Annotated in this window: 54 protein-coding genes (2 of these 54 cut by a window edge); 30 read left to right on the top strand and 24 right to left on the bottom strand. The window is 72.6% G+C overall.

Features of this window, described 5'->3' with window-relative positions:
• The 4 genes in view from ACWEVP_RS36510 to ACWEVP_RS36495 are tightly spaced (at most 7 nt apart) and all read right to left on the bottom strand, a layout consistent with a single transcriptional unit that may run on beyond the window.
• Positions 1-45, bottom strand: the 5' end (the start) of a protein-coding gene (locus tag ACWEVP_RS36510) for a TAXI family TRAP transporter solute-binding subunit (RefSeq protein ID WP_452067132.1). It extends 900 nt beyond the left edge of the window; only the first 45 of its 945 coding nucleotides appear in the window; its start codon is at positions 43-45; its stop codon lies off the left edge, out of view.
• Positions 42-1,430: a sensor histidine kinase gene (locus ACWEVP_RS36505; protein ID WP_452067131.1), complete on the bottom strand. Its 1,389-nt coding sequence runs from the start codon at positions 1,428-1,430 to the stop codon at positions 42-44. Before ACWEVP_RS36505 ends, ACWEVP_RS36510 begins: the two co-directional genes overlap by 4 nt.
• Before the next feature lie 3 nt (positions 1,431-1,433).
• A complete protein-coding gene (locus ACWEVP_RS36500) occupies positions 1,434-2,102 on the bottom strand; it encodes a response regulator transcription factor (RefSeq protein WP_452067130.1) in 669 nt (222 codons plus the stop codon).
• A 7-nt stretch (positions 2,103-2,109) separates the two neighbouring features.
• A complete protein-coding gene (locus ACWEVP_RS36495; RefSeq protein WP_452067129.1) occupies positions 2,110-3,426 on the bottom strand; it encodes an MFS transporter in 1,317 nt (438 codons plus the stop codon).
• A 184-nt stretch (positions 3,427-3,610) separates the two neighbouring features.
• On the opposite strand from ACWEVP_RS36495, the gene fabG reads away from it, so the two are divergent.
• Both fabG and fabI read left to right on the top strand, forming a co-directional pair.
• Positions 3,611-4,315 carry a 3-oxoacyl-ACP reductase FabG gene (gene fabG / locus ACWEVP_RS36490; protein WP_452067128.1) on the top strand — a complete coding sequence of 235 codons (705 nt, stop codon included), beginning with the start codon at positions 3,611-3,613 and terminating at the stop codon, positions 4,313-4,315.
• A 35-nt stretch (positions 4,316-4,350) separates the two neighbouring features.
• A complete protein-coding gene (fabI, locus tag ACWEVP_RS36485) occupies positions 4,351-5,118 on the top strand; it encodes an enoyl-ACP reductase FabI (RefSeq protein WP_086853898.1) in 768 nt (255 codons plus the stop codon).
• 3 nt (positions 5,119-5,121) lie between these two features.
• Here the strand turns inward: fabI and ACWEVP_RS36480 are convergent, their stop codons facing one another.
• Together ACWEVP_RS36480 and ACWEVP_RS36475 are read right to left on the bottom strand one after the other, a co-directional pair.
• Complete coding sequence (locus tag ACWEVP_RS36480) at positions 5,122-6,282, bottom strand: Cmx/CmrA family chloramphenicol efflux MFS transporter (RefSeq protein ID WP_452067127.1); 1,161 nt, start codon at positions 6,280-6,282, stop codon at positions 5,122-5,124.
• A 69-nt stretch (positions 6,283-6,351) separates the two neighbouring features.
• Positions 6,352-6,933: a TetR/AcrR family transcriptional regulator gene (locus tag ACWEVP_RS36475; RefSeq protein ID WP_452067126.1), complete on the bottom strand. Its 582-nt coding sequence runs from the start codon at positions 6,931-6,933 to the stop codon at positions 6,352-6,354.
• An 86-nt stretch (positions 6,934-7,019) separates the two neighbouring features.
• On the opposite strand from ACWEVP_RS36475, the gene ACWEVP_RS36470 reads away from it, so the two are divergent.
• Positions 7,020-8,063: a ferrochelatase gene (locus ACWEVP_RS36470; RefSeq protein ID WP_452067125.1), complete on the top strand. Its 1,044-nt coding sequence runs from the start codon at positions 7,020-7,022 to the stop codon at positions 8,061-8,063.
• 64 nt (positions 8,064-8,127) lie between these two features.
• Here the strand turns inward: ACWEVP_RS36470 and ACWEVP_RS36465 are convergent, their stop codons facing one another.
• Positions 8,128-8,922 carry a hypothetical protein gene (locus tag ACWEVP_RS36465; protein WP_452067124.1) on the bottom strand — a complete coding sequence of 265 codons (795 nt, stop codon included), beginning with the start codon at positions 8,920-8,922 and terminating at the stop codon, positions 8,128-8,130.
• Positions 8,923-9,022: 100 nt separating this feature from the next.
• Between ACWEVP_RS36465 and ACWEVP_RS36460 the strand changes: the two genes are divergently transcribed.
• Entirely contained in the window at positions 9,023-10,420 is a 1,398-nt protein-coding gene (locus ACWEVP_RS36460) for an ATP-binding protein (RefSeq protein ID WP_452067123.1), read from the top strand.
• Positions 10,417-12,381 (top strand): hypothetical protein, encoded by a 1,965-nt coding sequence (locus ACWEVP_RS36455; protein WP_452067122.1) that lies wholly within the window; start codon positions 10,417-10,419, stop codon positions 12,379-12,381. Before ACWEVP_RS36460 ends, ACWEVP_RS36455 begins: the two co-directional genes overlap by 4 nt.
• On the opposite strand, the gene ACWEVP_RS36450 is transcribed toward ACWEVP_RS36455, so the two are convergent.
• The 3 genes from ACWEVP_RS36450 to ACWEVP_RS36440 are packed head-to-tail and all read right to left on the bottom strand — an operon-like array spanning position 12,357 to position 15,358.
• Positions 12,357-13,688: a hypothetical protein gene (locus tag ACWEVP_RS36450; protein WP_452067121.1), complete on the bottom strand. Its 1,332-nt coding sequence runs from the start codon at positions 13,686-13,688 to the stop codon at positions 12,357-12,359. The two genes, ACWEVP_RS36455 and ACWEVP_RS36450, sit on opposite strands and share 25 nt — an antisense overlap.
• Positions 13,689-13,745: 57 nt before the next feature.
• A complete protein-coding gene (locus tag ACWEVP_RS36445) occupies positions 13,746-14,084 on the bottom strand; it encodes a hypothetical protein (protein WP_452067120.1) in 339 nt (112 codons plus the stop codon).
• Positions 14,081-15,358 carry an amidohydrolase family protein gene (locus ACWEVP_RS36440; RefSeq protein WP_452067119.1) on the bottom strand — a complete coding sequence of 426 codons (1,278 nt, stop codon included), beginning with the start codon at positions 15,356-15,358 and terminating at the stop codon, positions 14,081-14,083. The genes ACWEVP_RS36445 and ACWEVP_RS36440 overlap by 4 nt, the downstream gene beginning before the upstream one ends.
• Before the next feature lie 54 nt (positions 15,359-15,412).
• Between ACWEVP_RS36440 and ACWEVP_RS36435 the strand changes: the two genes are divergently transcribed.
• Positions 15,413-16,189, top strand: coding sequence for a MerR family transcriptional regulator (locus tag ACWEVP_RS36435; RefSeq protein ID WP_452067118.1), 777 nt, complete (start codon positions 15,413-15,415; stop codon positions 16,187-16,189).
• Between the two features lie 25 nt (positions 16,190-16,214).
• The gene (mshC, locus tag ACWEVP_RS36430) at positions 16,215-17,453 is read left to right on the top strand and encodes a cysteine--1-D-myo-inosityl 2-amino-2-deoxy-alpha-D-glucopyranoside ligase (protein WP_452067117.1); all 1,239 of its coding nucleotides are present in this window, start codon (positions 16,215-16,217) and stop codon (positions 17,451-17,453) included.
• Between the two features lie 55 nt (positions 17,454-17,508).
• Here the strand turns inward: mshC and ACWEVP_RS36425 are convergent, their stop codons facing one another.
• Both ACWEVP_RS36425 and ACWEVP_RS36420 read right to left on the bottom strand, forming a co-directional pair.
• Positions 17,509-19,140, bottom strand: coding sequence for an ABC-F family ATP-binding cassette domain-containing protein (locus ACWEVP_RS36425; RefSeq protein ID WP_452067116.1), 1,632 nt, complete (start codon positions 19,138-19,140; stop codon positions 17,509-17,511).
• 158 nt (positions 19,141-19,298) lie between these two features.
• Positions 19,299-19,775 (bottom strand): MarR family winged helix-turn-helix transcriptional regulator, encoded by a 477-nt coding sequence (locus ACWEVP_RS36420; protein ID WP_452067115.1) that lies wholly within the window; start codon positions 19,773-19,775, stop codon positions 19,299-19,301.
• A 148-nt stretch (positions 19,776-19,923) separates the two neighbouring features.
• On the opposite strand from ACWEVP_RS36420, the gene ACWEVP_RS36415 reads away from it, so the two are divergent.
• Genes ACWEVP_RS36415 through ACWEVP_RS36405 form a run of 3 tightly spaced genes read left to right on the top strand, consistent with a single transcriptional unit; the run spans position 19,924 to position 22,579 of the window.
• Positions 19,924-20,511: an ArsR/SmtB family transcription factor gene (locus ACWEVP_RS36415; RefSeq protein WP_452067114.1), complete on the top strand. Its 588-nt coding sequence runs from the start codon at positions 19,924-19,926 to the stop codon at positions 20,509-20,511.
• Entirely contained in the window at positions 20,508-21,782 is a 1,275-nt protein-coding gene (locus ACWEVP_RS36410; RefSeq protein ID WP_452067113.1) for an MFS transporter, read from the top strand. Before ACWEVP_RS36415 ends, ACWEVP_RS36410 begins: the two co-directional genes overlap by 4 nt.
• Positions 21,746-22,579, top strand: coding sequence for a metallophosphoesterase family protein (locus ACWEVP_RS36405; RefSeq protein WP_452067112.1), 834 nt, complete (start codon positions 21,746-21,748; stop codon positions 22,577-22,579). The genes ACWEVP_RS36410 and ACWEVP_RS36405 overlap by 37 nt, the downstream gene beginning before the upstream one ends.
• Here the strand turns inward: ACWEVP_RS36405 and ACWEVP_RS36400 are convergent.
• Entirely contained in the window at positions 22,574-23,119 is a 546-nt protein-coding gene (locus ACWEVP_RS36400) for a CGNR zinc finger domain-containing protein (protein WP_452067111.1), read from the bottom strand. The two genes, ACWEVP_RS36405 and ACWEVP_RS36400, sit on opposite strands and share 6 nt — an antisense overlap.
• Before the next feature lie 38 nt (positions 23,120-23,157).
• Here ACWEVP_RS36400 and ACWEVP_RS36395 point away from each other — a divergent pair, with 38 nt between their 5' ends.
• A complete protein-coding gene (locus ACWEVP_RS36395) occupies positions 23,158-24,057 on the top strand; it encodes a phosphotriesterase family protein (protein ID WP_452067110.1) in 900 nt (299 codons plus the stop codon).
• Positions 24,058-24,061: 4 nt separating this feature from the next.
• Here ACWEVP_RS36395 and ACWEVP_RS36390 read toward each other — a convergent pair whose 3' ends face one another.
• Positions 24,062-24,967 carry a PAC2 family protein gene (locus tag ACWEVP_RS36390; RefSeq protein WP_452067109.1) on the bottom strand — a complete coding sequence of 302 codons (906 nt, stop codon included), beginning with the start codon at positions 24,965-24,967 and terminating at the stop codon, positions 24,062-24,064.
• A 38-nt stretch (positions 24,968-25,005) separates the two neighbouring features.
• On the opposite strand from ACWEVP_RS36390, the gene metH reads away from it, so the two are divergent.
• From metH to hisG, 6 genes are all read left to right on the top strand, one after another.
• Positions 25,006-28,560 carry a methionine synthase gene (gene metH, locus ACWEVP_RS36385; protein WP_452067108.1) on the top strand — a complete coding sequence of 1,185 codons (3,555 nt, stop codon included), beginning with the start codon at positions 25,006-25,008 and terminating at the stop codon, positions 28,558-28,560.
• Positions 28,561-28,603: 43 nt separating this feature from the next.
• Positions 28,604-29,236, top strand: a complete 633-nt coding sequence (locus ACWEVP_RS36380) for an HAD family hydrolase (protein ID WP_452067192.1) — start codon at positions 28,604-28,606, stop codon at positions 29,234-29,236.
• A gap of 58 nt (positions 29,237-29,294) precedes the next feature.
• Positions 29,295-30,767 carry an AlkA N-terminal domain-containing protein gene (locus tag ACWEVP_RS36375; RefSeq protein ID WP_452067107.1) on the top strand — a complete coding sequence of 491 codons (1,473 nt, stop codon included), beginning with the start codon at positions 29,295-29,297 and terminating at the stop codon, positions 30,765-30,767.
• Between the two features lie 9 nt (positions 30,768-30,776).
• Positions 30,777-31,283: a methylated-DNA--[protein]-cysteine S-methyltransferase gene (locus ACWEVP_RS36370; RefSeq protein ID WP_452067106.1), complete on the top strand. Its 507-nt coding sequence runs from the start codon at positions 30,777-30,779 to the stop codon at positions 31,281-31,283.
• 66 nt (positions 31,284-31,349) lie between these two features.
• A complete protein-coding gene (locus ACWEVP_RS36365) occupies positions 31,350-31,613 on the top strand; it encodes a phosphoribosyl-ATP diphosphatase (RefSeq protein WP_086681128.1) in 264 nt (87 codons plus the stop codon).
• Between the two features lie 33 nt (positions 31,614-31,646).
• Entirely contained in the window at positions 31,647-32,492 is an 846-nt protein-coding gene (gene hisG / locus ACWEVP_RS36360) for an ATP phosphoribosyltransferase (RefSeq protein WP_452067105.1), read from the top strand.
• A gap of 27 nt (positions 32,493-32,519) precedes the next feature.
• On the opposite strand, the gene ACWEVP_RS36355 is transcribed toward hisG, so the two are convergent.
• From ACWEVP_RS36355 to ACWEVP_RS36345, 3 genes are all read right to left on the bottom strand, one after another.
• The gene (locus tag ACWEVP_RS36355) at positions 32,520-33,455 is read right to left on the bottom strand and encodes a ParA family protein (RefSeq protein WP_452067104.1); all 936 of its coding nucleotides are present in this window, start codon (positions 33,453-33,455) and stop codon (positions 32,520-32,522) included.
• Between the two features lie 64 nt (positions 33,456-33,519).
• Positions 33,520-34,311: a thioesterase family protein gene (locus tag ACWEVP_RS36350; protein WP_452067103.1), complete on the bottom strand. Its 792-nt coding sequence runs from the start codon at positions 34,309-34,311 to the stop codon at positions 33,520-33,522.
• Positions 34,311-35,213 (bottom strand): RecB family exonuclease, encoded by a 903-nt coding sequence (locus ACWEVP_RS36345; protein WP_452067102.1) that lies wholly within the window; start codon positions 35,211-35,213, stop codon positions 34,311-34,313. Before ACWEVP_RS36345 ends, ACWEVP_RS36350 begins: the two co-directional genes overlap by 1 nt.
• Before the next feature lie 353 nt (positions 35,214-35,566).
• On the opposite strand from ACWEVP_RS36345, the gene ACWEVP_RS36340 reads away from it, so the two are divergent.
• Both ACWEVP_RS36340 and ACWEVP_RS36335 read left to right on the top strand, forming a co-directional pair.
• Positions 35,567-36,718: a site-2 protease family protein gene (locus ACWEVP_RS36340; protein WP_452067101.1), complete on the top strand. Its 1,152-nt coding sequence runs from the start codon at positions 35,567-35,569 to the stop codon at positions 36,716-36,718.
• 62 nt (positions 36,719-36,780) lie between these two features.
• A complete protein-coding gene (locus ACWEVP_RS36335; RefSeq protein WP_372665216.1) occupies positions 36,781-37,611 on the top strand; it encodes a tRNA (adenine-N1)-methyltransferase in 831 nt (276 codons plus the stop codon).
• Here ACWEVP_RS36335 and ACWEVP_RS36330 read toward each other — a convergent pair.
• Together ACWEVP_RS36330 and ACWEVP_RS36325 are read right to left on the bottom strand one after the other, a co-directional pair.
• Positions 37,608-38,054 (bottom strand): hypothetical protein, encoded by a 447-nt coding sequence (locus tag ACWEVP_RS36330; RefSeq protein ID WP_452067100.1) that lies wholly within the window; start codon positions 38,052-38,054, stop codon positions 37,608-37,610. The two genes, ACWEVP_RS36335 and ACWEVP_RS36330, sit on opposite strands and share 4 nt — an antisense overlap.
• A 13-nt stretch (positions 38,055-38,067) precedes the next feature.
• Positions 38,068-38,955, bottom strand: a complete 888-nt coding sequence (locus ACWEVP_RS36325) for a hypothetical protein (RefSeq protein WP_452067099.1) — start codon at positions 38,953-38,955, stop codon at positions 38,068-38,070.
• Between the two features lie 364 nt (positions 38,956-39,319).
• Here ACWEVP_RS36325 and arc point away from each other — a divergent pair, with 364 nt between their 5' ends.
• Positions 39,320-41,122: a proteasome ATPase gene (gene arc / locus ACWEVP_RS36320; RefSeq protein WP_285451603.1), complete on the top strand. Its 1,803-nt coding sequence runs from the start codon at positions 39,320-39,322 to the stop codon at positions 41,120-41,122.
• 50 nt (positions 41,123-41,172) lie between these two features.
• On the opposite strand, the gene ACWEVP_RS36315 is transcribed toward arc, so the two are convergent.
• Positions 41,173-42,090: a DMT family transporter gene (locus ACWEVP_RS36315; protein ID WP_452067098.1), complete on the bottom strand. Its 918-nt coding sequence runs from the start codon at positions 42,088-42,090 to the stop codon at positions 41,173-41,175.
• Positions 42,091-42,188: 98 nt separating this feature from the next.
• Between ACWEVP_RS36315 and ACWEVP_RS36310 the strand changes: the two genes are divergently transcribed.
• Positions 42,189-43,028: a DUF3626 domain-containing protein gene (locus ACWEVP_RS36310; RefSeq protein ID WP_452067097.1), complete on the top strand. Its 840-nt coding sequence runs from the start codon at positions 42,189-42,191 to the stop codon at positions 43,026-43,028.
• Here ACWEVP_RS36310 and ACWEVP_RS36305 read toward each other — a convergent pair.
• Entirely contained in the window at positions 43,011-43,889 is an 879-nt protein-coding gene (locus ACWEVP_RS36305; RefSeq protein WP_452067096.1) for a TIGR03620 family F420-dependent LLM class oxidoreductase, read from the bottom strand. The genes ACWEVP_RS36310 and ACWEVP_RS36305 overlap by 18 nt on opposite strands.
• Before the next feature lie 125 nt (positions 43,890-44,014).
• Here ACWEVP_RS36305 and ACWEVP_RS36300 point away from each other — a divergent pair, with 125 nt between their 5' ends.
• From ACWEVP_RS36300 to ACWEVP_RS36290, 3 genes are read left to right on the top strand one after another with little or no spacing between them, the layout of a single operon-like run.
• Positions 44,015-44,353, top strand: coding sequence for a hypothetical protein (locus ACWEVP_RS36300; protein WP_400873441.1), 339 nt, complete (start codon positions 44,015-44,017; stop codon positions 44,351-44,353).
• Complete coding sequence (locus ACWEVP_RS36295) at positions 44,350-45,291, top strand: aldo/keto reductase (RefSeq protein WP_452067095.1); 942 nt, start codon at positions 44,350-44,352, stop codon at positions 45,289-45,291. Before ACWEVP_RS36300 ends, ACWEVP_RS36295 begins: the two co-directional genes overlap by 4 nt.
• 52 nt (positions 45,292-45,343) lie before the next feature.
• Positions 45,344-45,955 carry a hypothetical protein gene (locus tag ACWEVP_RS36290; protein ID WP_452067094.1) on the top strand — a complete coding sequence of 204 codons (612 nt, stop codon included), beginning with the start codon at positions 45,344-45,346 and terminating at the stop codon, positions 45,953-45,955.
• Here ACWEVP_RS36290 and ACWEVP_RS36285 read toward each other — a convergent pair.
• Positions 45,946-46,464, bottom strand: a complete 519-nt coding sequence (locus ACWEVP_RS36285; RefSeq protein ID WP_452067093.1) for an NUDIX domain-containing protein — start codon at positions 46,462-46,464, stop codon at positions 45,946-45,948. The genes ACWEVP_RS36290 and ACWEVP_RS36285 overlap by 10 nt on opposite strands.
• A gap of 42 nt (positions 46,465-46,506) precedes the next feature.
• Between ACWEVP_RS36285 and dop the strand changes: the two genes are divergently transcribed.
• The 4 genes from dop to prcA all read left to right on the top strand — a co-directional run bounded on the left by dop (position 46,507) and on the right by prcA (position 50,129).
• The gene (gene dop / locus ACWEVP_RS36280) at positions 46,507-48,009 is read left to right on the top strand and encodes a depupylase/deamidase Dop (protein ID WP_452067092.1); all 1,503 of its coding nucleotides are present in this window, start codon (positions 46,507-46,509) and stop codon (positions 48,007-48,009) included.
• A gap of 86 nt (positions 48,010-48,095) precedes the next feature.
• A complete protein-coding gene (locus ACWEVP_RS36275) occupies positions 48,096-48,290 on the top strand; it encodes a ubiquitin-like protein Pup (RefSeq protein WP_013226725.1) in 195 nt (64 codons plus the stop codon).
• Positions 48,291-48,416: 126 nt separating this feature from the next.
• The gene (prcB, locus tag ACWEVP_RS36270) at positions 48,417-49,271 is read left to right on the top strand and encodes a proteasome subunit beta (RefSeq protein ID WP_452067091.1); all 855 of its coding nucleotides are present in this window, start codon (positions 48,417-48,419) and stop codon (positions 49,269-49,271) included.
• Positions 49,272-49,325: 54 nt separating this feature from the next.
• Positions 49,326-50,129 (top strand): proteasome subunit alpha, encoded by an 804-nt coding sequence (gene prcA, locus ACWEVP_RS36265; RefSeq protein WP_452067090.1) that lies wholly within the window; start codon positions 49,326-49,328, stop codon positions 50,127-50,129.
• Between the two features lie 355 nt (positions 50,130-50,484).
• On the opposite strand, the gene ACWEVP_RS36260 is transcribed toward prcA, so the two are convergent.
• Entirely contained in the window at positions 50,485-51,687 is a 1,203-nt protein-coding gene (locus tag ACWEVP_RS36260) for an alpha/beta hydrolase (RefSeq protein ID WP_452067089.1), read from the bottom strand.
• 103 nt (positions 51,688-51,790) lie between these two features.
• On the bottom strand, positions 51,791-53,215 hold the full coding sequence (locus tag ACWEVP_RS36255; protein WP_452067191.1) for a phosphatase PAP2 family protein: 1,425 nt from the start codon (positions 53,213-53,215) through the stop codon (positions 51,791-51,793).
• Between the two features lie 199 nt (positions 53,216-53,414).
• On the opposite strand from ACWEVP_RS36255, the gene pafA reads away from it, so the two are divergent.
• Positions 53,415-54,773: a Pup--protein ligase gene (pafA, locus tag ACWEVP_RS36250; protein WP_086681172.1), complete on the top strand. Its 1,359-nt coding sequence runs from the start codon at positions 53,415-53,417 to the stop codon at positions 54,771-54,773.
• A gap of 63 nt (positions 54,774-54,836) precedes the next feature.
• Positions 54,837-55,136, top strand: partial view of a WD40/YVTN/BNR-like repeat-containing protein gene (locus tag ACWEVP_RS36245; protein ID WP_452067088.1) — the beginning only. It continues 723 nt past the right edge of the window; the window shows 300 of its 1,023 coding nt (coding positions 1-300); the start codon lies at positions 54,837-54,839; its stop codon lies beyond the right edge, outside the window.

The following is a 55,136-nucleotide window of genomic DNA, read 5'->3' as shown; positions in this document are numbered from 1 at the left end:
GAGCCCGAGGCCGCCGAGGAGAGCCGTGCGCCGCGTGAGGGTCATGGGGCCGCCAAGGGCAGCGTGACGCGGACTTCGAGCCCGCGGGGGAGGGCCTGACGCAGTTCCAGGATGCCGCCGCGGGTGCGCACCTGCTGGTGCGCGATGGCCAGCCCGAGCCCGGTGCCGCGCGGGGCGCCTTCGCCGCCGGCGCGCCAGAACCGCTCGGTCGCCCGTGCCCGGTCCTCAGTGGACAGACCGGGACCGTCGTCGCGGACGACCAGCGTGGCGGTCGAAGCGCCCGCTTCCCAGTCCGTCGTGATCTTCGCGCCGTGGCCCGCGTAGTGGACGGCGTTGTCCAACAACACGTCGAGGATCTGCGCGAGTTCGCCCTCGGGACAACGCACGGTCACCGGTTCGTCGTGGCCCGGTGGCGGGACGATCGTCGAGCCCGCGTCTTCGGCGGCCGGCCGCCAGGCGTCGACGCGTTCGGCGAGCACGGAGGCGAGGTCGCAGGACTCGTCCGCGCCGCCGGCCGCGACCCGCGTCGCCGTGCTCTCGGCCAGCGCGAGGGCCAGCAAGCCGTCGAGCAGCTTCTCCAGGCGTTCGACCTCGGCGACGGTTGCCCGGTAGGTGGTGTTGTCGCCGGTCACCTGCGCATCCAGGGAGTCGACGCGCAGCCGTAGCGCCGCCATGGGGTTGCGCAGCTGGTGGGAGGCGTCGGCGACCAGCCGGTGCTGTTGCTCGGCCGCTTCGAGCACCGCTTCGGACATCCGGTTGACCTCGCCGGCCAGCACGCGCAGCTCACGCGGCCCGGCGCGCTCCGGGACGTGCGCGCGGTGCCCGGCGGCGACGGCCAGCACGCCGGTCTCCAGCTCGTGCAGCGGCCGGACCATCCAGCGGGCCAGCACCACGGCCAGCAGCACGAACACCACCGCGACCAGCAGCGCGCCGGCGCCGATGGTGCCCCAGCGGGTGGCGACGTCCGCGGCCGCCGCCGTCACCGAGGCCCGCAGCACGACCACGCCGGACACGCGGGTGCCCGTGCCGACCGGACGCGCGAAGTAGGCAGGCTCGGCCGACCACGGGCCGAGGTTGCCCACCTGCGGCGCGGGTTCGTTGCGCATGGTGGCTTCCACCAGCGCGTGCACCGCCGGGTCGGCCGCGGTGAGCCCGCCGGCCTGGACCAGCGGGTCCCGGCGCGCGTCGACGATCACGACGCCTTCGCCGTACAGCTCGGCGTAGCGGGCCGCGTCGGCTGCGAGCGCGGCCGGGTCGCGCGTGTCGACGGCCTGCTGGGCCAGCACGACGAACCGGTCGACGTCGGCGGTGCGGGAGATGACCAGCTGCTGGGTGCGCTGCTCGGCGGTGGAGGCCAGCAGCGGCACGGCGAACGCCGCGACCACCGCGAGGGCGAGGGCGACCAGCACGACCAGCAGCCGGGTGCGCACGGGTCAGTCCCGGCCGAGCCGGTAGCCGAAGCCGCGGATGGTGGTGAGCAGGCCCGGCCGGTCCAGCTTCGCGCGCAGCCCGGTCAGGTGGACGTCGAGCGAGCGCGAGACCGCGAGGTAGGCGTCGCCCCACACCTCGTCCATCAGCTGCTGGCGGCTGACCGCGGTGCCCGGGCGGGCGGCCAGCACGGCCAGGATCTCGAACTCCTTCGTGGTGAGCCCGACGTCGTTCCCGGCGACGAGCACCCGGCGGGCGCCGAGGTCGATCTCGACGTCTTCGACGCGCACGACGTCACCGGCCGGGGCGTCGCGAGCCACCGCGCGGCGCACGACGGCGTCCATCCGGGCCAGCAGCTCGGCCAGCCGCACCGGCTTGGTGAGGTAGTCGTCCGCGCCCAGGCGCAGGCCCCTGACCACCGAGCGTTCGTCGCCGCGGGCGGTCAGGACGATGACCGGCACCGGGGACACCGCGCGGATCTTCCGCAGCACGTCCAGCCCGTCGAGGTCGGGCAGGCCGAGGTCCAGCAGGACGAGGTCGGCGTCGCGGTGGCGGTGCAGCGCGTCGGCCCCGCGGCCGACGCTGGTGACGGGATGACCGCGCGCGTGCAGCGACTCCGCCAGCGCGCCCGCGACCCCCGCGTCGTCTTCGACGAGGAGCACGCGCACGGTCATCCCCTTCTCAGCGCTCTTCCAGCTCGGAGGTCTTCGAGGTTTCCCGCATTGTGCCGTAGACGATCAGGGAAACCAGGACGCAGCCCGCGACGTACCAGAAGAAGACCGACTCGTGCCCGGCGCTCTTGAGCGCCTGTGCGATGAGCTCCGCGGTGCCGCCGAAGATCGCGACGGTGAGCGCGTACGGCAGGCCGACGCCGATCGCGCGGATCTTCGTCGGGAACAGCTCGGCCTTCACGATCGCGTTGATCGAGGTGTAGCCCGCGACGACGACGAGCCCGGCCAGGACGAGGAAGAACGCGCCGACCGGGTTCCGGGTCGAGCCCATCACGGTCATGATCGGGACGGTGAGCAGCGTGCCCGCGATGCCGAAGAACAGCAGCAGCGGGCGCCGGCCGATCCGGTCGGACAGCCTGCCCGCCAGCGGCTGCAGGATCGCGGCCAGCAGGATCGCCGAGAACAGGATGATGGTGACCGTGCGCCGCGGGATGTGGGCGGTGTTCTCGAGGAACTTCTGGCTGTAGGTGGCGAAGGTGTAGAACGCCACCGTGCCGCCGAGGGTCAGGCCGACGACGAGCGCGATCTCCTTGGGGTACTTGGCGAGTGCGCGCAGCGTGCCGCGTTCGCCGGTCGTCTTGCTCTCGTCCGCTTCGCGGGTGTAGCTCTCGGACTCGTCCATGCCGCGGCGCAGCCACATGACGCTGAGCGCGGCCACCGTGCCGACGCCGAAGGCGATCCGCCAGCCCCACGACGTCAGCTGCTGTTCGGTGAGCAGGCCCTGGAGGATCAGCTGGAGGCCCAGGGCCAGCAGCTGGCCACCGTAGAGCGTGACGTACTGGAAGCTCGAGTAGAAGCCGCGTTTGCCGGGAGTGGCCACTTCGGACAGGTAGGTCGCCGAGGTGGAGTACTCGCCGCCGACGGACAGCCCCTGGATCAGCCGGGCGACCAGCAGCAGGATCGGCGCCGCGAGCCCGATCGTGTGATAGCTCGGCGTCACGGCGATGAGCAGGGAGCCGCCCGCCATCAGCGTGACCGAAAGCACCAGCGCGCTCCGGCGGCCGAAGCGGTCGGCGAACCGGCCCAGCATCCAGCCGCCGAGCGGGCGCATGAGGAACCCGACCGCGAACACGGCCGCGGTGCCGAGGAACGCGGCCGTGGTGTCGGTGGTGGGGAAGAAGGACTTGGCGAAGTACGTGGTGAACGCGGCGTAGGCGTACCAGTCGTACCACTCGACCAGGTTGCCGATGGAGCCGCGCAGCACGTTGCCGATCACGCGCTTTTCGCTCGCGGTCCCCGTGGTCGTGGGGCTGATCCGGGTTGTCATCGTCGACCTCCTGTGTTGCGACTCACGGTGACCAACCAGCGGGTAACCAGCAAGGTCGGGAGGCAGTTCCTAACACCCGCTTAGGGCGGTCGCGGGCACCGCCGGGCGCGGGTGCGCGGCGTCGCGGAGCTGCCGATAACCTCGTGCCCGGCATCAGCGCACGTCGACGAAGAGGGAGAACACCGTGGGACGGTCGGTTCTGGTCACCGGGGGCAACCGGGGCATCGGTCTGGCGATCGCCCGGGACCTGGCGGAGCAGGGTCACCGGGTCGCCGTCACGCACCGTGGCTCGGGCGCGCCGGAGGGCCTGTTCGGGGTCCAGGCGGACGTCACCGACACCGAGCAGGTCGACGCGGCCTTCAAGCTCGTCGAAGAACACCAGGGTCCGGTCGAGGTGCTGGTGTCCAACGCGGGGCTGACCGACGACACGCTGCTGATGCGGATGAGCGACGAGCAGTTCGAACGTGTCATCAACGCGAACCTGACCGGTGCCTTCCGCGTCGCGAAGCGGGCCTCCCGCGGCATGCTGCGCGGCAAGTGGGGCCGGTTCGTCTTCATCTCCTCGGTGGTCGGCCTCTCGGGTTCGGCGGGCCAGGCCAACTACGCGGCGTCGAAGGCGGGCCTGGTCGGCTTCTCGCGGTCGCTGGCGCGCGAGCTGGGCTCCCGCAACATCACCTCGAACGTCATCGCCCCGGGCTTCGTGCACACCGACATGACCGACGAGCTGCCCGAGGCGCGCAAGAAGGAGATCCTCGCGCAGGTGCCCTCCGGCCGGTACGCCGAGCCGTCGGAGATCGCCGCCGCGGTGCGCTACCTGGCCTCCGAGGAAGCCGGCTACGTCAACGGCGCGGTGCTGCCCGTCGACGGCGGCCTCGGCCTCGGCCACTGATCTTTCCGTATCCACAACCACGACTTGGAGGACAAGTGCCCGGACTGCTCGAAGGCAAGCGCCTGCTGATCACCGGCATCATCACCGACGCTTCGCTCGCCTTCCACGCGGCCAAGATCGCGCAGCAGGAGGGTGCGAAGGTGGTGCTGACCGGCTTCGGCCGCATGTCGCTGGTCGAGCGCATCGCGAAGCGGCTGCCCGAAGAGGCGCCGGTGATCGAGCTGGACGTCACCAACCAGGAGCACCTCGACGGCCTCGCCGACAAGGTCCGCGAACACGTCGACGGCCTCGACGGCGTGCTGCACTCGATCGGCTTCGCCCCGCAGACCTGCCTCGGCGCGCCGTTCCTGGACGCGCCGGCCGAGGACGTCAAGACCGCGATCGAGATTTCGACGTACTCGTACATGTCGCTGGCGAAGGCCTGCCTGCCCCTGATGGGCCGCGGCGCTTCGTACGTCGGCATGGACTTCGACGCGCGGGTCGCGTGGCCGGTCTACAACTGGATGGGCGTCGCGAAGGCCGGGCTCGAATCGGTCAACCGGTACCTGGCCAAGGAGCTGGGGCCGCAGGGCATCCGCGTCAACCTGGTCAGCGCGGGCCCGATGAAGACGATGGCCGCGAAGTCCATCCCGGGCTTCGTCGACCTGGAGGACGGCTGGGGCGAGCGCGCGCCGCTCGGCTGGGACAGCACGGACCCGGACCCGGTGGCGAAGAGCGTCTGCGCGGTCCTGTCGGACTGGCTCCCCGCCACCACCGGCTCGATGATCATGGTCGACGGCGGGGTCCACTTCCTCGGCGTCTGAGCCTCACGCGGCCACGAGCTCACGGTCGTCGCTCCGCTGGACGGCGGCGGCGACCGTGAGCACGGCCAGGGTCGCCGCGCCGAGCAGCATGCCGGTCCAGGCGACACTCGGGAAGCCGAGGCCGGCGTCGATCGCGACACCGCCCAGCCACGGGCCGGCCGTGTTGCCGACGTTGAACGCCGACGTGGTGCTGGCGCCGACGAGCGTCGGCGCGTCGCCGGCGGCCTGGAACGCGCGGAGGTTCAGCGCCGGGTTGGCGCCGAACGCGGCCACGCCGAAGACGAGCACCGCCGCGACGGCGACGAGCGCGTCGGTGGTGAGGGCGAGCACGAGCAACGCGGCCAGCGCGAGGGCGAGGCAGCCGTAGAGCGTCGCGAACGGGCGCCGGTCGGCCAGCCGGCCGCCCGCGCTGATCCCGATCAGCGCGCCGACGCCGAACAGCGCCAGGACCCCCGGCACCCACTCCGCGGGCAGGCCGTCGGTTTCGGTCAGCAGCGGCGCGAGGTAGCTGAACGCGGCGAAGATCATGGCCTGGCACAAGGCGATCACGCCGAGCGCGAGCCAGACCCGGCCCCGGCGGTACAGCCGCAGTTCGCCGCGGACGCTCAGCGGCCCGCCGGTCGTCTCCGGCACCAGCAGCGCCACGCCGGCCACGGCCACGAGCGTCACCGCGAAGACCGCCCAGAACGCCGTCCGCCAGCCCGCGTGCTGGCCGAGGAACGTGCCGGCGGGTACCCCGGCGATGTTCGCGACGGTCAGCCCGCCGACCAGCACCGCCATCCCGCGCCCGCGCCGGTCGACGGGCACGAGCGCGATCGTCGTCGCCAGCGCGACGGCCCAGAACCCGGCACAGGCGAGTGCTGCGACCACCCGCGTCGCGAACAGGAGGGCATAACCCTCGGCGAGCGCGCCGACGACGTGCGCGACGGCGAACACGGCGAGCAGGGCCAGCAGCGTCCGGCGGCGGGGGAGCCGGAGGGTGCCGATCGCCAGCAGCGGAGCGCCGACGACCATGCCGATCGCGAACGCCGAGATCAGCAGCCCGGCGTCGGGGATGCTCACGTGCAGGTCGGCGGCCATGCCGGGGAGCAGGCCGGTGATCATGAACTCGGAGGTGCCCAGCGCGAACACGCTGAGCCCGAGGACGAAGACGGCCAGGGGCATGAGGGTTCCTCCCGGTTGTGTATCGGTCAGTACAAAATCACGGCACGCTGAAGCCGGGGCGTGCCGGGCTCAGCGTGTGATGGACGACAGCGCGAGGTCCGCGACGGCGTGCATGCTTTCGCGGCTCGTGCCCCGGCGGGCCATCACGCGCAGGCCCGAGGTGGTGCTGAGCAGGAATTCCGCCACGTCGGCGGGGTCGAGGCCGTCCCGGAGGCTGCCGTCGAGCACGCCTTCCCGGACGCACTCGGCGAACATGGCCAGGTTCCGGTCGGTGTCGTCCCGCAGTGCCGCGCCCACTTCGTCGTCGGGCAGGCCGAGTTCGGCCAGGGTGTTCACCACCAGGCAGCCGCGCCGGCGGTCTTCGAGGTCGTCCTCGACGGCCTGGTCGAGGACCGCGGCGAGCCGCTCGGCGGCGGTGCCGGGGCCGTCGAGAATGGCCTGCCGCTTGCCCAGCTGGGTGCTGGTGTAGTGCGTGAGCGACCGCCGGAAGAGAGCCCGCTTGCTGGTGAAGGTGTTGTAGACGCTGCTGCGCCCGAGCCCGGTGGCTTCGCACAAGTCCTGTGTGGACGTCGCTTCGTAGCCGCGTTCCCAGAAAGCGTGCATCGCCTTCTCGACGGCTGCGGTTTCGTCGAACTCCCGTGGCCTGGCCATGAGAGGACGGTAGCACAGTTTTGGACTGCTCGATACACAACGGGCCCGGGTCAGCGTGCGGGCCGCCACATCGGCAAGATGACGGGGTGGGATACGACGCGTTGCTGTGGCTTTCGTTCGGTGGTCCGGAAGGGCCTGACGACGTCATGCCGTTCCTCGAGAACGTCACCAGGGGCCGGGGTGTGCCGCGCGAGCGGCTGCTCGAAGTCGCCGAGCACTACCAGCACTTCGGCGGGGTGTCGCCGATCAACCGGCTCAACCGCGACGCGATGGCGGCGGTGGAGAAGCAGCTCGCGGCGGCCGGCGTCGACCTGCCGGTGCACTTCGGCAACCGCAACTGGCACCCGATGGTCGAGGACACCCTGGCTTCGCTGGCATCGTCGGGTGCTTCGCGGGTCCTGGTGTTCCCCACGAGCGCGTACGGCGGGTACTCGGCGTGCCGCCAGTACGACGAAGACATCGAGCGCGCCCGCGCCGCGGTCGGTCCCGGGGCCCCCGAACTGGTGAAGATCCGGCAGTTCTTCGACCACCCGCTGTTCGTGTCGGCGGTGGCGGACGGCGTCCGCGAGGCGCACGCGTCACTGGGCGACGAGCCGGGGATCCGCACGGTGTTCACGGCGCACTCGGTCCCGTCGAGCGCGGACCGGGCGTCGGGGCCACCGTCCGAGGGCGGTCACCGCTACTCGCGCCAGATCGCGGAGGCGGCGCGCCTGGTGGCGGCCGAGGCGGGGATCGCCGAGTACGACGTCGTGTGGCAGTCGCGGTCGGGGCCGCCGCAGGTGCCGTGGCTGGAGCCGGACATCGTCGACCACCTCGACGCGCTCCACGAGTCCGGCGTCCCCGGCGTGGTCGTCTCGCCGATCGGGTTCGTGTCGGACCACCTCGAGGTGATCTGGGACCTGGACAACGAGGCGGCGGAGCGCGCGGCTTCCCACGGGATGAAGTTCGCGAGGGCGGCCACGGCGGGCTCGGACCCGCGGTTCGCGGAGCTGGTGGTCGAGCTGGTGCGAGAGCACACGCACGGGGTGGAGCCGCGGAAGCTGTCGTCGTTCCCGGTGGCGGGGTGCACGGTCAACGGTGCGCCGTGCGCGATCGGCTGCTGCGAACCGGCGAAGCGCCCGGCGCGTTAGCGAGCGCCCCAAGGCGGCCTTGGTTGCGTCCGGCGCACCGAAGGCCGCACTGGGGCGCTGGGGCTCAGCCCTCGCGGGCCGTGGACTCCGCGAACACCCGCACCGCCTCGTTGACCGCCGCGCGGCGAGCCGTCCGTACCGCGTCCGACAACGGCCGCAGCGCCTGGGCCCGCAGCGTCGATGCCGAGGCCGAAATCGCGCCGCCCGGGTCGTCCGAGGACGCGATCGCCAGGATCGCCGCGATCTCCTCCGCCCGCTGCAACACCCGCAGTGCCCGCCCGGGCGTCCCGGCCGGCCAGTCCACGTCCGGCCGGGAACGCAGGTGAGCCGACAGCTCCGCCCGCACCCCCGGCCGGTCCGAAGCCACATCCAGCGCCTGCAGCGCGCCGGCGCTGGCCCGGATCGCGTCCGTCAGCCCGTGCTCGGCTTCGGCCAGCCCGATGTACTCCGGCGGCGTCGGCGAAAGCGAGAACACCGTCCACCGGACGAGCCCCTCGGCGATCGGCTCCGGCACCAGCCCGAAACCGAGCTCCGGCAGCACCACGGCGTCGCCCGCGCGCAGCGCCGCCTCCGTGAACGGGCCGCCGCCGCCCAGCCCGCGGACGTCGCCCGGGACCGGGAGGACCAGCTGCATGCTTTTCGCTCCCTGCGAACGCAACGCCATCAGGAGCTGGACCGGGGTGGCCGCGCGGTTGAACGCCAGCGGCAGCGCGAACGCCTCCGCCGCGTCGGCGTCGGCGGCGACCACGTCGTGGGCCTCACCCCACGCGAGCAGGGCGTCGAGCACATCGTCGGACGCGGCGGCTCCGTTGAGCCACGCGGAGGACCAGACGGCGAAAGTCGCACTGGGACGGCACACGACGCCCTATTTTACCGGCCCGTCGCACACGACAGCAGCGCGCCCACGCTGGAGTCGCTCCACGTCGACGCACCGGCGATCCGGCAGTAGCGTCGAACGGGTGAACGCAGTTCCAGACGCTCTTCCCCGGACCGCCGGGGCCCTGCGCGCGGCCGGGTACGAGCCGCGCCCGATCGCCCAAGAGATCCACGACAACCTGCTGACCGCCCTCAAGAACGGCGAGGACGCCTGGCCCGGCATCGTCGGGTTCTCCCGCACCGTGCTGCCGCAGCTGGAACGCGCGCTGCTGGCCGGCCACGACGTCGTCCTGCTCGGCGAACGCGGCCAGGGCAAGACCCGGCTGCTGCGCACCCTGGCCGGCCTGCTCGACGAGTGGACGCCGGTCATCGAAGGCTCCGAGCTGGGCGAACACCCGCTGCAGCCGATCACGCCCGCGTCCATCCGCCGCGCCGCGGAGCTCGGCGACGACCTGCCCGTGGCCTGGCGCCACCGCTCCGAGCGCTACACCGAGAAGCTCGCCACGCCCGACACCTCCGTCGGCGACCTGATCGGCGACGTCGACCCGGTGAAGGTCGCCGAAGGCCGCAGCCTCGGCGACCCCGAGACCATCCACTTCGGCCTCGTCCCGCGCGCCCACCGCGGCATCGTCGCCATCAACGAGCTGCCCGACCTCGCCGAGCGCATCCAGGTCGCGCTGCTCAACGTCATGGAGGAGCGCGACATCCAGGTCCGCGGCTACACGCTGCGGCTGCCCCTGGACGTCCTGCTCGTCGCGACCGCCAACCCCGAGGACTACACCAACCGCGGCCGGATCATCACCCCGCTGAAGGACCGCTTCGGCGCCGAGATCCGCACGCACTACCCCCTGGACGTCGAGGCCGAGGTCGCCGTCGTCAAGCAGGAGGCCAACCTCGTCGCCGAGGTCGGCGAGCCGCTCCTGGAAGTCCTCGCCCGGTTCGTCCGGAACCTCCGCGAGTCCACCGTCATCGACCAGCGCTCCGGCGTGTCGGCCCGGTTCGCCGTCGCCGCGGCGGAGACCGTGGCGGCCGCGGCCCTGCGGCGCGCGGCCTTGACCGGGGAGGACCCGGCGGTGGCGCGGCCGGTCGACCTCGACGCCGTCCCGTCCGTGCTGCGGGGCAAGATCGAGTTCGAACCCGGCGAAGAGGGCCGCGAGATCGAGCACCTCGTGCACTTGATGCGCCGCGCGATCGCCGAGACGGCCCGTGGCCGCTTCGCCGGGCTGGACCTGCGCCCGCTCGCCGACGCGGTCGAGGAAGGCCACCTGGTCGCCACCGGCGAGCGGGTCCCGGCCAAGGACGTCCTCGCGGCGCTGCCGGAGCTCCCGGTGCTGCACGAGGTCGCCCAGCGCGCCGGCGTGTCCGCCGACGAGCCCGCCGGCCGGATCGCGGCCGCCGTCGAACTCGCCCTCGAATCGCTGTTCCTGGCCCGCCGGCTGGCCAAGGACTCCGACGACACGACGACCGTCTACGGCCGATGACCGCGGTCCCGCTTCCCGACGGCTACTCCTACGGCCCGTGGCACGACGGGCCGGACCCGCTCGCGCCCCCGGCCGACCTGCGCGACGCGCTCGACGAGATCGGCCGCGAGGTCATGGCCGGGTCGTCGCCGCGGTCCGCGCTGGAAGAGCTGCTCCGGCGCGGCACCGAGCGCACGTCGGGCCTGGACGAGCTCACCCGGCGCCTGTGGCAGCGCCGGTCGCAGATCCAGCGCCGCAACAACCTGAACGGCACCCTGCAGGAGGTCCAGCGCCTGCTGCAGGAGGCCCTCGACGCCGAACGCCGGGAGCTGTTCCCGGACCCGGACGACGAGGCGCGGTTCCGCGAGGCCCAGCTCGACGCGCTGCCGTCCGGGACGGCCGCGGCGGTCAACGAGCTGGCGAACTACGACTGGCGGTCGGAACAGGGCCGCGAGAACTACCAGCAGATCCGCGACCTGCTCGGCCAGGAGCTGATGGAGTCGCGGTTCCAGGGCATGAAGCAGGCGCTGCAGAACGCCGGTCCCGAGGACGTCGAGCGGATCAACGAGATGCTCTCCGACCTCAACGACCTCCTGGCCGCGCACGCCCAGGGCGCCGAAGACATCCAGGAGCGCTTCGAGGACTTCATGTCCAAGCACGGCGAGTTCTTCCCGGAGAACCCGCGCAACGTCGAAGAGCTGATCGACGCGCTCGCCGAGCGGTCCGCCGCGGCCCAGCGGATGCTCAACTCGATGTCGGCCGAGCAGCGCGCGGAACTCGCCGAGCTGACCCAGCAGGCGTTCGGCGACCCGCGGCTGGCGCAGCAGCTGTCCCAGTTGGACAGTCAGCTGCGGGCCGCGCGGCCGGGTGAAGACTGGACCGGCGCGGAACGTTTCCGCGGCAAGAACCCGCTCGGCATGGGCGAAGGCGCGCAGGCGATGGCGGACCTCGCCGAGCTGGACGCGCTGGCCGAGCAGCTGAGCCAGTCCTACCCGGGCGCGAGCCTGGAGGACATCGACCTGGAGGCGCTCGAGCGCCAGCTCGGCAAGGACGCCGGCGTCGACGCGCGGCGACTGTCCGAACTGGAGCGCGAGCTGCGCCGCCAGGGCCTGTTCGAACGGGCCGCCGACGGGACGCTCCGGTTGTCGCCCAAGGCGCTGCGGCGCCTCGGCGAGACGGCGCTGGCCGACATCGTGAACGCGCTGCGCGGCAAGACCGGCGACCGCGAGACGGAGTCGGCGGGCGCGGCGGGCGAGCCCACCGGGGCGTCGCGGCCGTGGCGGTTCGGGGACATGCAGCCCTGGGACGTGCCGCGGACCATCCGCAACGCCGTGCTGCGGTCGGTGTCGGTGGGGGAGCGCTCGGTGCGGCTGGACGTCGAGGACGTCGAAGTGGTCGAGACCGAACACCGCTCCCGGGCGGCGGTCGCGCTCCTGGTCGACACGTCGTGGTCGATGGTGCAGGAAGGCCGCTGGCTGCCGATGAAGCGCACCGCGCTCGCGCTGCACCAGCTGATCAGCACGCGGTTCCGCAACGACGCGCTGCAGCTGATCAGCTTCGGCCGCTACGCCCAGTCGGTCGAGCTGCCCGAACTGGTCGGGCTGGAGGGTGCGTGGGAGCAGGGCACCAACGCCCACCACGGGCTGCGGCTCGCCGGGCAGCACCTGCGCCGGCACCCCGACGCCCAGCCGGTGGTCCTGATGGTCACCGACGGCGAGCCGACCGCGCACCTGGAACCGGACGGCGAAGCGGTCTTCGACTACCCGCCCCAGCCGCGCACCCTCCACAAGACACTGTCCGAAGTGGACCGGCTGGCCAAGCTGGGCGCGTCGGTGACGGTGTTCCGCCTCGGCGACGACCCGCGCCTGACGGCGTTCGTCGACGTCATCGCGCGTCGTTCGGGCGGCCGGGTGGTCGCGCCGGACCTCGACGGGCTCGGCGCCGCGGTGGTCGGCGACTACCTGCGCACCCGGCGGCGCTGAGGGGGTGACACCGCGCTCGCCGCCCGGTCCAGCGACCGGGCGGCGAGCGCGGTGTCGTCGTGCCCGGCGGGCAGGTAGGCCTCGTGGTCGGCGAGGACCTCACGGCCGAGCGTGCGAGCTTGCGGGAACGCGCTTTCGGCCACCAGGAGGTCGACCGACCGGCGCCGCAGCCGCAGGAGCCGGCCGAGCCGCGGGCCGGCGGCCACCGAGGGCAGCGCCCGGAAGTGCCGCCACAGCGCGGCGGCGTGGTCGGCCAGATCGGCGGTGTTCTCGGTGTCCAGCACGGCGAACGCCCGGTCCAGCGCCTCGGCCAGGCGGTCCTGCGCGTGCAGCCGGCCCAGCACCGCGCGCCGGGTCAAGCGGTGCATCGTCACGACTTCGCCGCGGACGTCGAACTCCGCGAGCGCCGCGTTCTCGAGCCCGGTGAGCGCGGCGTCGACCGCCACCGGGTCCGGCCCGGCCCGGTGCAGCAACGTCCGCCGCACGCCCCGCGGCGCAAGCACCGCAAGGAGCTCGGCGACCACCCGGGCCCGGCCGTTCCGCGTGGCCACGGTGCGCAGGGCCGCGAGCGCGGTGTCCTCGACCCGGGGCGAATGGTCCTCACCGGGTTCCCGCTCCAGCAAGGGGGTGCCCGGCAGCCGGTCGAGGTACTCCGTGGCGCCCGAAGCGCGGATCACTCCACCGGCCTGGGCGAGCGCCAGCGGCAGGTAGCCGAGCTCCCGGGCGACGTCGGCGGCGTCCCGGCCGGACCGCGCGCGGAGGAACCCGGTGGCGGCGGCCGGGGCGAAGCCGGTCACCGCCACGGTCGTGCCGAGGATCTCGAAGTCCGGCACGGTGGTCGTCACCAGGACCCGGGCCCGGGCGGGCAGCCACCGGGTGAGCGCGTCCGGGTCGGTGGGGCCGTCGAAGACCACGATGGCGCCGTCGCGCCCGTCGAGCCACGCCAGACCCGCGTCGGGGCCGGCCAAGCCCTGGTGTCGGGCCAGGTCCGCGTAGGCGCGGGCGGCGGCGGCCGGGTCGGCGGCGGCCACCCAGAGCACCGGCGAGCGGGCTTCGCGGACGTAGGCGGCGGCGAGGTGCGTCTTGCCCGTCCCGCCGCCGCCCAGCAGCACGCAGGACCGCCCCGTGCGGAACGCCTCGCCGATCTTCGCCAGGAGGTCGTCCCGGCGCACCGCGGCCAGGGGTTCGCGCGGAACCGGGCCGAACACCGGCCGGGGCCGGGCGCGGCGCGGCCGCAGCAGCAGGGCGGCCGCCGTGACCAGTGCGATCACCGCGATCGCACCGCCCACGACGATCATGGTGCCCATCGGGTCAGGCTAACCGCGCGCGCCGCGGGAAACCCGCTGCGGAAGAGTGACGCCCGGTCAGGGAAGGTGTCGCCGGACCGGCACCGCGCGCGGGTCGATCCACCGACCGTGCGCGGGCTGCTCCAGCAGCGGGTCGGCCCACCGGACGCGCACGCGGTCCGGGTACGCCTCCTGGATCCGGGCCTCGATCCAGCGGCCCGGTTCCGCCTCGACCCACCACGGGTCGCCGAGGCACGAGAGGCCGTCGCGGCGGACGACGTCTTCGGCTTCCGCCCGGCCGGCCGGCTCGCCCAGCGCCGCGTGGAACAGCGTCAACGGCTCCCACCGCGAGCCGGCGGGCCGGAGGTGGCCGAGCAGCTCGCCGTCCTCGTCGCGCCGGACTTCGACGGTGGTCATCGCCCGGCTCGCAACGCCGGCAGCAGCTCTCGGACGGCCGCGACGACCTTGTCCGTCTGGGTCCGCAAGGCGGCCAAGCCGTCCCGCTCGTCGGCCGAGCCGGCGTAGCCGCCGAGGTCGGCGCGGATCCCTTCCTTCCAGACGGCCGCCAGGTGCTGCGTCCGCGTGATGTCCCGGTCGGGGTGCCCGTTCACCAGCACGACGTCGGCGCGCAGCCCGGGGCGGAGCCGGCCCCGGTCGGTCAGGCCGAACACCTCGGCGGGACGCGCGGTGGCCGCGGCGAGCGCGTCGGCCGGCGGCAGGCCCGCGGCGACCAGGTGCTCCAGCTCGCGGTGCAGGCTCGCGCCGTGGACGGTGCCCGGGTTGGGCGCGTCGGTGCCGGCCAGCAGCGGTACACCGGCCTCGTGCAGCAGCCTCGCGTTGTCCCGCGCCACCGCGAAGTCCGGGAGCCGCGGCGGCAGCCAGCGCTGCCCTTGCCGTTCCAGGACCGCGCGCCAGGCCGGTCCTAAGCGCTCCGCCACGGCCGCGGTGAGCAGGGGCATCGTGCCGTCGCGCGGGAAGCCGTCGGCGATCGACAACGTCGTGACGACCGCGACGCCCGCGCGGGCGAGTGCTTCGGCCTGGTCCGCGGTCAAGGCGTCGAACGGCACGTGCGCGAGCACGTCGACGCCGGTGGAGACCAGGTCGACGGCCGCGCGGGCGGTCGAGACGTGCACCGCGACGAGGAGCCCGGCCCGGTGCGCGGCCTCGGTCAGGGCGGCGACCGTCGGCACGTCCAGTGACGGCATCGGCACCGGGCCGCCGGTCCCGTCGTCGTAGAGCACCTTGAGGTGGGTGGCCCCTTCGGCGACGCGGTCGGCGACGAACCGCTCGGCGTCCGCCGGGCCGGTCACGTACGGGAAGGGCGCGTACATCATGCTCGGGTGCCCGCCGGGTGCCGTCGCCCCGACGCTCGAAGAGCGCACGTCGGCGCAGTCCGGCCCGGCGGCGCGGGCCAGGGCGTCGCGGACGGTGTCCGGCTTGCTGAACATGTCGAGCACGGTCGTGACGCCGAAGGTCAGGGCCTGCCGGAGCGCACCGGGCAGGAGGTGGACGTGCGCGTCGACGAGCCCCGGCAGCAGCGTGCCGCCCCGGGCGTCGACGTGCTGGTCGCCGGGCCGCAGCAGCGTGTCGTCGCCGACGGCTTCGACGCGGCCGCCGTCGAGCCGCACGGCGGTGTGCTCGGTGAGGCGCTCGCCGTCGAAGACGCGGGCGCCGGTGATGGTCGTGGTCACGGCACCGACGGTAAAAGTTGACACCGTGTGAAGGTCAACTCCTAAGCTGACGGGGTGCGGTACTCGATCAGCCAGGTGGCCAAGGCGTCCGGGGTGTCGGCCCGGATGCTGCGCCACTACGACGCGATCGGCCTGCTCACGCCGGCTTCGGTGGGCGCCAACGGCTACCGCTGGTACGGCCGCGGCGAACTGCTGCGGCTGCAGCGCGTCCTGCTCCTGCGGCGGCTCGGGCTCGGCCTGGCCGAGATCGGCGCCGTGCTGGGGGAGCAGGCCGGCGAGGCGGCCGCGCTGCGCGGGCACCTGGCGCAGCTGGAGGAAGAACGGCGTCGCCTGGACCGCGTGATCGCCACCGTCGAGGAGACGGTCGCCGACCTCGACGCCGCCCGGATCGACGACCCCGGCCGGTTCTTCGCGGGGCTGCGCGAGGACGGCGCCGAAATGCGGCAGGCCTACCGCGCGACGTTCGGCGAAGGCGCCGCGAAGGCCTTCGACGTCGCGGAAGCGGCCCAAGACGGGCTGACGGCCGCGGACTACGAGCACGCCGCCGCCCAGGGCGCGGCCCTGTTCCGCCGCTTGGCGGGTGTCATGCGCTCCGGTGCCGCGCCCGGCGACCCGGCCGCGCTGGACGCCGTCGCCGAGCACTACACGTCCGTCAGCCACTACTGGCAACCGACCGCGGAAGCCTATGCGGCGATGGGCGGGCTGTACGAGCGCGACCCCCGGCAGCGGGAGCTGGCCGCGCGCGCCGATCCGGGGCTCCCGGCGTGGCTCGCGCGGGCCATCGAGGCCTACGCCCGCGAGAGACTCGTCTCACCGGTCGGGAAGCGCTGACGAGCGAACGCTTACAGTCGGGGGTATGCAGACTTGGTCATCGGTCGACGTGCCCCGCATCCCCGGCACCCCCCGCCCGCTGCGGCTCCACGACACGGCCACCGGGCAGATCCGCCCGACCGCGCCCGGTGCCACGGCCCGGATGTACGTCTGCGGCATCACGCCCTACGACGCGACGCATCTGGGGCACGCCGCGACGTACCTGGCCTTCGACCTGGTCAACCGCGTGTGGCGGGACAACGGGCACGACGTCCACTACGTGCAGAACGTGACCGACATCGACGAGCCGCTGCTCGAGCGCGCCGAGCGGGACCAGGACGACTGGGTCGTGCTGGGCATGCGCGAGACGGCGCTGTTCCGCGAGGACATGACCGCGCTGCGCGTGCTCCCGCCGAAGCAGTTCGTCGGCGCGGTGGAGAGCATCCCGGAGATCGTCGAGGTCATCGCGAAGCTGCTCGCCAACGGCGCCGCCTACCGGGCGGACGACCCGCAGTTCCCGGACGTCTACTTCGACCACTCGGCGACGGGCAAGTTCGGCTACGAATCGAACTACGACGAGCCCACCATGACGAAGTTCTTCGCCGAGCGCGGCGGTGACCCCGACCGCGCCGGCAAGCGCCACCCGCTGGACGCGCTGCTGTGGCGCGTGGCCCGCGACGGCGAACCGTCGTGGGAGTCCGAGCTCGGCCCGGGCCGCCCGGGCTGGCACATCGAGTGCAGCGCGATCGCGGTCAACCGGCTGGGCCTCGGGTTCGACCTCCAGGGCGGCGGCTCGGACCTGATCTTCCCGCACCACGAGTACAGCGCGGCGCACGCGGAGGCCGTCGCCAAGGACGGGCCGTTCGCCCGCCACTACGTCCACGCCGGCATGATCGGCCTCGACGGCGAGAAGATGTCGAAGTCGCGCGGGAACCTGGTGTTCGTTTCGCGGCTGCGGGCCGACGACGTCGACCCGGGCGCGATCCGGCTGGCGTTGTTCGCCGGCCACTACCGCGAGGACCGGCCCTGGACGGCTCAGCTGCTGACCGACGCCGAAGCCCGGCTGGCCCGCTGGCGCGAGGCCGTCTCGCTGCCGACCGGGCCGTCGGCGGAGGACACGATCACCCGGCTGCGCGACCACCTCTCGGACGACCTCGACACGCCGAAGGCGCTCGCGGCGATCGACGCGTGGGCGAACGAGGCCCTCCGCCGCGACGGCACGGACGCGACGGCCCCCGGCTTGATCCGCATCGCCGTCGACGCCCTGCTCGGCATCACCCTCTGAAGCCCGCCCAGGGCCGCACTTTCACGTGAAAGTGCGGCCCTGGGCGTATAACGGCCTACACGGCGGCGGGGTGGCCGTCGGCCAGCTCCAGGTGGTCGCCCGCCCAGTCCCGGCGCAGCCACCGGTCGTGGGACGCGATGACGACCGCGCCCGGCGCCGTCTCCAGCGCCGCGAACAGTTCTTCCGCCAGTGTCAGCGAAATGTGGTTCGTCGGCTCGTCCAGCAGGAGGACGTCCGGGGGCTCGGCGAGCAGGATCGCCAGCGCCAGCCGGCGCCGCTGCCCGACCGAGAGCGCTCCGATCGGCTGCCGGAGATCCCGGGACGCCAGCAAGCCGAGGTGGCTCAGCGGGGGAGCGTCCTCGCCGAGCGTGTCCCGGTACACCCGGGCGGCCGTCCGCTCCGGTGCCGAGAACACGACGTCCTGCTCCAGCAGCCCGACGCGGACGCCGTGTCCGAAGTGGACCGTCCCGGAACCGGGCGCGAGCCGGCCGGCCAGCACCGACAGCAGCGTCGACTTCCCGGCGCCGTTCCCGCCGGTGACGAGCAGCCGGGCCGAGCCGTCGACGTCCAGCCGGGGCAGCCGCAGCCGGCCCGGGACTTCCAGTGACCGCACGGAAATCGCCGGTCCGTCGCCGGTGGCGCGGCCGGTGAGCTCGGCCCGGAACCGCAGCGGCGCCGGGGGTTTGCGCACCTGGTCGCGCTCCAGGTTCTCCAGCCGCTGCTCGGCGTCGCGCACCCGCCGCGAGATCGTCTTCTGGACGCGGGCGCCCTTGAAGTGGTGGATGAACTTGTCGTTGTCGCGCGGGCCGCGGCCGTAGGCGACGTTGCGCGCGGTGACTGCGACGGTTTCCCGCAGCTCCTTGAGCTCCTCCTGTTCTTCGGCGAAGCGCTGCTCCCACCGCGCCCGCTCGGCCTTCTTGTGCCCGAGGTAGTCGGTGTAGCTGCCGCCGTAGCGGACCGCGCCGCCGGCCTGGCGGTCGGCCGCGGCCGGGTCCAGGTCGACGATGTCGGTGCAGACGGCGTCGAGGAACACCCGGTCGTGCGACGACAGCACCACGATCCCGGTGAGCTCGGTGAGGTGGCGTTCCAGGAACGCCATCGCGGCGTCGTCGAGGTGGTTGGTCGGCTCGTCCAGCAGCAGCGTTTCCGGCCGCCGCACCAGCAACGCGGCCAGGCCGAGCCGGGACCGCTGCCCGCCGGACAGCGTGCCCAGCCGGCGGTCCGGTTCGACGCCGCCGAGGCCGAGCCCGTCGCAGACGAGCTTCGCGCGGCGGTCGGCGTCCCAGAGGTCGTGGACCTGCGCCCACTCCAGGACGCGGCCGTACTCCTCGAGCACCGCCGCGTCGTCGGGCCGGTCGGTCATCGCCGTGGTCAGCTCGTCGAGCCGGGCCGCGGCGGCGCGGATTTCGGCCAGCGCGTCGTCGAGGACGTCGGCGAAGGTCGCGTCCATGCCGAACGGCAGCTCCTGCAGCAGGAACCCGACGTCGGGGCCGCGCAGCACCTCGCCGGAGCGGGGTTCTTCGAGCCCGGCGAGCAGTCGCAGCAGGGTGGACTTGCCGGTGCCGTTCTCGCCGACGAGGCCGAGCCGCTGCCCGGCCGAAGCGGTCAGCGTGACGCCGTCGAGGACGACGCGGGTGCCGTAGCCGAAGACGACGTCCTTGGCCTGCAAGGGAAAGGGAAGAGACATTGCGCATCACCGGGCCCGGATGAGAAGAAGCGGAAATCCCGCCGGGCGTCGTGGCACCCGGGAGCGTCAGGCTCGACCGGGTGCCGCCTCGGAAGCGGGATGGGCGCGGTTCAGTTCCTCATAGTGGAGCCAGGTTAACGCAACATCAGTAGAGTTAGTCAACTGGTTATGGCCTGGGTCACATCCGGCAGCTCGCTCGAAGCCCGCTCGGCCGCCGCGGTGCCGTCGGTGAGGAAGCCGACCAGCGCCGTCAGCTGGCGCCGGTCCAGGCGCGCGAGCCGTTCGCCGACGAACCGGGCCATGGGTGCGTACAGCTCGGCGAGCTCGGCCATCCGGTCGGGTAGCGGCCGGACCACGAGCCGGCGCCGGTCCGCCGGGTCCGGGGCGCGCTCGGCGAGCCGGTGCCGCTCCATCCGGTCGAGCAGCCGGGTGAACGCGCCGGTGGACATCCCGAGCAGCCGGGCCAGCTCGGTCGGGGAGTCGCTGACACCGCCGTGGAGCAGGTGCAGGCAGTGCAGCTCGGTGGGGGTGACGGCCATCCGCTCGGCGACCGCGGCGTGGAAGAGCGCGGTCGAGCCGACGAAGCGGGGGAGGGCGAGGGCGGCGGCGGTGGCGAGTTCGCGCTGGTCGGGCAACGTCCATCCAAAGTCGGGTAATCGTGCAGTCACTGCCTTGCGCAGTGGCTGCGTCGCGAACGATAGCGGAGCCGCTTGACAAACCCGCAGGCGGGACCAAACATGAAAGAGAACTTTCGAAATGACTCTTTCAGATTGGACTCGTCCGATGGCCGAGCTGCCGCCGCGCAAGCGGATCGAGGACGTCGAGCTGCTGCGCGCCCTGGCGCACCCGCTGCGGTCGGCGCTGCTGAACCACCTCACCGCCGTCGGCCCGCGCACCGCGAGCGAGTGTGCGGAGGCCGTCGGCTCGACCGCGTCCAACTGCAGCTGGCACCTGCGGCAGCTCGCGCAGTACGGCCTGGTCGAGCGGGCGAACGCCGAAGACGGCCGCGAACGGCCGTGGCGCGCCCGCCAGGTCGGCCTGGAGATGGGGGAGCTGGCCGACGACCCCGCGCACCGCGCGGCCCAGCTCGGCATGGTGGGCGCGACCCTGGGGCACGAGCAGGAGCTGACCCAGCGGTACCTGGACTCGCTCGACGACCTCGACCCGGCGTGGCGCGGGGCGTCCGGGCTGATCACGTACGCACTGCGCGTCACGCCCGCAGAACTGGCCCGGCTGACCGGCGCGATCGACGCGCTGGTCCGGCCCTACGTCGGGGCCATCCGGACCGACGCGCCGGCGGACGCCCGCCCGGTGCACGTCGGGCTGCGGGCGTTCCCGCGCATCGAACACTCGGGGAAGGCGGAGGAATGAAGCAGCTGCTGGGGGTGCCTGCGTTCGCACGGTTGTGGGTGGCCGCGTTCTTCGGCGAAACGGCCGAGTGGATGCTGCAGGTGGCGTTGCCGGTGTACGTCTTCCAGCGCACCGGCTCGGCCGCGACGACGGCCCTGAGCATCGTGCTCGGCCTGTTGCCCGCGGTGCTGCTGAGCCCGGTCGCCGGCGTCGTGGCCGACCGCTGGAACCGGCGCGCGGTCCTGTTCGGCGTCTGCTGCGGGCTGGCCGTGGTCGCGGTGCCGCTGCTCGCTTCGCCGGGCGTGGCCGTCGTGTACGCGGTGATGGCCGCGCAGGCGGCCCTGGCGTCGGTGTTCGAACCGGCGCGCAACGCGCTGGTGCCGGAACTGGTCGGCGTGGAGGAGGTCACCGGCGCGAACGGCCTGATGAGCGTGAACGGCAGCGTCGCGCGGCTGGCGGGTGGCTGGGCGGGCGGCGCGCTGCTCGGGTTCGGCGGGCTCGCCGACGTCGTCACCGGCTACCTGGCGGTGCTGGCGGTGGCGGCGGCGTTGCTGGCCAAGCCGTTCCGCCGGGTGACCGCGCCGGCGCCGGCGGTCGTGCCCGAGCCCGTGGTGCGAGCCTGGCTGGCGGGGCTGCGCGAGCTCACGCGCAACCGGCGGCTCCGGCGCACCGGGCTCGCGCTGGTGTGCACGTCGCTGGCGCAGGGCATGTTCCTGGTGCTGTTCGTGGTGTACGTCCTCGACGTGCTCGGCGGCAGCGAAGCCGACGCGGGCCTGCTGCGGGGCGTGCAGGCGATCGGGGGCCTGGCCGCCGGATTCGCGCTGGCCACGGTGGCCCGGCGGGTGGCGCCGGCGGCGCTGCTCGGCTGGGGCGCGCTCGCGCTGGGCCTGCTGTCGGCGGTGATCTGGAACCTGGCCGGGGTGACGACGGCGCTGGGGGTGTACGTGGGCCTGTTCGTCCTGGTCGGCGCCCCGGGAGTGGTCGTCGGCGCGGGAGTGCTCTCGGAGATCCAGAGCGCGGTCGCGCCGGAGCGGGCCGGCCGGGTGCTGAGCACGACGTTCGCGGTGATCGCGGGGTGCACGACGGCCGGGGCGCTGCTGGCGGGGACGCTGGTCGCGACGACCGGGCCGGCGGTGCTGCTGGACGTCCAAGCCGGGGTCCACGTCCTGGCCGGACTCCTGATGCTGCTGCGGAAACCACCCGTAATCCGCAGGTTTCGCGAAGAACCCGCCACCGCGGTGGCTACGGTGGAGGGGTGCCGCACCTCTTCGCGACCAGCGACCTCCACGTGACCCACGAGGGCAACGGCCCGATCCTCGACTCGGTCGTCCCGGAGACGCCCGAAGACTGGCTGCTCGTGGCCGGCGATGTCGCCGAGCGGGCCGAAGCCACCATCGGGACCTTGAAGACCCTGAGCGAACGGTTCGCGAAGGTCGTCTGGGTGCCGGGCAACCACGAGCTGTGGACGACGAACGGCGACCCCTGCCAGCTGCGCGGGCAGGCCCGCTACGAGCACCTCGTCGAGGAGTGCCGGAAGCTCGGGGTCCTGACGCCGGAGGACGACTACCCGGTCTGGCGCCACGGCGCCCGGCCGCTGACGATCGCGCCGCTGTTCCTGCTCTACGACTACAGCTGGCGGACCCCGGAGGCCGAGGGCAAGCCCCTGGAGGAGGCCTTGAGCCAGGCCCGGGCCGCCGGCGTGGTCTGCACCGACGAGTACTTCCTGTATCCGGACCCCTACCCGAGCCGCCAGGCGTGGTGCGAGGACCGGCTCAAGATCAGCACCGAGCGCCTGGACGCGATTCCCGAGGACCACGGCACGATCCTGATGTCGCACTGGCCGCTGCACCGCCACCCGACGGCGCCGCTGTACTGGCCGGAGTTCGCGCTGTGGTGCGGCACGACGAAGACCGAGGACTGGCACCTGCGCTACCGCGCGGAGATCGCCGTCTACGGCCACCTGCACATCCCGCGCACGACCGAGGCGGACGGGGTGCGGTTCGAAGAGGTCTCGCTCGGTTATCCGCGCGAGTGGCGGAAGCGGGCGCGCGGCGCGGTGCCGATGCGGCGGATCCTGTGGCCGTCATGATCCCGCGCGTCGCCGCTCCCTGAGCGCACGGACCCGGCCGCGGCTGGCGCAGGCGGGGGAGGGACACCAGCGCCGCCGGCCGCCCGGGTCGGCGAAAACGCCTCGGCAGTCCTGTTCCGGGCAGGCGCGCAGGTCGTGGCGCAACGGTCCGGTGAGCCAGTCGGCCGCCTGGTGGGCGAGCCGGGCGAAGGCGGCGTCCGCCGTCGGAGGCGGGTCGCGGCGCAGTCGGCCGAGCGCGGTCAGGTGCAGCGGTTCCCCAGCGAGGAAGCTCGTCAAAGCGCCGACCTCACCCGCGGTCGGGGCGATGCCGTCGACCGTACCCAGCGCGAGCGGCCGCAGCGCCTCGCGCAGCCGGTGCGCCCTGTCGAGGTCCTGGCCGGTGACCGGCGCGAGCGGCGTCAGCTCGACCCGCGCGAGCCAGTCGCGCAGCCGCTCGACCGTCGGGATCCGCTCCACCGGCCGCGCGCCGAAGTGCCCGCCGCGGGTGGCGAGCAGGTTCAGCCAGGGGGCGCCCATGTCGAGGCGGAAGTCTTCCGGCACCCCACCACTGTAACGGGTGAGGCGTTACACTCGCGTTCGTGACCGGGGAAACCAAGGTCCGGACGGTGCTGGGCGACATCGATCCGGCCGCGCTGGGCGTGACGAACGCGCACGACCACCTCTTCTTCGCCTCGAAACTGCTGCCAGGCCAGGAACTGGACGACCCGGCGGCCGCGGCGGACGAACTGATCCGGTTCCGGGCCGCCGGCGGCGCCGCCCTCGTCCAGTGGACGCCGCACGGGCTCGGCCGCCGGATGCCGGACCTCGCCCGGCTCTCGCGGGAAACGGGGGTGCACCTCGTCGGCGCCACCGGCCTGCACCGCGCCGAGCACTACGCGCCCGCCGCGCTGAGCGGGGTCGTCGACGACCTGGCCGGTGTCTTCGTCGAAGACCTGACCACGGACACCGCGCCCCGTGCCGGGTTGATCAAGGTGGCCGGCGCGTTCCACACGATCGACGCCCACGCCCGGCTGACGATGACCGCCGCCGCGGTCGCCCACCACGAGACCGGCGCGCCGATCGCCGTGCACCTCGAGCTCGGCACCGCGGCCCTGGAAACGGCCGAGTTGCTCTGCGACCAGCTCGGCGTTTCACCGGAACAGGTGATTCTCGGGCACCTCAACCGCAACCCGGACCCGCGGCTGCAGCGGGAGATCGCCGAGACCGGCGTGTTCCTCGGCTTCGACGGGCCGTCGCGGGCCAACCACGCCACCGACTGGCGGCTGTTCGACGGCCTGGAAGCCCTCGTCGCGGCCGGGTACGGCGCGCAGATCCTGCTCGGCGGCGACACGACCACCGCCGCCGCCCGGCACCAGCCGGGCGCGTCCTACCTGCTCACGACGCTGGCGCCGCGGCTGGCGAAGCTGCTGGGCGATGACATCGTCACGGCCATGCTGGTGGCGAACCCCGCGCGGGCGTTCGCCACCAGCCGGTGGTGATGTTTCAGCGGAGGCCGAAACCTTCCTGCCCGCCGCCCCGGCCGCGGCGGCGCAGGTAGCGCTCGAACTCGGCGGCGATCTTGTCGCCGCTGACGTCCTGTTCGGCGACCTCGGTCTGCGCGTCGCCGCGCTCTTCGAGGCTGCGGACGTACTCGCTGATCTCCTCGTCCTCGTCGGCCATCTCGCTGACCGTGCGCTGCCACTCCTCGGACTGCTCCGGCAGCGCCCCGAGCGGGATCTCGACGTCGAGGATGTCCTCCAGCTTGTGCAGCAGCGCCAGCGTCGCCTTCGGGGACGGCGGGTGCGACACGTAGTGCGGCACCGCGGCCCAGATCGACACGGCCGGGATGCCCGCCTGCACGCAGTAGTCCTGCAGGATCCCGACGATGCCGGTCGGGCCCTGGTAGTTGTTCAGGTCGAGCCCGTAGAGCGACGCGGTGTCCTTGTCGTAGGCCGTCCCGGTGACCGGGACCGGCCGCGTGTGCGCGGTGTCGGCGAGCAGCGCGCCCAGCGTCACCACGGTCGCGACGTCGAGCTGCTTGATGTGCTCCAGCAGCTCGGCGCAGAACGCGCGCCAGCGCATGTTCGGCTCGGGGCCCTGCACGAGGACCACGTCACGGTCGAACCCGTCGGGGCGGCACACCGACAGCGTCGTCGTCGGCCAGTCCACCCGTCGAGTGACGCCGTCCACCATCCGGACGGTCGGGCGGCTGACCTGGAAGTCGTAGTAGTCGTCGGGCTCCAGTTCGGCCAGGGGCGTGGCGTCCCAGTTCAGCTGCAGGTGCTCCACCGCGCGGCTGGCCGCGTCGCCGGCGTCGTTCCAGCCTTCGAAGGCGACGACCATCAGCGGACGGGTGGGTTCGGTGCGGTCGCCGGGCGGCCGCGGGGTCTCGTCGACGGGCTCACTCACCGGACCAGCCTACGACCACCGGCCTTACCCTGTTCAGCATGTCCGACCGCCTGTCGTCGCCGTTCCTCGAAGCCCTCCGCTCGCGTGTTCTCGTGGCCGACGGCGCGATGGGCACCGCCCTGCAGGCCCACGACCTGAGCCTGGCCGACTTCGACGGCCTCGAAGGCTGCAACGAGATCCTCAACGTCACCCGGCCGGACGTGGTCCGCTCGGTGCACCGGGGCTACCTGGAAGCGGGCGCGGACGCCGTCGAAACGAACACTTTCGGGGCCAATTTCGCCAACTTCGCCGAGTACGGCATCGCCGGGCGGATCTTCGAGCTCGCCGAGGCCGGCGCGCGGCTGGCCCGCGAGACCGCCGACGAGTTCGCGGCCCCGGACCGCCCCCGGTTCGTGCTCGGGTCCGTCGGCCCGGGCACCAAGCTGCCGACGCTCGGCCACGCGCCCTTCACCACGCTGCGTGACGCCTACCGCGAAGAGGTCCGCGGCCTGCTCGCCGGCGGAGTCGACGCGGTGATCGTCGAGACCACCCAGGACATCCTCCAGACGAAGGCGTCGATCATCGGCGCGAAGCGCGCCATGGCCGCCGAGGGGCGCCGGGTGCCGATCCTCGCTTCGATCACCGTCGAGACCACCGGCACGATGCTGCTCGGCACCGAGGTCGGCGCGGCGCTGGCCGCGCTGGAGCCGCTGGGCATCGACGTCATCGGCCTCAACTGCGCCACCGGCCCGGCCGAGATGAGCGAGCACCTGCGGCAGCTGGCCAAGCACGCCCGCGTGCCGATGTCGGTGATGCCGAACGCCGGCCTGCCGGAACTGGGGCCGAACGGGGCGGTGTACCCGCTCGGCCCGGAAGCCCTGGTCGAGGCGCTGACCGGGTTCGTCCGCGAGTTCGGCGTCGGCCTGGTCGGCGGCTGCTGCGGCACGACCGACGAGCACATCCGGCAGCTCGCCGACGCCGTCGCCGGAACCGAGCCGGTCGCGCGGCGGCCGCGGCCCGAGCCGGGCGTGTCGTCGCTGTACCAGGCGGTGCCGTTCAAGCAGGACGCCAGCGTGCTCATGATCGGCGAGCGCACCAACGCCAACGGCTCGAAGGCGTTCCGCACCGCGATGCTCGAAGGCCGCTGGGACGACTGCGTCGAGATCGCCCGCGAGCAGACCCGCGACGGCGCCCACCTCCTGGACCTGTGCGTCGACTACGTCGGCCGCGACGGCACCGCCGACATGGCCGAGCTGGCGGGCCGGCTCGCCACCGCGTCGACGCTGCCGATCATGCTCGACTCCACCGAGGTGGCCGTGCTGCGCGCGGGCCTCGAACGCCTCGGCGGCCGGTGCGCGGTCAACTCCGTCAACTACGAGGACGGCGACGGCCCCGAATCCCGGTTCACCCAGGTCATGGAACTCGTCAGCGAGTACGGCGCCGCCGTCGTCGCGCTGACCATCGACGAGGAAGGCCAGGCGCGGACCGCGCGGAAGAAGGCCGACATCGCGACCCGGCTGATCGCGGACATCACCGGCAAGTGGGGCCTGCGCACCTCCGACGTCATCGTCGACGCCCTCACCTTCACCATCGCCACCGGCCAGGAGGAGTCCCGCCGCGACGGCATCGAGACGATCGAGGCCATCCGCGAGATCAAGCGCCGCCACCCCGAGGTGCAGACCACGCTGGGGTTGTCGAACATTTCCTTCGGCCTCAACCCGGCCGCGCGGCAGGTGCTCAACTCCGTCTTCCTGCACGAGTGCGTCCAAGCCGGGCTCGACACGGCGATCGTGCACGCGTCGAAGATCCTGCCGATGGCGCGCATCCCGGACGACCAGCGCGCGGTCGCCCTCGACCTCGTCTACGACCGCCGCCGCGAGGGTTACGACCCGCTGCAGGAGCTGATGGCCCTGTTCGAGGGCGTCAGCGCGGCCTCGTCCAAGGCGTCGCGAGCCGAAGAGCTGGCCGCCCTGCCGCTGTTCGACCGCCTCGAACGCCGGATCGTCGACGGCGAGCGCAACGGCCTCGCCGCCGACCTCGACGCGGCGCTGGAGCAGCGCCCCGCGTTGCAGATCATCAACGACACGCTGCTGTCGGGGATGAAGACCGTCGGCGAGCTGTTCGGGTCCGGGCAGATGCAGCTGCCGTTCGTGCTGCAGTCCGCCGAGGTGATGAAAGCCGCTGTCGCCCACCTCGAACCGCACATGGAGAAGGAGGACGACGCCGGCAAGGGCCGGATCGTGCTGGCCACCGTGCGCGGCGACGTGCACGACATCGGCAAGAACCTGGTCGACATCATCCTGTCCAACAACGGCTACGAGGTCGTCAACCTCGGCATCAAGCAGCCGATCACCACCATCCTGGACGCCGCCGAGGAACACGGCGCCGACGCGATCGGGATGTCCGGGCTGCTGGTCAAGTCGACGGTGATCATGAAGGAGAACCTCCAGGAGATGAACTCCCGGGGCGTCTCCGCGCGTTGGCCGGTGCTGCTCGGCGGCGCGGCGCTGACCCGGTCCTACGTGGAGAACGACCTCACGGAGCTGTACTCCGGCGACGTCCGCTACGCCCGAGACGCGTTCGAGGGGCTGCGGCTGATGGACGCGATCATGGCCGCCAAGCGCGGGGAGTCGCCGCTGGTCGACGCCGACGCGGAGAAGAAGCGCGCCGAGCGCAAGGAACGCCGCGAACGGTCGCTGCGGATCGCGGAGGCGCGCAAAGCCCGCAAGGCCGAGGAAGAAGCCCTCGACGGGCCGCCGCCCGCGCGTTCGGACGTCGCCACCGACGTCCCGCTGCCGTCCCCGCCGTTCTGGGGTTCGCGCGTGGTCAAGGGCGTCCCGCTCGCCGACTACGCCGCGATGCTCGACGAGCGGGCGACCTTCATGGGGCAGTGGGGCCTCAAGGGTGCCCGCGGCGGCGCCGGGCCGACGTACGACGAACTCGTGGAGTCCGAAGGCCGGCCGCGGCTGCGGTACTGGCTCGACCGGCTGACCGCCGACGGCGTCCTCGCACACGCGGCCGTCGTCTACGGCTACTTCCCGTGCGTCGCCGAGGGCGACGACCTGGTCGTGCTCACCGAGCCATCGCCCGACGCGCCGGAGCGGCTGCGCTTCACCTTCCCGCGCCAGCGCCGTGACCGGCGGCTCTGCCTGGCCGACTTCTACCGCCCACGCGAGTCCGGCGAGGTCGACGTCGTGCCGTTCACCGTCGTCACGATGGGGCAGCCCATCGCCGACCACGCGAACGAGCTGTTCGCCGCGAACGCCTACCGCGACTACCTCGAGGTGCACGGCCTCGGCGTCCAGCTCACCGAGGCGCTCGCCGAGTACTGGCACTGCCGCATCCGCCAGGAGCTGACCTTCCCCGGCGGTGTGGCGGTCGCCTCAGAGGACCCCGACGACGTCGAGGACTTCTTCAAGCTCGGTTACCGTGGAGCCAGGTTCTCCCTGGGCTATGGCGCCTGTCCTGACCTCGAAGACCGGGCGAAGATCGTCGCCCTCCTCGAACCGGGCCGGATCGGCGTCAAGCTGTCCGAGGAGTTCCAGCTGCACCCCGAGCAGTCGACCGACGCGATCGTCTGCCACCACCCGGAAGCGAAGTACTTCAACACCTGAGGGAGAATCCACTGTGGACGGACTCGATGCCGTGCTGTGGGACATGGACGGCACGCTGGTCGATTCCGAGAAGCTGTGGGACATCGCCCTCTACGAGACGGCGGAATGGCTCGGTGGCAAGCTTTCCGAGGAGCAGCGGATGACGCTCGTCGGGTCCAATATGGACGACACCTCGGCGTACCTCCTCGAAGTCGTGGGCCGCTCGGTGACGCCCGAAGCGATCACCTCGACCGGCGAAGAGATCCGCCGCCGCACCGCGGGCCTGTTCGACGACGAGCTGCCGTGGCGCCCCGGCGCCCGCGAAGCCCTGACGGCGGTGCGGGAAGCCGGTGTGCGCTCGGCCCTGGTCACTTCCACCGAGCGGGACCTCACCGAGCTGGCGCTGAACACGATCGGGCGCGAGTTCTTCGACGTCACGGTCTGCGGCGACGAGGTCGAAGGCTTCAACAAGCCGCACCCGCGCCCCTACCTCAAGGGCGCGGAGCTGCTCGGCGTGAACCCGGCGCGGTGCGTCGCGGTCGAGGACTCGCCGCCGGGCACGGCGTCGGCGGTCGCCGCGGGCTGCACGGTCCTGGTCATCCCGAACGACGTCCCGGTCGAGACGGGGGAGCGGCGCGTGTTCCGCGACTCCCTCGTCGGCGTCGACGTGCGGGCGCTGGCGGCCCTGCTGGGCTGAGCACGCCCATGTCGCATTTCCGCTAGCCCGGGCGCTCCCGGTCCGCGATGCTGAAGCGGTGCACGAGGATTTCGAACGGTGCGTGCGGGCCGTGCAGGCGAAGGACGCCCGGTTCGACGGGTGGTTCTACTGCGCGGTGCTGACGACCCGGATCTACTGCCGGCCCAGCTGCCCGGTCGTCCCGCCCAAACGGCAGAACATGAGTTTCTACCCGAGCGCGGCGGCCGCCCAGCAGGCGGGGTTCCGCGCCTGCAAGCGCTGCCGCCCGGACGCCAGCCCCGGCTCGCCGCTGTGGAACGAGCGTGCCGACCTGGTCGCGCGGGCGATGCGGCTGATCGCCGACGGCGTCGTCGACACCGAAGGCGTCCAAGGGCTGGCCGACCGGCTCGGCTACAGCGTCCGGCAGGTCCAGCGCCAGGTGTTCGCCGAGGTCGGCGCCGGCCCCCTCGCCCTGGCCAGGGCCCAGCGCGCGCAGACCGCGCGGACGCTGATCGAGACCACCACCCTGCCGATGGCCGAGCTCGCCCTCGCCGCCGGCTTCGGCAGCATCCGGGCGTTCAACGACACCGTCCGCGAGGTGTTCGCGCTTTCGCCGACCGAGCTGCGGCAGCGCGCGAAGGGCAAGCCCTCGGCGACGGCGGGGGCGATCCCGCTGCGGCTGCCCTACCGCAAGCCGCTCTGCCCGGACAACCTGTTCGGCCACCTCGTGGCCACCGGCGTGCCGGGCGTCGAGGAGTGGCGCGACGGCGCCTACCGCCGGACCCTGCGGCTGCCGCACGGCCACGGCGTCGTCGCGCTGCGCCCCGGGGACCCCGCCGCCGGGTACATCGCCTGCCGGCTGACCCTGACCGACCTGCGGGACCTGCCGACGGCGACCAGCCGCTGCCGCCGGCTGCTCGACCTCGACGCCGACCCGGTGGCCGTCGACGACCAGCTCGCCGGTGACCCGCTGCTCGCGCCGCTGGTCGCGGCCGCGCCGGGCCGGCGGGTGCCTCGCACGGTCGACGGCGCCGAGTTCGCCGTGCGGGCCGTGCTCGGCCAGCAGGTCTCGACGGCGGCGGCCCGCACCCACGCGGCCCGGCTCGTCGCGGCCCACGGCGAACCGATCGACGACCCCGACGGCGGCCTGACGCACCTGTTCCCGTCGCCCGAGGCGCTCGCCTCCCTGGACCCGGAGACGCTGGCGATGCCGCGGTCCCGGCGTCGCACGCTGCTCGCACTGGTCGAGGCGCTGTCGGACGGCCTCGACCTCGGCGCGGGCAGCGACTGGACCGGGACGCGGGCCGCGCTGACCGCGTTGCCCGGGTTCGGGCCGTGGACGGTCGAGAGCATCGCGATGCGCGCCCTCGGCGACCCCGACGCGTTCCTGCCCACCGACCTCGGCATCAAGTACGCCGCCGAAACCCTCGGCCTCGGCGGCCAGGCCGCCGTCGTCGCCCGGTCCGCGGCGTGGCGCCCCTGGCGTGCCTACGCCACCCAGCACCTGTGGGCCACGGGTGACCACGCGATCAACCGGATGCCCGCCGCCTAGGAGATCCCCATGCGTTCCCATACGGTCGTCGACAGTCCCTGCGGCCCGCTGACCCTGGTCGCCGAGGACGACGCGCTCTGCGGGCTCTACATGCACGAACAACGGCACCGCCCCGCCGAGGCGGCCTTCGGCTCGCCCGGCGCGGCCGAGGTGTTCGCGCTCACCGAGAGCCAGCTGGCCGAGTACTTCGCCGGGCGGCGGCGGGAGTTCGACCTCCCGCTGGCCTTCCGCGGCACGCCGTTCCAGCGGTCGGTGTGGGCGGCGCTGCTGGACATCCCGTACGGCGAAACCGCGTCCTACGGCGAACTCGCGCAGCTGCTCGGCAAGCCGGCGGCCGCCCGGGCCGTGGGCCTGGCCAACGGCAAGAACCCGATTTCGATCATCGTGCCGTGCCACCGGGTCATCGGTTCGACGGGTTCGCTGACCGGCTACGGCGGCGGCCTGGAGCGGAAGCGGTACCTCCTCGACTTCGAACGCCGTCCCAGTCTTCGGGAGGAGTCGTCCACTTCGGTGTGAGATCCACGGCATCCGCGGCGGGCCGGGGCGGCGCCGCCGGGCCCGGGGTGGAAGGATCTGCAGACCGTGAAGACCTTCGATGAGCTGTTCGCGGAGCTTGCCGAGCGCGCGCGTACCCGTCCCGACGGGTCCGGCACCGTCGTCGCCCTCGACGCCGGGGTGCACGCCCAGGGCAAGAAGGTGCTCGAGGAAGCCGGCGAGGTGTGGATCGCCGCCGAACACGAGTCCGACGACCGCCTCGCCGAGGAGATCTCCCAGCTGCTGTACCGGGTGCAGGTGCTGATGCTCGGCCGTGGCCTGTCGACCGAGGACGTCTACCGCTACCTGTGACGGGTCGCTGAAAACAACGAGGAGAAAAGCGAAATGCTGCGTGTTGCCGTGCCGAACAAGGGAGCCCTCGCCGCCGCGGCGACGGAGATGCTCGGCGAGGCGGGCTACCGCAAGCGGCATGAGCAGCGCGACCTGACCGTGCTCGACCACGTCAACGAGGTCGAGTTCTTCTTCCTGCGTCCCAAGGACATCGCGATCTACGTCGGCTCCGGCGACCTCGACCTCGGCATCACCGGCCGGGACCTGGCGCTCGACTCCGGCGCGCCGGTGGAGGAGATCCAGGCGCTCGGCTTCGGCGGCTCGACGTTCCGCTACGCGGCCCCGGCCGGGCGCGACTGGAAGCCGGCCGACCTGCACGGCAAGCGGCTCGCGACGTCGTACCCGCGGCTGGTGCGCGACGACCTCGCCCGCCACGGCGTCGAGGCCGAGGTGATCCGCCTCGACGGCGCGGTCGAGATCTCGATCCAGCTGGGCGTGGCGGACGCGATCGCGGACGTCGTCGAGTCCGGCCGGTCGCTGCGGCAGAACAACCTGGTCGCGTTCGGCGACCCGATCTGCGTGTCGGAAGCGGTGCTGCTGGAGCGTCGCGGCACGGCGGAGAGCAAGGCGAAGTCGCAGCTGGCGGCGCGCCTGCGCGGAGTCGTGTTCGCGCAGCAGTACATGATGCTGGACTACGACTGCCCGCGCACGCTCGTCGAGCGCGCGATCGCCATCACGCCGGGCCTGGAGTCGCCGACGGTGGCGCCGCTGGCGGACGAGGACTGGGTCGCGGTGCGCGCGATGGTGCCGCGCAAGAAGGTCAACCTGATCATGGACGAGCTGGCCGAGGTCGGCGCGAAGGCGATCCTGGCGTCCGACATCCGCTCCTGCCGCCTCTGACCGGCAGCCCGGCCGGCCGCGCGCACCTCAGCGCGGCCGGTTGGGCTTCTTCGGCAGCAGGTCGTAGAGACCCTTGCGGGCGCCGTTGTCGTTGACGTTGCGGGCCACCGCGACCTCCGAGATGAAGTCCTCGAAGACGAACTCCTCGTCCGCCGGGACCACCGCGGGGGCCTGGTTCTGCTCCAGGTAACCGTCGAGCGTCGCCGCGATCTCGCGGAACGACAGCGCTTGCAGCGTCTCCGGCGCGTACGTCGTCACCGGGACGCCGTGCGCCGCCGCCTCGTTCATCACCACGCCGAGCGGCAGGTGCGAGAGCATCGGGATGCCGAACTCGTACATCTCCTGCAGCGCCGCCGCCGCGTAGTGCGAGATCGGGCGCCGGTACAGGCTCGGCACCAGGCCGAACCACGACAGCGGCTGCCGCCCGACCGTCTGCTCGACGTACCGGACCTGGTCGGCCAGCAGCCGCAGCGCGCGGATGCTCGTCTTGTCCGGCTGGACCGGCACCAGGATGCCGTGCGACGCCGCGAGCGCGTTGTTCGTCAGCACGTCCAGCGCCGGCGGGCAGTCGATGACGCAGTGGTCGTAGTTGGCGAACTGGATGACCCGGGCCAGCTGCCAGCCGGGCACGCGGAACGAGTCGAGCCGCCGGATCAGGTCGAACATCCCCGGCGACGTCGGCACGACGTCGAGCGCGCCGCCTTTGCCGAGGTTGCTGCGCGGGTGCGGCACGACGATCTCGTCGATCGGGCCCTTCCACGTCTTGGCCAGCGCTTTCGCCAGGCTCGGCTGATCCGGGGGTACCTCGGACAACCCGAGCATCTCGGTCGTCGCGTGACCCTGCGGGTCGAGGTCGACGAGCAGCACGCGCCGGCCCCGCTCGGCCAGCGCGGCCGCGGTGCCGACGCTCAGTGAGGTCTTGCCGACCCCGCCTTTCTGGTTGACCACCGAGGTGATCTGCATGCCGGAGCGCTCCTCAAGTCGGTCGTTCCGCGAAGGTTATTGGATGCGGGGCCGTTGTGGGTGGCTATCCGCCCCCGGCCTGTCGCGGGCGCACCATCAGCGCCTGCGCGCCGGTGGCCACCGGGCCGCCCGCGTCGTGCAGGATGCTCGTCGCCGTGCCGATGCCGTGCTCGCCGACCAGGGTCACCGCGTCGAGGCCGATCCACTCGCCCTCCGGCACCCGCCGCAGGTGGACGGTCAGCTCGGAGTTGATGAACCACCACTTGCGCGGGTCGAGGAAGTTCGACACGCCGTTGCCGGAGTCGGCGATGGTGAACAGCCGCTGCAGCCCGCTCGGCTCCTCGCCGTCGACCAGCGGGACGCGCTGGCGGGCCCAGACGGCCGCCGGGCCGGGCACGTCCATGCCGCCGCGCACCGCGCGCCACTCGACGGCGTCGAGGTAGCCGGCCTGCCAGCCCTCCGGCCACGGCGACTCGGTCACGGTGTCCGGCGCCGGCAGGAGCGGTCCGGCGTCCGTGGCCGCCTCGCTCGTGTCGGAGGCCGCGATGCGCCACGCCGAAGCCCGCGCCACGACGCGGTCCGCGCTCGCCAGCTCGGCCTGCAGCAGCTCGACCGACCGGCCCGGCCGCTCGACCCGGGCCCGCACGGCGAGTTCGGCGACCGGCGCCGGGCCGAGGATCTCGACGGTCACCCGGGCCAGGTCCGCCGGGTGCGCCCGTTCGACGGCTTCGAGCGCCCGCACGAGCAACGCCGACGGCGGGCCGAAGTGCTGGGACTCCGAGGACCACGGCCCGGCCGTGTGGGCGGTCGCCGAGTAGCGGCCTTCGCCGAGGGGGACGTAGAACGCGTCGGCCATCAGTCGGCCCGGTCCAGGGGCGTCTCGTCGCCCGCGTCGGGCTCCGGCCAGCCGGGGTACTCCGGCGGCGTACCGCCGTACTCGGGACAGTGCGCCTGGTGGTCGCACCAGTTGCACAGCTTGCTCTTGTTCGCGCGGAAGTCGCCGGTCTTGCCCGCCTTGAGGATGGCCTGCCAGATGGCTTCCAGGGTGCGTTCGAAGCGCAGCAGCTCGGCTTCGTCGGGCGTGTAGGCGAGGGACTGGCCGTCGGTGAGGTACATCAGCTTCAGCTGGCGCGGCACGATCCCGCGCAGCCGCCACAGCACCACGGCGTAGAACTTCATCTGGAACATCGCCTTGGCCTCGCCGATTTCGCGGGGCGCGGCGCCGGTCTTGTAGTCGACGACCCGGATTTCGCCGGTCGGCGCGACGTCGAGGCGGTCGATGTAGCCGCGCAGCAGGACGCCGGAGCCGAGCTCGATCTCGACGTGCAGCTCGCAGGCCTCGGGTTCGAGCCGCCGGGGGTCTTCCAGCTCGAAGTAGGCGTCCAGCAGCTTTTCCGCCGACCGCAGCCAGTCCGCGTGGTCTTCGGGTTTCCCGCCGTCGAACAGCTCGGTCCACTCCGGACGGTCCGCCGAGAGGTCCGTCCACGCCGGGCCGAGCAGCTCGCGCGCCTGGGCGGGCACGCGCTCGGCGGCCGGCAGCGCGAACAGCCGCTCCAGCACCGAGTGGACGAGCGTGCCGCGCAGCTGGGCCTTGGTCGGGACCTCCGGCAGCCGGTCGACCGCGCGGAACCGGTAGAGCAGCGGGCACTGCTTGAAGTCGCTGGCCCTCGACGGCGACAGCGCGGGCCGCCGCCGCACCTCGGTGGCGACGGCGGTGGCTGCTGGGGGATCCGTGGTGACGGTGTCGGCGTCGGGCATGGGCAGAGCGTAACGCCGGGGTACGACAGTTCCGGCGACCGCAACGCCCGGCGGTGACACGCGGCGGCTGCGATGTCCGGCAGCACCACTACGCAGCGGCGGCAGCACCGGGACGGCGGCGCCGGCGGCCGCAACGCTCGGCGGCGTCCGCAACGCTCTGCCGTGCCCGGCCGCGGCGGGGCCGGCGACCGGAACGGCCGGTTTCGCCGCGCGGAGGCGGCAATGCCCGGGTCGGCGATGGCCGGTGACCGCACCGCCGGCACCCGGACCGCCCAGCCGTCCCGCGGTCGTGCGCGACACCACCGGAGACCGGATCACCCGCTCCCCACACCGGGGGCTCTAGGCTCTCCCGCATGGCCGCGACCAGTGAACAGGGCACCGGGGGCACCCGGCAGGCCGTCCTCCCGGACGGCGGTCTCCTGCTGTTCCGGGTCGCCGGCGTGCCCGTGCTGCTCGCGCCGTCCTGGTGGATCGGGTCGCTGATCGTCGTCGTGCTCTACGCGCCGCTGGTCGGACGGCTGCTCCCGGACGCCTCGTCCCTGACGTCGTGGCTGCTGGCCGGCGCGTTCGCGGTGCTGCTGGGCCTGTCGGTGCTGGCGCACGAGCTCGGCCACTGCGTCGCCGCGCTGCGGCTGGGGATCCCGGTGCGGCGGGTGCGGCTGTTCCTGCTCGGCGGCCTGTCCGAAGTGGCCAGGACGCCGAAGCGGCCGGTCCACGAGGGCCTGGTCGCCGCGGCGGGCCCGGCGGTGTCGCTGCTGCTGGGCGGGTTCTGCGGCCTGCTGGTGTTCGCCGTCCCGCCGGACGGCGCGGTCTGGATGCTGGTGGCCGAGTGCGCGGTGGCGAACCTCGCCGTCGGCGTGTTCAACCTCCTGCCCGGCCTGCCCCTCGACGGCGGGCGGCTGGTCCGCGCCGGCGTCTGGGCGGCCACCGGGATCCGCGCGAAGGGCACGCGCGCGGCGGTCGGCGGCGGCGCGGTCGTCGCCGCGGGCCTGCTCGTGTGGGCCCTGTGGGGCCTGGCGACCGGCAGCCCGGACCGATGGCTGCGCCTGGGCGTCTGCGTCGTCACGGCGTGGTTCGTGATCCTGGGTGCGCGCTCCGAGCTCAAGGCCGAAGCGCGCCGCACCTGGCCGGAAGGTCTGGACCTCGGCGAGCTGGTGCGGCCGGTGCTGCAGCTGCCCGCCGAAAGCCCGGTGTCGGACGCGCTCGCGGCCTCGGCGGGCCGGGGCGTGGTGCTCGTCCGCGCGGACGGCGTGGCGGCCGGGCTGCTCGACACGGGCGCGGCGGAGCGCCTCGCGGGCACGTCGCCGCACGCGCCCGCCGAGCTCGCGGCGGAGCCGATCCGCGCCGAAACCGTCCTGCTGGCCTCGGAACCGGGGGAGGACGTCGTCGAGCGCGTCCGCGAGACCCCGGCGTGGCAGTTCCTCGTCGTCGACGACGAGGGCCGTCCGGCGGGGGTGCTGCGCCGGGACGACCTGCGCGCCGCGCTGAACCGCCGTACCCGCTGAGGCCACGCCCCGGACGGCCTGCGAAGATCTGTCGTCGGCCATTCGGGGTACAGGAGGAAGTGTTGTCGGTCAGCGGACCGTTTCGCGCGGGTGATCGGGTGCAGTTGACCGACTCGAAAGGGCGGCACTACACCCTGACGCTGGCCGACGGCGGGGAGTACCACACCCATCGCGGCGCGCTCGCCCACGACGACCTGATCGGCAGGCCCGAGGGCTCGGTCGTGACGTCGGCGGGCGGGTCGACCTACCTGGCCCTGCGCCCGCTCCTGCCGGACTACGTGCTCTCGATGCCGCGCGGCGCGCAGGTCATCTACCCGAAGGACGCCGCGCAGATCGTGATGTGGGGCGACATCTTCCCGGGCGCCCGCGTGCTCGAGGCCGGCGCGGGTTCCGGCGCGCTGACGTGTTCGCTGCTGCGCGCGGTCGGCTCGGAAGGGCACGTGAGCTCCTACGAGATCCGCGACGACCACGCCGAGCACGCCGAGCGCAACGTCGTGAAGTTCTTCGGGGAGAAGCCGGCGAACTGGTCGCTCACGGTGGCGGACCTGGCGACCCACGAAGGCGAGGTCGACCGGGTGGTGCTGGACATGCTGGCCCCGTGGGACCAGCTGCCGAACGTCGCCGCGCACCTGGTGCCGGGCGGCGTGCTGACGGTTTACGTCGCGACCGTGACGCAGCTGTCCCGCGTGACGGAGTCGCTGCGCGAGCAGCAGTGCTGGACCGAGCCCGAATCGTGGGAAACGCTGATGCGGCCGTGGCACGTGGTGGGCCTCGCGGTGCGCCCGGACCACCGGATGGTCGCGCACACGGCGTTCCTGCTCACCGCCCGCCGGCTCGCGGACGGAACCGTGTCACCTCGCGTGTCGCGCCGGCCGTCCAAGGGCAAGGGCTAGCCGGGGACGCACCAGCGGCCGTTCTCCTTGTGCAGCGGGAACGGCGTGTCCTTCGTCCCGCCCGGGGCTTCGACGTGCACCTTCGCCGTCGCGGACTCGCCGCGGACCTCCGGCGGCTCCTTCAGCGTCGCCGTCACCCGGCCGGCCGCGTCCCACATCCGCTGCAGCCGCCCCAGGGCGTCCGCGGTCTGCGGGCGGCACGTCAGCTTGCCGAACGCCGCCGAGTCGTGGGCCGTGATCGCGTCGACGATGGCGCGGGCCAGCACGTTCACCGCCGCGGTGTCGACCGCGCTCGGCGCCGCGGAGGCCGAGGTGCGGGTCACCGGGGCCGTGCTCGACGGGGCGGGCGGGGAGCCGGACGGCGCGACGAGCAGCAGGCCCAGCACCACACCCGCCCCGGCCACGCCGAGCAGCACGAGCCCGGCGGCGAGCGCGCGGTTCACCGAAGGCGCGGGCTCACGAGCCGTCCGCCCGGACGTTGGACAGGCACCACAGGCCGGATTCCTTCTGGGCCGACATCGTGCCGACCTTGGTCTTGCTGCCGTCCGTCGCCGAGTAGCGCACGGTGGACTTGTCCCCGGTGTCCTGCGGCGAACCGGTCAGCTTGACCGTCACCTTCGGGATGTCGCCGGTGCTGCCCTCGAAGACGCTCCGGCAGATCGTGTCGCCCAGCGCCTTCTCGTCGCCGGCGTTGTAGGCGTCGATCGTCGCGTCGAACAGCTCCTGCGAGCTGCCCTTGCCCGCCGGGGCCGGGCCGGCGGCGGGCTTCGTGCTCTTCGTCGACGGGCTCGGCGAGGTGACCTTGGGCTTCGAAGCGGACGTCTTCGGCGCGGACGTCGGCGCCGCGGAGCTGCTGCTCGCCGGCGGGGCCGCGGTGGTGTTGTCGTCACCCTTGGCCAGGACGAACCACGTCACGCCGCCCCCGACGAGGAGCACCGCGGCGGCGGCGATGCCGACGATCAGGCCGGTTTTCTTCTTCTTGGGCGGCGGTGCCTCACCGAAGCTGCCGCCGCCGTACGGGTCGTAACCGCCGAAGCCCGGCTGCTGCTGCGCCGGCTGGCCCCACTGGTCCTGCTGGGGCTGCTGCTGCCCCCACTGGTCCTGCTGCCCGTACTGGGGGTAGCCCTGCTGGGGCTGAGGGCCCGGCTGGGGCGGGTAACCGCCCTGCTGCGGCTGACCGTACGGATCGGGCTGCCCGAACTGCTGCGTGCCGCCGTAGCCCGGCTGGGGCTGCGGTCCGCTCTGGGGATGGCCGCCGGGCTGCTGGCCGTACGGCCCGGGCTGCTGCCCGTAACCCCCGGGCTGCTGGCCGTAGCCGCCCGGTTGCTGCGGCGGGTAGGTCATGGGTGGTGCCCCCTCGCGTTCCTTCGACGGTGACCCGGCCTTCGAGGCGGCCGACGTCGGCCCGATGCTAGCCACCGGGCGGGGCCGCCGCGCGGTTAGGGCGGAACTGGCCCGAATCGTCATCTCCGGGCAGGGTTGGACCGTCTCGAAGGCGGGTACTCCCGACGTGCTTGGTTCGTCCCGGCCCGGTCGGGCCCGCGACGCGCCGGGGCCACGGCACCGAAATGGCCTCTTGCGCTGCGGGAATGTCCGTGCTGGACCAGGCAAGGAAACCGCGACGCGCCGATCTTGTGATCCGGAAAGGCCTTTTCTTGTCGGTGATCGCCGGTACCGTGGAATGAAAAGCACTCCGAGGAGGTGCCCGATGCATCATGACCTTCCCGGAGGTCGGCGCGAGGAGGCCGACCCTTCAGCAACATCCGGAGCTGGGACGACGGCGGACGAGCAGGCTCGGCAGATCCGTTTTCTCGAGGAGGAAGTGGCGCTGCTGCGCCGCAAACTGACCGACTCGCCACGGCAGAACCGAGTTCTCGAACAGCGGCTCGCCGAGGCCTCGGAAAGGGTGAGCCAGCTCACCGAACGCAACACCAAACTGGTCGAAACCCTGCGTGAGGCCCGGGGACAGCTCCTCGCGCTGCGCGAGGAGGTCGACCGGCTGGCCCAGCCGCCGTCCGGCTACGGCGTCTTCGTCGAGGCGTACGAGGACAACACGGTGGACGTCTACACGGCGGGCCGCAAGATGCGGGTGTCGGTGTCGCCCGCGGTCGAGCTCTCTTCGTTGCGACGCGGCCAGGCGCTGCGGCTCAACGAGGCGCTCACCGTGGTCGAGGCCGGCGGCTTCGAACGCACCGGCGAGGTGTGCGCGTTGCGTGAGGTGCTCGCCGCCGACGTCGAGGGCGGCAGCCTTCGCGCGCTGGTGGTCGGGCACGCGGACGAGGAGCGGGTGGTCCTGCTCTCCGACCTGCTGGCCGAGCAGCCGCTCAAGCCGGGCGACTCGCTGCTGGTCGACTCCAAGGCCGGCTACGCGTACGAGCGCGTGCCGAAGGCGGAGGTCGAGGACCTGGTGCTGGAGGAGGTGCCCGACGTCCGCTACGAGGACATCGGTGGCCTCACCCGGCAGATCGAGCAGATCCGCGACGCGGTGGAACTGCCGTTCCTGCACGCCGACCTCTACCAGGAGTACCAGCTGCGCCCGCCCAAGGGCGTCCTGCTCTACGGCCCGCCGGGCTGCGGCAAGACGCTCATCGCCAAGGCGGTCGCGAACTCGCTGGCCAAGAAGGTGGCCGAAGCGCGGGGCGACGCGGCGGACGGGAAGTCCTACTTCCTGAACATCAAGGGTCCCGAGCTGCTCAACAAGTTCGTCGGGGAGACCGAGCGGCACATCCGCCTGATCTTCCAGCGGGCGCGGGAAAAGGCCTCCGAAGGCACCCCGGTGATCGTGTTCTTCGACGAGATGGACTCGATCTTCCGTACCCGTGGGTCGGGCGTGTCGTCCGACGTCGAGACCACGATCGTGCCGCAGCTGCTGTCGGAGATCGACGGTGTCGAAGGCCTGGAGAACGTCATCGTCATCGGCGCCTCCAACCGCGAGGACATGATCGACCCGGCGATCCTGCGGCCGGGCCGGCTCGACGTCAAGATCAAGATCGAGCGTCCGGACGCCGAAGGCGCGAAGGACATCTTCTCCAAGTACCTGGCCGAAGGCCTGCCGATCCACGCGGACGACCTCGCCGAGTTCGGCGGCGACGCCAAGGCGACGTTCGACGCGATGATCCAGCACACGGTCGAGCGGATGTACGAGGAGAGCGACGAGAACCGGTTCCTCGAGGTGACCTACGCCAACGGGGACAAGGAAGTCCTGTACTTCCGCGACTTCAACTCGGGCGCGATGATCCAGAACATCGTGGACCGGGCGAAGAAGTCGGCGATCAAGTCGGTGCTGGAGACCAAGCAGCCGGGTCTTCGCGTGCAGCACCTGCTCGACGCGATCGTCGACGAGTTCGCGGAGAACGAGGACCTCCCGAACACCACCAACCCGGACGACTGGGCCCGGATCTCCGGCAAGAAGGGCGAGCGGATCGTCTACATCCGCACGCTCGTCACCGGCAAGAACCAGGACTCGGGGCGGGCGATCGACACCGCCACGAACACCGGTCAGTACCTGTAGTCCGAGTGCGCGATGGGGCGGCCGCTTCGGCGGTCGCCCCATCGTCGTGTCTACCGGCCGGCGAGCACCGGTTCGGGCCTGCGCCGCCGCAGCCTTCCGTGGGCGGCGAGGATGCCCACCACGATCAGGAGCGCGCCCGCCGGCTGGTTCCAGCTGACCGGCTCGCCGAGCACCAGCACGCCCAGCACCACCCCGACCACGGGTGTGAGGTAGGTCACCGCCGAGGCGTTGGCCGCACCCCACGCCGCGATGATCCGGACGTTCCAGACATACGCGATTCCGGTCCCGAACACGCCGAGCGCCACCATGCTCGCGACCACCGCGACGTCCAGGTGCACCGGCGCGGTCGCGATCGCGGGCGCGAGCAATCCGAGGATGACCGTCGCGGACCCGGTTTGACCGAACGCGACGACGACCGGGTCCACACCACGCGGAGAGACGAACCGGCGCAGGTAGACGAAGCACGCGCCGTAACACGTAGTAGCGCCGAGGCAGGCGAGCTGCGCCGTCAGCCGGTGCGAGACGTCGACGCCGTGCCACACCCCGACGATCGTGAGCACGCCGAGGAAACCGAGCGACAGGCCGAGCACCCGCGGCGGCGTGAACCGCTCTTCGGGCAGCGCCGCGGCGGCCAGCAGCATCGTGACCAGCGGCGTCGTCGCGTTGAAGATGCTGGCCAAACCGGACGAAATGTACTGTTCCGCCCACGAGAACAGCAGGAACGGCACCACGCACAACAGCACCGAAACGACCGCGAGATGACCCCACAGCACGGGATCGCGGGGGAGTGGCCGCCGGCGCACCGCCAGCACGGCCGCCAGCGCGAGCGCACCCAGCGCGACCCGCGCGAGTGCGATCTGCGCGGGGGACAGCCCGGCCAGCCCCACCTTGATGAACAGGAAACTCGCACCCCACACGACGGCCAGCAGCGCGAACCGCACCGTGACCCCGAGACCTTCGAACCGCATGGGCGCAGTCAAGCCGGGACGCGGAGCGCAAAGCCAGCGGTTTTCGGACCTGTCCATCGCGTATAACGACCTATACGGTTCGGGTTAGGATAGCGCCCATGGCGGCTGGAGAAGCGGGATGGCGGCGAGCGGTGGCGCACGTCGCCGGCCGCGTGACCGGGCCGCCGTTGCCCGAAGGCCTGGACGTCACCGTCCACTTCCACCCGGACCGCTTGGTCGGTGAAGTGCCGTTGCTGCGGCACCTCGTCACCGACGGCGTCTACCGCTCGCAGTTCGAGACGGGCACGAGCAACGGCGGCCTCACGGCGCACGCCGGGGGAGACCGCCGGCGCTGGGAGCACCACATGTTCGGTGGCGCCTACGACGACCTGCCACCGTCGGCCCGGCCGAAGTACGGCTCGCTCAACTACCGCCGCCGCCCGGCGGGCGGGTCGGTCCGGTTCGGCTCGTCGCACTTGGTGCTGAAGCGCGAAGTGCTGGCGCGGACGACGTTCTGCTACCCGGACAGCTTCGGCGAGCCGGACGACTTCGGCACCGCGGCGAACATGCCGTTGCTGCGCCTCGCCGAGGCCGACGTGCAGGACGAGCTCGACGACCACATCGAGGCCCACGTCCACGGCCCGCTCCGGCTGGCGACCGACGTCGAGGCGCTCGTCCTGGACCCGGCCTTCCGCGGCACCGACGTCGAGGCGGCGGCCGCGGACCTGCCGTTTCCCACCAGGTGGCATCACGGGTTCAGCCTGCCTGTCGAGGTGCTGGCCGAGCACGCGGACTACCGCGGGGAGGATGTCGTGCGGGCCGGGAAGGAGATCGCCGAGGACGGCAGGCTCGACGCCCGCGTCATCGGCGACGCCGTCCGCGCCGGCCGGCACGACCCCCAGCTGCTCAAGCGCGTCTGGCACTGCACCGCCCGGTTCGGCCTACGCGGCGACCGGTAGCAGCGCCTCGGCCAGCCGGCGCCAGTGCGGCATCGCCGATTCGCCCGGTCCGGTGCCGATGACCTGGATGCCGACGTGGTCGGCGCCCGCTTCCAGGTGCGCGCCGAGCCTCGCGATGATCGTGTCGAGGTCGCCCCAGAACACCAGGTCGTCGACGATCCGGTCGGCCGCGCCGTCGATCTCCTCCTGGGTGTAGCCGAGCCGCCGGAACTTCGCGACGTTGTACGTCTGCGTGAGGTAGGGGTGCAGGTGCTCGCGGGCGATCTCGCGCGCCTTCGCCGCGTCGGTCTCGAACAGCACCGCGTGCTCGACGCCGAGGAACGGGCCGTCGCCGAGGATTTCCCGCGCCTGGGCGGTGTGGTCCGGGGTCACGTGGTAGGTGTGCGCGCCCGCCGCGTGGTCGCGGGCGAGCTCCAGCATCTTGGGCCCGTAAGCGGCCAGCAGCCGGCGTATCGGGGCCCGCGGCGCCGGGTTGGCGCTGGTGACGGCGTCCATCTCGGCGAGGTAGCCGCGCACCGCGTCGAGGGGCTTCGGGGCGGGCACGCCGCCGAAGCCGAGGCCGAGCAGGTGGCGGTCCGGGTAGGCGTCGGCGAGCAGCAGCGCCGCGCCCTGCGTCCGGCGCGGTTCGCGCGACCCGATCTGCGCTATTCCGTTGACAACGGTCAGGTTCTCGGTGGCGGCCAGCAGGAAACCGGCGTGGGTGAGCGCTTCGCGGCCGTCGGTCTCCGGGATCCAGAGCGCGGGCCAGCCGAGTTCGTCCAGTTCCTGTGCCGATTCCCGGATCCGGCTCGCCGGCAGGCTTTCGAAGTCGAACGTCCAGATCCCGTAGCGGCCGAGCCGCATGCCGTCGATGGTCGTCATGAATCGAAGTATCGCAGAACTACGATTTGAGTCAACCGGCCGCTCGGCGTCCGGCGGGGATTCGGTGCGTGTCGGCATGGCCGCCGTCGCGTGTATCGACGTATAACGACCTATACTCACTGGCCGTGAGCGAAGAAACGCACCGGCCGCGCGCGCCGATCACCGAGTCCGACGTCCTGGCCTGGCTGGAGACGACGGCCGCCGCCGTCCAGGCGGGGGAGGTGGGCGCCCAGGAGCTCATCGACATCCTCGGCGAGCTCCGCCGCGCCTCGGCGGCCTGCGCCGACGCCTCCGACTGGGCGCTGCTCGCCGCGCGCGAAGGCGGCGCGAGCCTGCGCCAGATCGCGCCGGTCTTCGGCAAGGGGTACGTCCGGGCCCCGGCCGCGCGCCTGGAGAAGCTGCACCGCCAGGCGCAGAACTCCGACCAGTGGCTGGCCATCCTGCGGCACAAGCAGACGGCGTGAAGGCACCCGTGGACCGCATCGCGCTCGGCCTGGCGGCGCTGGGCCGTCCCGCCTACATCAACCTCGGCCGCGACGGCGCGCTGCCGCCGGTGCGGGACGTCGATTCGATGCGTGCCGCGACCTTCGCGGTGCTCGACGACGCCTACGCCGCCGGCGTCCGGCACGTCGACGTCGCCCGCTCGTACGGGCGTTCGGAGGCGTTCCTGGCCGGCTGGCTCGCCGAGCGCGGGCACGCCGACGTCGAGGTGTCCAGCAAGTGGGGTTACGCCTACGTCGGGGACTGGCGGCTCGACGCCGACGTGCACGAGGTGAAGGAGCACTCGGCGGCGCGGTTCGCGGCGCAGTGGGCGGAAACCCTGGCGCTGCTGGGAAACCGGGTCGGGCTCTACCAGGTGCATTCGCTCACTGTGGACAGTCCGCTGTTCACCGACGAGCCGCTGGTCGAAGCGCTGGCGGAGCTTTCCGCGAACGGCGTCGCGGTCGGGTTCTCGACGTCGGGACCCGCGCAGGCGGACGCGATCGAGCGGGCCTTCGCGCTGGAAGTGGCCGGGCAGCCGGTGTTTTCGGCCGTGCAGTCGACGTGGAACGTGCTGGAGCGGTCGGCCGGGCGGGCCCTGGCCGCGGCGCACGCGGCCGGGAACCGCGTGCTGGTCAAGGAAACCCTCGCCAACGGCAGGCTCGCGGTGGAGGCGCCGAAGACGGTCCTCGACATCGCCGCCGCGCACGGGACGGGCCCGGACGCCGTCGCGATCGCCGCGGTGCTGGCCGAAGAGTGGGTGGACACCGCCGTCATCGGCCCCGCGGCCCCGGTCCAGCTGGAGGCGAACCTGCGGGCCGCGGCGGTGGAGCTGGGCGCGGCCGACCGGGATGCGCTGGCCGGGCTCGCCGAGGATCCCGGCGCGTACTGGCGACACCGGTCCTCCTTGGCGTGGGATTGAGCGGCTGCACTACCCTTCGCAGGCACCAGCGGACGACAGGAGGCCGGAGCAAGTGCGTCATCGGCAGGTGATCGCCCTGGCCGCGGTCGCGTTGGCGGGCCTCACGGCCTGTGACGGGCCCGACCCGAACAATCTCGAGACGTACTACGACGATCCGGTTCCGACGTCGCCGGCCCCGGTCACCTCGGAAGCGCCGGTGAACCGCGCGCAGGTGGTCCCGGCGACGCCGGCGGCCCCCGATTTCGGGCTGGTCGCCCAGCGGGCGTTGCTGTCGGACGCCGATGTCGCCGAGGAAGGCGTGCAGCCGGGCTCGGGCGAGGTCGCGGGCTGCCTGGCGGACGGGCCGTCGGCGGGCAGCCGGACCACGACCTGGCGCTACCCCAGCGGGTCGGAGCTGAGCCACCGCGTCGTGGCGTTCGCGGACTCCTCGGCCGCCCAGGCGGTCGCGGAGAACGAGTGCGCGGGCAAGACGGTGAGCGTCCCCGTCCAGCCCGGGGTCGAGCGGCAGCAGGCCTGGTCCGACGGCAAGACCTGCACGGTGTTGCTGGCCAAGGGAAGGCTCGTGTCCGAGCTGACGGTCTCGGCCAGCACCGGGACGCGGGCCGTGGACGCCGCCAAGCGCCTGCTGCCCGCGATGGCGGCGAAACTCGCGGCTCAGCCGTAACGGCGGAACCACTCCTGGACGCCCTCGCGGCCGTCGGGGATGAACGGCAGCTCGGGCGCCGGATCGTCGACCCACGCGCGGAGGTCCTGGAGCGGGATCCAGCGGCCTTCGGCGATCTCTTCGGCCTGGTGGCGGATCGGGCCGTCCCAGCGGACCTCGAAGGCGAAGTTGTGGCAGCGGTTGCGGCCGTCGTCGTAGACCTTGGTGAACAGCGGGACGGGGTCCACTCCGTGGACACCGAGCTCTTCGGCCAGTTCGCGGCGGGCGCACTCGGCCGGGGTCTCGCCCGCGGCGACCACGCCGCCGGCCCAGCAGTCCCAGGTCGAAGGGAACACGTCCTTCCCCGCGGTGCGCAGGTGCACGTAGACGGCGCTGCCGTCACCCGAACGGACCAGCACGACGCCGGCGGCGTGCCACAGCGCCTCCGCGCGGACCCGTGACCGGGTCGTCGAACCGACGACGGAGCCGGCCTGGTCATAGAGGGCAACGAGTTCGTCACTGCCTGGCATGGGTGCATCGTTCCACTAGGACGACCCCGTAGGGTGGTGGACATGCGGCGGATCATGGGAACCGAAGTCGAGTACGGCATCTCCGTGCCGGGCGACGCGACGGCGAACCCGGTACTCACCTCGACCCAGGTCGTGCTGGCCTACGCGGCCGCGGCCGACATCCCCCGGGCCCGGCGGGCGCGGTGGGACTACGAGGTGGAGTCGCCGCTGCGCGACGCGCGCGGGTTCGACCTGACCGGCCCCGGCGGGCCGGGCCACGACCCGGACGTCGAGGACCTCGGCGCGGCCAACGTCATCCTGACCAACGGCGCGCGGCTGTACGTCGACCACGCGCACCCGGAGTACTCCGCGCCCGAGGTGACGAACGCGCGCGACGCCGTCATCTGGGACAAGGCGGGGGAGCGGGTCATGGAGGAGGCCGCACTCAAGGCGGCGTCCGTGCCCGGCCAGCCCCAGCTGCAGCTGTACAAGAACAACGTCGACGGCAAGGGCGCGAGCTACGGCACGCACGAGAACTACCTGATGGCCCGGTCGACGCCGTTCACCGCGGTGATCGCGGGGCTGACGCCGTTCTTCGTGTCGCGGCAGGTCGTGACCGGCTCGGGCCGGGTCGGGATCGGCCAGCAGAGCGAGGAAGCCGGCTTCCAGCTCTCCCAGCGCGCGGACTACATCGAGGTCGAGGTCGGCCTGGAGACGACGCTCAAGCGCGGGATCATCAACACCCGCGACGAGCCGCACGCGGACGCGGACAAGTACCGGCGGCTGCACGTCATCATCGGCGACGCGAACATGTCGGAGTACTCGACGTACCTGAAGGTCGGGACGACGGCGCTGGTGCTGGACCTGATCGAGTCGGGCATCCGGTTCGACGACCTGAAGCTGGACGAGCCGGTCAAGGCCGTCCACCAGATCAGCCACGACCCGACGCTGAAGACGCAGGTCGCGCTGGCGAACGGGAAGAAGTACACCGGGCTGGACCTGCAGTTCGCCTACCACGAGATCGCGTCGCAGAACCTCGAGCGCACCGGCGCCGACGAGGCGTCGAAGGAGGTCCTGCGGGTCTGGGGCGAGGTCCTGGACGCGCTGGCCCGCGACCCGCAGGAGTGCGCGGACCGGCTGGACTGGCCGGCCAAGCTGCGGCTGCTGGAGGGCTACCGGCAGCGGGACCAGCTGGCCTGGGGCGCGCCGCGGCTGCGCCTGGTCGACCTGCAGTACTCGGACGTGCGGCTGGCGAAGGGCCTCTACAACCGGCTGGTGACGCGCGGGTCGATGAAGCGGCTGGTCACCGAGGAAGAGGTGCTGGCCGCGGTGACGACGCCGCCGTCGGACACGCGGGCCTACTTCCGCGGCCGGGCGCTGGAGAAGTACGCGACCTCGATCGCGGCGGCGTCGTGGGATTCGGTCATCTTCGACGTGGGCAAGGAGTCGCTGGTGCGGATCCCGACCCTGGAGCCGCTGCGGGGGACGAAGGCGCACGTCGGCAAGCTGCTCGACGAGTCGGCGACGGCGGAGGACCTGGTGGAGGCGCTCACCGGTTCGGACTAGGCGTGACGCACCAGCGATCGCGGCGTTGCCCCGAATGTCGGGGCTGCTGGGTAGGCTAGGAAACATCAGCCAGACCGGGAGGCGAGATGGCCCAGGAAAAGATCGAAAAGCACGGCGGTGGTGACTCCGACGAGGAGTTCGACGACACCGGCGCGGCGGGTCAGGAGCGGCGCGAAAAGCTCGGCGAGGACGTCGACACGATCCTGGACGAGATCGACGACGTGCTCGAGGAGAACGCCGAGGACTTCGTCCGGGCCTACGTGCAGAAGGGCGGCGAGTAAGCCGCTCGGGCTCCGCGCCCTTGCCGACCGTTCAGCCGGCGGCCGGGGCTCCGCGTGACGGCTGGCCGCACGCGGGGCTCGGGCCCGCACAAAACCGGCCCGCACAGATGGGATTTTTGAGCACGTATGGACAACACCAGGGGCATCTCGGGTCCCGCGCTGCCTGCCGCGTACTTCTCGTCGGCGACGTCGTCGTTTTCGGACTTCCTGCGCGAGCAGGCGCCTGAGCTGCTTCCCCAGCGGAAGGTGGCGCCGGGCGCGGCCGAGCTGGGCGTGCCGCACGGGACCACGATCGTGGCCTGCACGTTCGCCGGCGGCGTGCTGATCGCGGGTGACCGGCGGGCGACGTCGGGGAACCTGATCGCGAGCCGGGACATCGAGAAGGTGCACGTCACCGACGAGTACTCGGCGGTGGGCATCGCGGGCACGGCGGGGCTGGCCGTGGAGATGGTGCGGCTGTACGCCGTGGAGCTCGCGCACTACGAGAAGATCGAGGGCGTTTCGCTGTCGCTGGACGGCAAGACGAACAAGCTGGCCGGGATGGTCAAGGGCAACCTCGAGATGGCGATGGCCGGGCTGGCGGCCATCCCGTTGTTCGTGGGGTACGACCTGGAGGCCGAGGACGCCAAGCACGCCGGCCGGATCGTGTCCTACGACGCCGCCGGCGGGCGGTACGAGGAGAACGGCGGCTACGCGGGCATCGGCTCGGGTTCGCTGTTCGCGAAATCCGCGTTGAAGAAGCTGCACGACCCGGACGCCGACGCCGAGGGCGCGATCCGCGTCGCGGTCGAGGCGCTGTACGACGCGGCCGACGACGACACCGCGTCGGGCGGGCCGGACCTGGTGCGCCGGATCTTCCCGAGCGTCGTGACGATCACCGCCGAGCACGGCGCCGTGCAGCTGTCGGAGTCCGAGACCGCCGCGGTCGCGGAAGCCGTGGTGGCGGGGCGGATCGAGCGCCAGCAGCGCCGGCTTTCCTGACGCGGGCGGAGAACCAGTGAACGTGGCAACACCGGAAGACCTGGAGCGCACACCGTGACGATGCCGTTGTATGCCTCTCCCGAGCAGTTGATGCGGGAGCGTTCCGAGCTGGCGCGCAAGGGGATCGCGCGCGGCCGGAGCGTGGTGGTGCTGAAGTACGCGGGCGGCGTGCTGTTCGTGGCGGAGAACCCTTCGGCCACGCTGCACAAGGTGTCCGAGATCTACGACCGGATCGGCTTCGCGGCGGTCGGGCGCTACAGCGAGTTCGAGAACCTTCGGGTGGCGGGCATCCGGCACGCGGACCTCAAGGGCTACCAGTACGACCGCCGCGACGTGAGCGCGCGGGCGCTGGCGAACGCGTACGCGGCGACGCTGGGCAGCATCTTCACCGAGCAGCTGAAGCCGTTCGAGGTCGAGGTCTGCGTGGCGGAGGTCGGCGCGAGCTCGGCGGAGGACCAGCTGTACCGGCTGACCTACGACGGGTCGATCTTCGACGAGCCGCAGTACGTCGTGATGGGCGGCCAGAACGAGAAGATCGCGGCGAAGCTGAAGGAGACGTTCGAGGACGGCCTGGACCTCCAGGCGGCGCTGGGCGTGGCGGTGGCCGCGCTGCGCGCCCCGAGCCAGCCGGCCGCGACGACGTCGGGTTCCTCGTCCTCCTCATCGTCGGCGGCGTCGTCTTCGTCGGCGTCGAACGGCAACGGCGAAGCCGACCCGATCAAGCTGGAGGTGGCGGTGCTGGACCGCGACCGCCCGCGCCGGGCGTTCCGCCGCCTGACGGGCACAGCGCTCGACGCGCTGCTGCCGGTGCCGGACCCGGTGGGCGAGGAGCCGGAGAGCAAGCCGGAAGGCGAGTAAGGATCTTCAGAAACGGGGCGCGGCCGGTAGGCCCGCCCCGTTTTTCGCACCCCGAAGGACGATGACCAAAGGCACCCCGGCCCCACCCAGTCAAAGGAGCTGGTGGTCATCCCGTCGCCTGAGGCCGCAAAAATCACTTTGAGCCAGGCCCGCAACCCACCCGCAAGAAGCGAGGTGACAACGCAACCTTGCGGGCCTGGCTCAAAGTGATAGGCCTCAATCAGGCGACGGGATGACCACCAGCGGCCCACCCGAGAACGCAACAAACCCACGAAGGCCGAGGCCATCCCAGAGCCTGCCCGTCCGGCGAGGACATCTTTTGAAAACGACTGGGCGGCCGAAGCCCGCCCAGGCCTCACGACACCGCAGGAGAAGCCCGGAAGTTCTGGTCCGCGAACGCCAGCAGGTAAGGCAACGTCGCCCGCGCCGTGTGCCACGTGTGGTTGAACCCGCGCTCGGCGTGCACCACCGCCTCCTGGCCGCGGGCGTGCAGCGCCTCCGCGATCCGACGTGCCGTCGTCACGTCGGTCGGGGCGCCCGTGCCCACCGCCAGCATCACCGAGATCGGCGCCGGGAAGGACATCGTCGGCAGGTACCGGCGCGGGGTGTTGGCCGCGATCGCCGCGCGGTTGCCGTCGAGGACGCCCACCGAGTCGTTCAGGTCGTCGTAGGGGAGGGCGATCAGCAGCGTGCCGAACTCGTCCACGTGGTGCAGGCCGATGTTCAACGCGCCGAAGCCGCCGCCGGACATCCCGCCCAGGGCCCGGTGGTTCCGGTCGGCCACGGTCCGGTAGCGCTGGTCGATGGCGGGGACGACGGTGCGCGCCAGGTAGGTCTCCAGCTGCGGGCCGCCCGGGACGTCGAGGCACTCCCAGTCCGTGCTGGGCACCCCGGCCGTCAGGTCGACGCTCACCACGATCATCGGCTCGATCACGTTCGCCTGCTGCAGGGCCAGCAGGGTCCCCGGCGCGTCGCCCGAGGTCAGCCAGTCGCGCGGGCCGCCGAACGGGTAGCCGTGGATCAGGTAGACGACGGGGTAGCGACGGGCCGCGTCGGCGTCGTAGCCCGGCGGGAGGATGACGTAGTTGCTGCCGGACGGGACGCCGTGCGCGGGGTCGGGGAGGTTCACCACGTCGATCCGCTGCCCGGCGGCCGCGGTGCCGGCGCCCGGGCGCGACACCGTGGAGTCCGAGTCCGACGGCGCTTCCTTGCCGTCGTCGAGCAGGCGCCCGGCGAGGTTGACCACGCCGGGTCCCTTCTGGAGCAGGCGCGCGAGGTCGTCGGAGGTGCGCACGTACCCGACGTAGCTGTTCAGGGCAGTGACTCCCGCGAGCAGCAGCAGGACGCCGAAGGCGGTGAAGCCCCAGCGGCGCGTCCGGCGCCGGTGCCACAGCGCGATGACGGCGGCGAGGACCGCGACGGCGGCCGAGGCGAAGGCGAGCCAGATGAGCGGCGACTCGAACGGGCCCAGGTCGCGGGCGCGCGCGGTGATGTCGCCGGGCAGCACCGGGTCGGTGGCGGCCCGGTGGATGCCGCTCGCCAGGCCGTGCCCGTCCATCGAACCCCCGCTCGTCCCCCGGCCGCGGGCAGGGTCGCCCGCATCTCGATCAAGACGCTAGCCAGGGGACGCTGTGGGTTCGTTGAGAAAAGGTAAAGAGTTCTTAAGGGCGGTAGATGGTCAGCGCGCTGGGCCGGGACCGGAAGCGGAACCGGTTGCCGAGCGGGCCGACCTCGCCGTCGGTGGCGACGCGGCGGTGGCCGTCCAGCAGCTCGACGTCCAGCTCGGCCACGTCCAGCTCCTGGTAGACGTGGCTGGCCGCGAGGCTGCGGGTGACCATCGCCAGCAGGAACCGGGCCCGCGAGTAGGGCAGGTCGGCCCGCAGGTACCGGACGTCGAGCAGGCCGGTGTCGAGCGCGGGCCGCCGGCTGGGCGCGAAGCCCTTCGGGGCGTAGGTCCCGTTGCCGACGAACAGCAGCCAGACCTGCGTGCGCTTGCCGTTGAGCCGCACGGTCAGCGGCCGGGCGTGGCGCAGCGTGCGCGCGAGCGCGATCGCGGCCGAAGGCCACTTCGGGTGCTTCTGCTGCAGCTTCTCGCGCAGCCGGACCATCTCCGGGTAGCCGCCGAGGCTCGCGGTGTTGACGAACCAGCGGTGCGCGGTGCCGTCGCCGCCGTCGATCTCGACCTCGCCCAGGTCGATGCCGACCGCGTTGCCGACTTCGGTCGCCGCGTCGGCGTCGGGCATGGACGTGACGCCGACGTCGCGGGCGAAGTGGTTGAGCGTGCCCGCCGGGATCAGCGCCAGCGGCAGGTCGCGTTCCGCGGCCACCGCCGCGACCGCGGCCACGGTGCCGTCCCCGCCCGCGACACCGAGCGCGCGGACCGTCCCGCGGGCGTCGATCTCGTTCTCGAGCTGGTCGATCAGGCCCTGGTCGGGGTCCGGGTAGAGGATCTCGGCCTTGGGCCACGCGCTGCGGGCGTCTTCGGTGGGGTCCTGGCCGTCGATCCCGGACTTCGGGTTGACCAGCACCAGCATGTCGTCACCGTCGACCATCTCCGGCGCGTCCGCGTCGTGGGCGGTACGGGCCGGGACGTCGTCGTGCAGCGGCCACCAGTGCCGGGTCGCCAGGCCGACGCCGACCCCGATGCCCAGGCCGACGCCCACGTCGGAGGGCCAGTGGACCCCGGTGTGGACGCGGGAGTAGGCGACGGCCAGCGCCAGCGGCGCCACGGCGAGGCCGGCTCGCGGCGACTCCAGGGCCACCGCCGTCGCGAAGGCCGCCGCGGAGGCGGAGTGGCCGGACGGGAACGACGACGACGTCGGGCGTTTCCGCAGGCGGCGGCGCACGGGCGTCTCTTCCTCGGCCGGACGGCGGCGGGGGAAGAGCGGCTTGCCGATGAGGTTGGCCGCGGCGCTGGCGCCGGCGATCGCGACGACCCCGCGCAGCGCCGCGCGCCGCGTCGGGCCCTTCTGGATGGCGAGCAGCCCCGCGACGCCCCACCAGAGCCGGGACTTGTTCGCCGATCTGGACAGCGCCATCAGCGCGTCGTCGGCTTTCGTGGCCGGGAGGGCGGCGGTGCGCCGCATCAGGGCGCGGTCGGTCCGCCCGACCCGCCGGAAGGCCTGGATCAGCTGGTGTGTCAAGGAGTCGCCTTCCCCAAGTCGTCAAGAGCAGTGCTCCAATCGTGCCTGAATCGGGGAGATTTCACCGTCTGTGGCATACCGGGGGCGTGTCGACGCCCGAACGGCGCACCGTCGGAGGGGGTGCAGCGCCTACTCTGGTGGGATGCAGCGGCGGATCTTTGGCATCGAGACCGAGTTCGGGGTCACGTGCACCTTCCACGGACAGCGCAGGCTCTCGCCCGACGAGGTTGCGCGCTACCTCTTCCGGCGGGTCGTGTCCTGGGGACGCTCGTCGAACGTCTTCCTGTCGAACGGCTCCCGGCTCTACCTGGACGTCGGCTCGCACCCCGAGTACGCGACGGCCGAGTGCGACGACCTGGTCCAGCTGGTCACGCACGACAAGGCCGGGGAGCGGATCCTCGAGGACCTGCTCGTCGACGCCGAACGGCGGCTCGCCGACGAAGGCATCGGCGGCGACATCTTCCTGTTCAAGAACAACACCGACTCCGCGGGCAACTCCTACGGCTGTCACGAGAACTACCTGGTGACCCGCGCGGGTGAGTTCTCGCGGATCGCGGACGTGCTCCTGCCGTTCCTGGTGACCCGCCAGCTCATCTGCGGCGCCGGCAAGGTGCTGCAAACCCCGCGCGGCGCGGTCTACTGCCTCTCCCAGCGTGCGGAACACATCTGGGAGGGCGTCTCGAGCGCGACCACGCGCTCGCGGCCCATCATCAACACCCGCGACGAGCCCCACGCCGACGCCGAGCGCTACCGGCGCCTGCACGTCATCGTGGGCGACTCGAACATGGCCGAGCCGACGACCATGCTCAAGGTCGGCTCGGCGAACCTGGTCCTCGAGATGATCGAGGCCGGTGTCCAGTTCCGCGACTTCACCCTGGACAACCCGATCCGGGCGATCCGCGAGATCAGCCACGACCTCACCGGCCGCCGCCAGGTGCGGCTGGCCGGCGGGCGCGAGGCCTCGGCTCTGGACATCCAGCGCGAGTACCACGCCCGCGCCGTCCAGCACATCAAGGACAACGGCTCGACCGCGGCGAACGAGCGCGTCGTCGAGCTGTGGGGCCGGGCGCTGGACGCGGTCGAGCAGCAGGACTTCGGCAAGATCGACACCGAGATCGACTGGGCGATCAAGCACCGGCTGGTCGAGCGCTACCGGCACAAGCACGACCTGGACCTCTCCAGCCCGCGCATCGCGCAGCTCGACCTCGCCTACCACGACATCCGCCGCGGCCGGGGCATCTTCGACCTGCTCCAGCGCAAGGGCCTGGTCCGCCGGGTCACCGACGACGGCGAGATCGAGGCGGCCAAGGACACCCCGCCCCAGACGACGCGGGCGAAGCTGCGCGGCGACTTCATCGCCGCCGCCCAGGCCGCCGGCCGCGACTTCACGGTCGACTGGGTGCACCTGAAGCTGAACGACCAGGCCCAGCGCACGGTCCTGTGCAAGGACCCGTTCCGCTCGGTCGACGAGCGCGTGGAGCGCTTGATCAGCTCGCTCTGACCCGCCCCGCCCGCCCGGTGTTCCCTACGAAAGTCGCCGGGCGGGTGCGGGAGGATCTCCCGCATGCGTGTCGTGCTGCTCGTCTGCGCCCTGCTGGTCTCCCTCGCGGCCCCGGCGTCGGCGGGTGAACACCGGCCGGTGTGGGAGCTGAAACCGACCGGCGTGACCGCCCAGTTCCGCGGTCTGTCCGCCGTCAGCGCGCGGGTGGCGTGGGTCAGCGGCACCCAGGGGACCGTCCTGCGCACCACCGACGGCGGTGCCACCTGGAAGTCCGTGGGGCCGCCGGACACCGGGACCCTCCAGTTCCGCGACGTCGAGGCCTTCGACGCCGAGCACGCCGTGGTCCTGTCGATCGGGCCCGGG

It is taken from the genome of Amycolatopsis sp. NPDC003865, assembly GCF_053605345.1.
The sequence above is the reverse complement of the archived record's forward strand: the minus strand, read 5'-3'. Positions and strand labels throughout refer to the sequence as shown.

Bases quoted from the DNA above. Each gene is read 5' to 3' on its own strand.
- ACWEVP_RS36500 (WP_452067130.1), bottom strand. From the start codon at position 2,102: ATGACCGTGCGCGTGCTCCTCGTCGAAGACGACGCGGGGGTCGCGGGC.
- ACWEVP_RS36445 (WP_452067120.1), bottom strand. From the start codon at position 14,084: ATGACCACCGTCGAAGTCCGGCGCGACGAGGACGGCGAGCTGCTCGGC.
- ACWEVP_RS36455 (WP_452067122.1), top strand. From the start codon at position 10,417: ATGACCGCGGTCCCGCTTCCCGACGGCTACTCCTACGGCCCGTGGCAC.
- ACWEVP_RS36415 (WP_452067114.1), top strand. From the start codon at position 19,924: ATGGCCGAGCTGCCGCCGCGCAAGCGGATCGAGGACGTCGAGCTGCTG.
- ACWEVP_RS36370 (WP_452067106.1), top strand. From the start codon at position 30,777: ATGCGTTCCCATACGGTCGTCGACAGTCCCTGCGGCCCGCTGACCCTG.
- ACWEVP_RS36260 (WP_452067089.1), bottom strand. From the start codon at position 51,687: ATGGACGGGCACGGCCTGGCGAGCGGCATCCACCGGGCCGCCACCGAC.
- hisG (WP_452067105.1), top strand. From the start codon at position 31,647: ATGCTGCGTGTTGCCGTGCCGAACAAGGGAGCCCTCGCCGCCGCGGCG.
- metH (WP_452067108.1), top strand. From the start codon at position 25,006: ATGTCCGACCGCCTGTCGTCGCCGTTCCTCGAAGCCCTCCGCTCGCGT.
- prcB (WP_452067091.1), top strand. From the start codon at position 48,417: ATGGACAACACCAGGGGCATCTCGGGTCCCGCGCTGCCTGCCGCGTAC.
- pafA (WP_086681172.1), top strand. From the start codon at position 53,415: ATGCAGCGGCGGATCTTTGGCATCGAGACCGAGTTCGGGGTCACGTGC.
- ACWEVP_RS36480 (WP_452067127.1), bottom strand. From the start codon at position 6,282: ATGCCCCTGGCCGTCTTCGTCCTCGGGCTCAGCGTGTTCGCGCTGGGC.
- ACWEVP_RS36425 (WP_452067116.1), bottom strand. From the start codon at position 19,140: ATGTCTCTTCCCTTTCCCTTGCAGGCCAAGGACGTCGTCTTCGGCTAC.
- ACWEVP_RS36275 (WP_013226725.1), top strand. From the start codon at position 48,096: ATGGCCCAGGAAAAGATCGAAAAGCACGGCGGTGGTGACTCCGACGAG.
- ACWEVP_RS36345 (WP_452067102.1), bottom strand. From the start codon at position 35,213: ATGCCCGACGCCGACACCGTCACCACGGATCCCCCAGCAGCCACCGCC.
- ACWEVP_RS36380 (WP_452067192.1), top strand. From the start codon at position 28,604: ATGGACGGCACGCTGGTCGATTCCGAGAAGCTGTGGGACATCGCCCTC.
- ACWEVP_RS36450 (WP_452067121.1), bottom strand. From the start codon at position 13,688: ATGGGCACCATGATCGTCGTGGGCGGTGCGATCGCGGTGATCGCACTG.
- dop (WP_452067092.1), top strand. From the start codon at position 46,507: ATGCGGCGGATCATGGGAACCGAAGTCGAGTACGGCATCTCCGTGCCG.
- ACWEVP_RS36310 (WP_452067097.1), top strand. From the start codon at position 42,189: ATGGCGGCTGGAGAAGCGGGATGGCGGCGAGCGGTGGCGCACGTCGCC.
- ACWEVP_RS36340 (WP_452067101.1), top strand. From the start codon at position 35,567: ATGGCCGCGACCAGTGAACAGGGCACCGGGGGCACCCGGCAGGCCGTC.
- ACWEVP_RS36475 (WP_452067126.1), bottom strand. From the start codon at position 6,933: ATGGCCAGGCCACGGGAGTTCGACGAAACCGCAGCCGTCGAGAAGGCG.
- ACWEVP_RS36495 (WP_452067129.1), bottom strand. From the start codon at position 3,426: ATGACAACCCGGATCAGCCCCACGACCACGGGGACCGCGAGCGAAAAG.
- ACWEVP_RS36325 (WP_452067099.1), bottom strand. From the start codon at position 38,955: ATGACCTACCCGCCGCAGCAACCGGGCGGCTACGGCCAGCAGCCCGGG.
- ACWEVP_RS36255 (WP_452067191.1), bottom strand. From the start codon at position 53,215: ATGCGGCGCACCGCCGCCCTCCCGGCCACGAAAGCCGACGACGCGCTG.
- ACWEVP_RS36350 (WP_452067103.1), bottom strand. From the start codon at position 34,311: ATGGCCGACGCGTTCTACGTCCCCCTCGGCGAAGGCCGCTACTCGGCG.
- ACWEVP_RS36285 (WP_452067093.1), bottom strand. From the start codon at position 46,464: ATGCCAGGCAGTGACGAACTCGTTGCCCTCTATGACCAGGCCGGCTCC.
- mshC (WP_452067117.1), top strand. From the start codon at position 16,215: ATGCAGACTTGGTCATCGGTCGACGTGCCCCGCATCCCCGGCACCCCC.
- ACWEVP_RS36355 (WP_452067104.1), bottom strand. From the start codon at position 33,455: ATGCAGATCACCTCGGTGGTCAACCAGAAAGGCGGGGTCGGCAAGACC.
- ACWEVP_RS36315 (WP_452067098.1), bottom strand. From the start codon at position 42,090: ATGCGGTTCGAAGGTCTCGGGGTCACGGTGCGGTTCGCGCTGCTGGCC.
- ACWEVP_RS36410 (WP_452067113.1), top strand. From the start codon at position 20,508: ATGAAGCAGCTGCTGGGGGTGCCTGCGTTCGCACGGTTGTGGGTGGCC.
- arc (WP_285451603.1), top strand. From the start codon at position 39,320: ATGCATCATGACCTTCCCGGAGGTCGGCGCGAGGAGGCCGACCCTTCA.
- ACWEVP_RS36305 (WP_452067096.1), bottom strand. From the start codon at position 43,889: ATGACGACCATCGACGGCATGCGGCTCGGCCGCTACGGGATCTGGACG.